At 65.6% G+C, this 57671-nt stretch carries 51 protein-coding genes (2 of these 51 cut by a window edge); 24 read left to right on the top strand and 27 right to left on the bottom strand.

Annotated features, from left to right (window positions below):
* Window positions 1–556 carry the beginning of a DHA2 family efflux MFS transporter permease subunit gene (locus C7R54_RS17545; protein WP_129151719.1) on the bottom strand. The gene continues 902 nt to the left of window position 1, outside the view, so the window shows 556 of its 1458 coding nt (coding positions 1–556); the start codon lies at window positions 554–556; the stop codon falls past the left edge of the window.
* A gap of 149 nt (window positions 557–705) precedes the next feature.
* On the opposite strand from C7R54_RS17545, the gene C7R54_RS17550 reads away from it, so the two are divergent.
* The 5 genes from C7R54_RS17550 to C7R54_RS17570 all read left to right on the top strand — a co-directional run bounded on the left by C7R54_RS17550 (window position 706) and on the right by C7R54_RS17570 (window position 6119).
* Window positions 706–1542, top strand: coding sequence for an IclR family transcriptional regulator (locus tag C7R54_RS17550; RefSeq protein ID WP_129151720.1), 837 nt, complete (start codon window positions 706–708; stop codon window positions 1540–1542).
* Between the two features lie 215 nt (window positions 1543–1757).
* Complete coding sequence (locus tag C7R54_RS17555; RefSeq protein WP_129151721.1) at window positions 1758–2549, top strand: enoyl-CoA hydratase/isomerase family protein; 792 nt, start codon at window positions 1758–1760, stop codon at window positions 2547–2549.
* Between the two features lie 30 nt (window positions 2550–2579).
* The gene (locus tag C7R54_RS17560) at window positions 2580–4172 is read left to right on the top strand and encodes an AMP-binding protein (protein ID WP_129151722.1); all 1593 of its coding nucleotides are present in this window, start codon (window positions 2580–2582) and stop codon (window positions 4170–4172) included.
* A gap of 70 nt (window positions 4173–4242) precedes the next feature.
* Window positions 4243–5268: a Bug family tripartite tricarboxylate transporter substrate binding protein gene (locus tag C7R54_RS17565; protein ID WP_129151723.1), complete on the top strand. Its 1026-nt coding sequence runs from the start codon at window positions 4243–4245 to the stop codon at window positions 5266–5268.
* A gap of 14 nt (window positions 5269–5282) precedes the next feature.
* Entirely contained in the window at window positions 5283–6119 is an 837-nt protein-coding gene (locus C7R54_RS17570) for an enoyl-CoA hydratase/isomerase family protein (protein WP_240039585.1), read from the top strand.
* A gap of 18 nt (window positions 6120–6137) precedes the next feature.
* On the opposite strand, the gene uvrA is transcribed toward C7R54_RS17570, so the two are convergent.
* Complete coding sequence (gene uvrA, locus C7R54_RS17575; protein WP_129151724.1) at window positions 6138–9011, bottom strand: excinuclease ABC subunit UvrA; 2874 nt, start codon at window positions 9009–9011, stop codon at window positions 6138–6140.
* A 149-nt stretch (window positions 9012–9160) separates the two neighbouring features.
* Here uvrA and C7R54_RS17580 point away from each other — a divergent pair, with 149 nt between their 5' ends.
* Window positions 9161–10345, top strand: a complete 1185-nt coding sequence (locus C7R54_RS17580; protein ID WP_129151725.1) for an MFS transporter — start codon at window positions 9161–9163, stop codon at window positions 10343–10345.
* A gap of 105 nt (window positions 10346–10450) precedes the next feature.
* Here C7R54_RS17580 and C7R54_RS17585 read toward each other — a convergent pair whose 3' ends face one another.
* From C7R54_RS17585 to C7R54_RS17610, 5 genes are all read right to left on the bottom strand, one after another.
* The gene (locus tag C7R54_RS17585) at window positions 10451–12154 is read right to left on the bottom strand and encodes a LeoA/HP0731 family dynamin-like GTPase (protein ID WP_129151726.1); all 1704 of its coding nucleotides are present in this window, start codon (window positions 12152–12154) and stop codon (window positions 10451–10453) included.
* Window positions 12126–13787, bottom strand: coding sequence for a hypothetical protein (locus C7R54_RS17590; RefSeq protein WP_129151727.1), 1662 nt, complete (start codon window positions 13785–13787; stop codon window positions 12126–12128). Before C7R54_RS17590 ends, C7R54_RS17585 begins: the two co-directional genes overlap by 29 nt.
* Entirely contained in the window at window positions 13784–14353 is a 570-nt protein-coding gene (locus C7R54_RS17595; RefSeq protein WP_129151728.1) for a hypothetical protein, read from the bottom strand. Before C7R54_RS17595 ends, C7R54_RS17590 begins: the two co-directional genes overlap by 4 nt.
* Window positions 14354–14615: 262 nt before the next feature.
* Window positions 14616–14861: a hypothetical protein gene (locus tag C7R54_RS17605; RefSeq protein WP_129151730.1), complete on the bottom strand. Its 246-nt coding sequence runs from the start codon at window positions 14859–14861 to the stop codon at window positions 14616–14618.
* 57 nt (window positions 14862–14918) lie between these two features.
* On the bottom strand, window positions 14919–15941 hold the full coding sequence (locus C7R54_RS17610; RefSeq protein WP_129151731.1) for a helix-turn-helix transcriptional regulator: 1023 nt from the start codon (window positions 15939–15941) through the stop codon (window positions 14919–14921).
* A gap of 285 nt (window positions 15942–16226) precedes the next feature.
* Between C7R54_RS17610 and C7R54_RS17615 the strand changes: the two genes are divergently transcribed.
* Window positions 16227–17132, top strand: coding sequence for a diguanylate cyclase domain-containing protein (locus tag C7R54_RS17615; RefSeq protein ID WP_275669698.1), 906 nt, complete (start codon window positions 16227–16229; stop codon window positions 17130–17132).
* A 237-nt stretch (window positions 17133–17369) separates the two neighbouring features.
* A complete protein-coding gene (ssb, locus tag C7R54_RS17620) occupies window positions 17370–17894 on the top strand; it encodes a single-stranded DNA-binding protein (protein WP_129151733.1) in 525 nt (174 codons plus the stop codon).
* Window positions 17895–18103: 209 nt separating this feature from the next.
* Here ssb and C7R54_RS17625 read toward each other — a convergent pair whose 3' ends face one another.
* The 3 genes from C7R54_RS17625 to C7R54_RS17635 form a co-directional block, all read right to left on the bottom strand.
* Entirely contained in the window at window positions 18104–19459 is a 1356-nt protein-coding gene (locus tag C7R54_RS17625) for a type II toxin-antitoxin system HipA family toxin (protein WP_129151734.1), read from the bottom strand.
* 3 nt (window positions 19460–19462) lie between these two features.
* Window positions 19463–19723, bottom strand: coding sequence for a helix-turn-helix domain-containing protein (locus C7R54_RS17630; protein WP_129151735.1), 261 nt, complete (start codon window positions 19721–19723; stop codon window positions 19463–19465).
* Window positions 19724–19953: 230 nt separating this feature from the next.
* The gene (locus tag C7R54_RS17635) at window positions 19954–20883 is read right to left on the bottom strand and encodes a DNA-3-methyladenine glycosylase family protein (RefSeq protein WP_192903684.1); all 930 of its coding nucleotides are present in this window, start codon (window positions 20881–20883) and stop codon (window positions 19954–19956) included.
* Between the two features lie 135 nt (window positions 20884–21018).
* On the opposite strand from C7R54_RS17635, the gene C7R54_RS17640 reads away from it, so the two are divergent.
* Window positions 21019–22932, top strand: a complete 1914-nt coding sequence (locus C7R54_RS17640; protein ID WP_192903685.1) for a B12-binding domain-containing radical SAM protein — start codon at window positions 21019–21021, stop codon at window positions 22930–22932.
* Between the two features lie 40 nt (window positions 22933–22972).
* Here the strand turns inward: C7R54_RS17640 and C7R54_RS17645 are convergent, their stop codons facing one another.
* Window positions 22973–23929: an alpha/beta hydrolase gene (locus C7R54_RS17645; RefSeq protein ID WP_129151738.1), complete on the bottom strand. Its 957-nt coding sequence runs from the start codon at window positions 23927–23929 to the stop codon at window positions 22973–22975.
* Between the two features lie 211 nt (window positions 23930–24140).
* Between C7R54_RS17645 and C7R54_RS17650 the strand changes: the two genes are divergently transcribed.
* Complete coding sequence (locus C7R54_RS17650; protein WP_129151739.1) at window positions 24141–24521, top strand: DUF427 domain-containing protein; 381 nt, start codon at window positions 24141–24143, stop codon at window positions 24519–24521.
* An 88-nt stretch (window positions 24522–24609) separates the two neighbouring features.
* On the opposite strand, the gene C7R54_RS17655 is transcribed toward C7R54_RS17650, so the two are convergent.
* The 9 genes from C7R54_RS17655 to gtdA form a co-directional block, all read right to left on the bottom strand.
* Window positions 24610–25797: a 3-hydroxybenzoate 6-monooxygenase gene (locus C7R54_RS17655; protein WP_129151740.1), complete on the bottom strand. Its 1188-nt coding sequence runs from the start codon at window positions 25795–25797 to the stop codon at window positions 24610–24612.
* Window positions 25794–27161 carry an FAD-dependent oxidoreductase gene (locus tag C7R54_RS17660; protein ID WP_129151741.1) on the bottom strand — a complete coding sequence of 456 codons (1368 nt, stop codon included), beginning with the start codon at window positions 27159–27161 and terminating at the stop codon, window positions 25794–25796. The genes C7R54_RS17655 and C7R54_RS17660 overlap by 4 nt, the downstream gene beginning before the upstream one ends.
* A 28-nt stretch (window positions 27162–27189) precedes the next feature.
* Complete coding sequence (locus C7R54_RS17665) at window positions 27190–28179, bottom strand: Bug family tripartite tricarboxylate transporter substrate binding protein (RefSeq protein WP_129151742.1); 990 nt, start codon at window positions 28177–28179, stop codon at window positions 27190–27192.
* Window positions 28172–28549 carry a chorismate mutase gene (locus C7R54_RS17670; protein ID WP_129151743.1) on the bottom strand — a complete coding sequence of 126 codons (378 nt, stop codon included), beginning with the start codon at window positions 28547–28549 and terminating at the stop codon, window positions 28172–28174. Before C7R54_RS17670 ends, C7R54_RS17665 begins: the two co-directional genes overlap by 8 nt.
* 50 nt (window positions 28550–28599) lie before the next feature.
* Window positions 28600–29238 (bottom strand): maleylacetoacetate isomerase, encoded by a 639-nt coding sequence (maiA, locus tag C7R54_RS17675; protein ID WP_129151744.1) that lies wholly within the window; start codon window positions 29236–29238, stop codon window positions 28600–28602.
* A gap of 100 nt (window positions 29239–29338) precedes the next feature.
* On the bottom strand, window positions 29339–30304 hold the full coding sequence (locus tag C7R54_RS17680; protein WP_129151745.1) for a tripartite tricarboxylate transporter substrate binding protein: 966 nt from the start codon (window positions 30302–30304) through the stop codon (window positions 29339–29341).
* A gap of 138 nt (window positions 30305–30442) precedes the next feature.
* Window positions 30443–31759, bottom strand: coding sequence for a flavin-dependent oxidoreductase (locus C7R54_RS17685; protein ID WP_129151746.1), 1317 nt, complete (start codon window positions 31757–31759; stop codon window positions 30443–30445).
* 120 nt (window positions 31760–31879) lie between these two features.
* On the bottom strand, window positions 31880–32578 hold the full coding sequence (locus tag C7R54_RS17690) for a fumarylacetoacetate hydrolase family protein (RefSeq protein ID WP_129151747.1): 699 nt from the start codon (window positions 32576–32578) through the stop codon (window positions 31880–31882).
* A gap of 105 nt (window positions 32579–32683) precedes the next feature.
* Window positions 32684–33736, bottom strand: a complete 1053-nt coding sequence (gtdA, locus tag C7R54_RS17695) for a gentisate 1,2-dioxygenase (protein WP_129151748.1) — start codon at window positions 33734–33736, stop codon at window positions 32684–32686.
* Window positions 33737–33865: 129 nt separating this feature from the next.
* Between gtdA and C7R54_RS17700 the strand changes: the two genes are divergently transcribed.
* Window positions 33866–34786: a LysR family transcriptional regulator gene (locus C7R54_RS17700; protein ID WP_129151749.1), complete on the top strand. Its 921-nt coding sequence runs from the start codon at window positions 33866–33868 to the stop codon at window positions 34784–34786.
* Between the two features lie 134 nt (window positions 34787–34920).
* On the top strand, window positions 34921–35538 hold the full coding sequence (locus C7R54_RS17705) for a glutathione S-transferase family protein (protein WP_129151750.1): 618 nt from the start codon (window positions 34921–34923) through the stop codon (window positions 35536–35538).
* Between the two features lie 72 nt (window positions 35539–35610).
* Here the strand turns inward: C7R54_RS17705 and C7R54_RS17710 are convergent, their stop codons facing one another.
* Both C7R54_RS17710 and C7R54_RS17715 read right to left on the bottom strand, forming a co-directional pair.
* A complete protein-coding gene (locus C7R54_RS17710; protein WP_129151751.1) occupies window positions 35611–36456 on the bottom strand; it encodes a glutamate racemase in 846 nt (281 codons plus the stop codon).
* A 145-nt stretch (window positions 36457–36601) separates the two neighbouring features.
* A complete protein-coding gene (locus C7R54_RS17715) occupies window positions 36602–37492 on the bottom strand; it encodes a LysR family transcriptional regulator (protein ID WP_129151752.1) in 891 nt (296 codons plus the stop codon).
* A 129-nt stretch (window positions 37493–37621) separates the two neighbouring features.
* Between C7R54_RS17715 and C7R54_RS17720 the strand changes: the two genes are divergently transcribed.
* Window positions 37622–39214 carry an MFS transporter gene (locus C7R54_RS17720; protein ID WP_377814035.1) on the top strand — a complete coding sequence of 531 codons (1593 nt, stop codon included), beginning with the start codon at window positions 37622–37624 and terminating at the stop codon, window positions 39212–39214.
* Here C7R54_RS17720 and amaB read toward each other — a convergent pair.
* Both amaB and C7R54_RS17730 read right to left on the bottom strand, forming a co-directional pair.
* A complete protein-coding gene (gene amaB / locus C7R54_RS17725) occupies window positions 39166–40680 on the bottom strand; it encodes an L-piperidine-6-carboxylate dehydrogenase (protein ID WP_129151753.1) in 1515 nt (504 codons plus the stop codon). The two genes, C7R54_RS17720 and amaB, sit on opposite strands and share 49 nt — an antisense overlap.
* 88 nt (window positions 40681–40768) lie before the next feature.
* Window positions 40769–42058, bottom strand: a complete 1290-nt coding sequence (locus C7R54_RS17730; protein WP_129151754.1) for an NAD(P)/FAD-dependent oxidoreductase — start codon at window positions 42056–42058, stop codon at window positions 40769–40771.
* A 142-nt stretch (window positions 42059–42200) separates the two neighbouring features.
* Between C7R54_RS17730 and C7R54_RS17735 the strand changes: the two genes are divergently transcribed.
* The gene (locus tag C7R54_RS17735; protein ID WP_129151755.1) at window positions 42201–43109 is read left to right on the top strand and encodes a LysR family transcriptional regulator; all 909 of its coding nucleotides are present in this window, start codon (window positions 42201–42203) and stop codon (window positions 43107–43109) included.
* Between the two features lie 32 nt (window positions 43110–43141).
* Here the strand turns inward: C7R54_RS17735 and panB are convergent, their stop codons facing one another.
* Window positions 43142–43990, bottom strand: coding sequence for a 3-methyl-2-oxobutanoate hydroxymethyltransferase (panB, locus tag C7R54_RS17740; protein WP_129151756.1), 849 nt, complete (start codon window positions 43988–43990; stop codon window positions 43142–43144).
* A 264-nt stretch (window positions 43991–44254) separates the two neighbouring features.
* Between panB and C7R54_RS17745 the strand changes: the two genes are divergently transcribed.
* The gene (locus C7R54_RS17745; RefSeq protein ID WP_129151757.1) at window positions 44255–45676 is read left to right on the top strand and encodes a DUF1254 domain-containing protein; all 1422 of its coding nucleotides are present in this window, start codon (window positions 44255–44257) and stop codon (window positions 45674–45676) included.
* 18 nt (window positions 45677–45694) lie between these two features.
* Here the strand turns inward: C7R54_RS17745 and ubiA are convergent, their stop codons facing one another.
* Both ubiA and C7R54_RS17755 read right to left on the bottom strand, forming a co-directional pair.
* The gene (gene ubiA, locus C7R54_RS17750; protein WP_129151758.1) at window positions 45695–46633 is read right to left on the bottom strand and encodes a 4-hydroxybenzoate octaprenyltransferase; all 939 of its coding nucleotides are present in this window, start codon (window positions 46631–46633) and stop codon (window positions 45695–45697) included.
* A 2-nt stretch (window positions 46634–46635) separates the two neighbouring features.
* Window positions 46636–47841, bottom strand: a complete 1206-nt coding sequence (locus C7R54_RS17755) for an aminotransferase-like domain-containing protein (RefSeq protein WP_129151759.1) — start codon at window positions 47839–47841, stop codon at window positions 46636–46638.
* Window positions 47842–48134: 293 nt separating this feature from the next.
* On the opposite strand from C7R54_RS17755, the gene C7R54_RS17760 reads away from it, so the two are divergent.
* The 9 genes from C7R54_RS17760 to C7R54_RS17800 form a co-directional block, all read left to right on the top strand.
* Window positions 48135–48629, top strand: a complete 495-nt coding sequence (locus tag C7R54_RS17760; RefSeq protein ID WP_129151760.1) for a GAF domain-containing protein — start codon at window positions 48135–48137, stop codon at window positions 48627–48629.
* 271 nt (window positions 48630–48900) lie between these two features.
* Window positions 48901–49806, top strand: a complete 906-nt coding sequence (dapA, locus tag C7R54_RS17765) for a 4-hydroxy-tetrahydrodipicolinate synthase (protein ID WP_240039586.1) — start codon at window positions 48901–48903, stop codon at window positions 49804–49806.
* A 221-nt stretch (window positions 49807–50027) separates the two neighbouring features.
* The gene (locus C7R54_RS17770) at window positions 50028–51677 is read left to right on the top strand and encodes a GMC family oxidoreductase (RefSeq protein WP_129151761.1); all 1650 of its coding nucleotides are present in this window, start codon (window positions 50028–50030) and stop codon (window positions 51675–51677) included.
* A gap of 215 nt (window positions 51678–51892) precedes the next feature.
* Window positions 51893–52231, top strand: a complete 339-nt coding sequence (locus C7R54_RS17775; protein WP_129151762.1) for an FmdB family zinc ribbon protein — start codon at window positions 51893–51895, stop codon at window positions 52229–52231.
* A 14-nt stretch (window positions 52232–52245) separates the two neighbouring features.
* Window positions 52246–52941 carry a DUF502 domain-containing protein gene (locus C7R54_RS17780; protein WP_192903696.1) on the top strand — a complete coding sequence of 232 codons (696 nt, stop codon included), beginning with the start codon at window positions 52246–52248 and terminating at the stop codon, window positions 52939–52941.
* An 81-nt stretch (window positions 52942–53022) separates the two neighbouring features.
* On the top strand, window positions 53023–54810 hold the full coding sequence (aspS, locus tag C7R54_RS17785) for an aspartate--tRNA ligase (RefSeq protein ID WP_129151764.1): 1788 nt from the start codon (window positions 53023–53025) through the stop codon (window positions 54808–54810).
* Between the two features lie 155 nt (window positions 54811–54965).
* Entirely contained in the window at window positions 54966–55826 is an 861-nt protein-coding gene (locus tag C7R54_RS17790) for an endonuclease/exonuclease/phosphatase family protein (protein ID WP_129151765.1), read from the top strand.
* Entirely contained in the window at window positions 55823–57052 is a 1230-nt protein-coding gene (clsB, locus tag C7R54_RS17795) for a cardiolipin synthase ClsB (protein WP_129151766.1), read from the top strand. The genes C7R54_RS17790 and clsB overlap by 4 nt, the downstream gene beginning before the upstream one ends.
* A gap of 179 nt (window positions 57053–57231) precedes the next feature.
* On the top strand, window positions 57232–57671 hold the start of the coding sequence (locus C7R54_RS17800) for a 3-hydroxyacyl-CoA dehydrogenase/enoyl-CoA hydratase family protein (RefSeq protein WP_129151767.1). 2014 nt of this gene lie beyond the right edge of the window; the window shows 440 of its 2454 coding nt (coding positions 1–440); the start codon lies at window positions 57232–57234; its stop codon lies off the right edge, out of view.

The raw sequence follows: 57671 nt of genomic DNA on the forward strand, positions 1-57671 counted from the left end.
CGCACAGGCCGTACACCAGCGCCCCGATGGGAATGTTGACCAGGAAGATCCAGTGCCAGCTGAGCGCTGTGGTCAGCAGGCCGCCCAGCAGCACGCCCAGGCTGCCGCCGCCGGCACAGACGAAGCCATAGATGCCCATGGCCTTGGCCCGTTCGGCGGTCTCGGTGAAGAGGTTCATGACCAGGGACAGGGAAACGGCGGACACGATCGCGCCGCCCAGCCCCTGCACGGCCCGCGCGGCGATCAGGAATTCGCGCGTGTGGGCCAGGCCACAGGCCAGGGAGGCCAATGTGAACAGCGCCAGGCCGGCCAGGAACATGCGGCGATGCCCATACAGGTCGCCCAGGCGTCCGCCCAGCAGCAGGAAGCCGCCGAAGGTCAGCATGTAGGCGTTGACCACCCAGACCAGCGAGGTTTCGGTGAAGCGCAGGTCGGTGCGGATGGAGGGCAGGGCAACGTTCACGATGGTCGTGTCCAGTACGATCATCAGGACACCCAGGCAGAGTATGGTCAAGGCCAGCCAGCGCCGACGGCCTTCGATGCCGTGATGGGTCATGCAATGTCTCCAAGGGTTGAGGGGGCTGCCCGGGCTGTACACTGTCGAGCCTGTTGGCCATTAGAGCACCCGGCCATCAGGCCGCCCGCCCATTAGACAGCCCGCCCATTAGACAGCCCGCCGCCACGCCGCGGGAACGCGATTTTTCCATGAGCACGAACTCGACTCCAACGACGCGCCAGGCCGGTCCGCAAGCGGAACCCGGCGCCCTGTCCGCAACCCGGACGGACGTCGACGAGCGCCTGTATGTCGCATCGGTGGAAAAGGCGATGCGGGTGCTGGAGGCCTTCGACAAAAGCGCCAGCGAGCTGTCCATCGCCGATATTGCCCAGCGCACGGGCATGGGCCGCAGCGCCGCGCAGCGGTTCGTCTACACATTGTGCCAGCTTGGCTATCTGCGCCGTCATCCCGCCGCGCGTCTCTATTCGTTGTCGACCAAGCTGGTCGGGCTGGTGGGCGGCATGCTGAGCGCCAACGCACGCTTGCAGGCTGCCTTCCCGGTATTGTCGCAACTGGCCCAGGAAACCCACGAGACCGTATCGTGGGTGGAGCTGGATGGCGACGATATCGTCGTGCTGGGCAACGTGCCCAGCGAGCATCTGGCGTCCGTGAACTTGCCGGTGGGCAGCCGCTTCGCCGCGCTGCCGGCGTCGTCGGGCCAGGTGCTGCTGAGCCAGCAGACCGAAGATGTGCTGCGCGGGATGCTGGGCCGGCTGGCTCCGGCGGTGCGCGCGCGCTTCGGCGACCGCAAGGATGATGACATCCTTGCCCTGATCGACAAGGCCCGGGAGCAAGGCTACTCGATGACAGAAAAGAACCTCGGCCAGGGTAGCGTGTCGATCTCCGTGCCGGTGTTCGACCATGCGGGCCGGGTCGTGGCGGCCATCAACCTGTCGACGCTGTCCTTGCGCTACGACGTGGACACGGCGCGGCGCGACCTGCTGCCGCGCGCCCTGCATACGGCGAAGGTGTTGTCGGCCGCCTAGTGCGGCGCCTGCGGTCCACCACTGCGCACCGCTGCGGTAATCGGATATCAATTAATTAAATTGATATCCGATTTTTTTGCGCGTAATCCCTAATGTTCCGCTGCCTCGCGGACTCCTATAGTTGCGTCAATTGCTAATCAATTTACTCAATTGCATATCAATTGATTGGCCGATTCGATGGACCCGCAACAGGACACGAAACAGGACCCGCAGCCATGACGAAGTACATCAAGCTCGAACAACAGGGACCGGTGACCGTACTCACCCTCAACCGCCCGGAATGCCTCAATGCCTGGCATGCGCCGATGCGCGCGGAAATCCTGGATGCCGTGCGCAGCGCCGGCGCCGACCCCAAGGTGGGCGCCTTGGTCATGACAGGCGCAGGCGATCGTGCCTTCTGCGCCGGCCAGGACCTGAACGAGGCGCGCGAGTTCGACGCCTCGCGCGCGCAGAGCTGGATAGGCGAGTGGGAAACCTATTACGACGTCCTGCGCAGCTTCTACAAACCCCTGGTCATGGCCCTGAACGGCACCGCCGCGGGATCCGCCTTCCAGGTGTCGCTGCTGGGCGATATCCGCATCGGCCACGAAGGCGTGCGCATGGGCCAGCCCGAGATCAATGCCGGCATCGCCAGCGTGACAGGGCCGTGGATCATGCGCGAAATGCTGGGTATGTCGCGCACCATAGAGCTGACGCTGAGCGGCCGCATGATGGAAGCCGCCGAGTGCCACGCCATCGGCCTCATCCACCGGCTGGTCCCGCGCGAGCAGGTGCTGCCGGCCGCGCTGGAAACCGCCCGCATGCTGGCGGCCAAGCCGCCGGTCGCCATGCGCTTGAACAAGGCGCGCTTGCGCGAGATGACGGAAGCGAGCTTCCGCGAGTCCATCCGCGCGGCCGAACGCATCCACCACGAGTCGTACGAATCCGGCGAGCCGGCCCGCATGATGCAGGCGTTCTTCACGGAACGTGAACAACGCCGCGCGGACGCCAACCCGCACGCCAAATAAGCGCCATTCTCCGGATTCCCTCTTTCGCCCATGCAAGCCAGTCCTGATACGACGCACGTCGCCATTGCGCCCGTGCCTGATGAAACCCTCGCCGAGCTGCTGGCACGCCGCGCGGCCGAAGACCCCGACGGCGTCTACTGCTATTTCAAGGATGACGTCCTGACCCTGGGCGCGTTGAACGCGCGCGTCAACCAATTGGCCAACCTGCTGTGGCGGGATGGGCTGCGGCCGGGCGATCGTGTCGGCCTCATGCTGCCCAGCCACCCGGACCATATCGTGGCGATCTTCGCCCTCGCCAAGCTGGGGCTGGTCCGGGTGCCCATCAATGTCCACCTGAAGGGCGCGTCGCTCCAGCATCTGTTCGACCACCTGGCGCCGCGCGCGTTGATCGCCGATGCGGAGTACGCCGATGCGCTGGCGCCGGAACTATCCAAACTGGAACGGGTGCTGTGGCGCGGCGGCCAGGATGCCGCGCGCGCCTTCGAAGGCCTGGCCAGCCAGTCGGCCGCCGCGCCGCCCGTGCGGCCGGCGCCTGATGACATCCTGGCATTGACGCCCAGTTCCGGCACGACGGGCGCGCCCAAGGGCGTGCTGAAATCCGACCGTACGCTGCGCGCCGGCCCGCAAGCCATCCTGCGCCTGACCGGCGCGCGGCCGGGCAACACCTTCCTGCTTTGGGAGTCGCTGCATCATGGGGCCGGCGTGGCCGTCATCATCTCCGCATTGATCGGCGGCACGCGGCTGGCGATGGTGGAGCGCTTCAGCGCGTCGCGCTTCTGGGATGACGCGCGGCGCTACAACGTCACGCATATCCACTACCTGGGCACCGTCATCCCCATGCTGCTCAAGCAGCCGGCGCGAGACGGCGACCGGACCCATGGCGTGCGCATCGCATGGGGCGGCGGCTGCCCGCCCGACCTGTGGAAGACATTCTCGGAACGTTTCGGCGTGGAGATGCGCGAAGGCTATGGCCTGTCGGAGCTGATCACCTTCGTCACCGTCAATCCCGACGGGCCGGCCGGCGCCATCGGCAAGGCGCTGGACTACTACGACGTGATGCTGGCCGACGACGAGGGCAAGCCCGTGCCCGTGGGCCAGACCGGTGAAATCACCGTGCGCGCGCGCGTGCCCGAGTTGGGTTTCCTCGGGTACTTCCGCAATCCGGAGGCCGAGGCATCGTCGCGGCGCGGCGATTGGTTCCTGACCGGCGACCTGGGCCGCCAGGACGCGCAAGGCTTCCTGTACTACGCGGGTCGCAAGAAGGAAATGCTGCGGCGTCGCGGCATCAATATCTCGACCTGGGAAGTGGAGCGCGTGCTCGCCGAGCATCCCGACATCGAGGAGCTGGCCCTGGTCGGCGTGCCCAGCGATCTGGGCGAGGACGAGTTGAAGCTGTTCGTGCGCGTGCGCGAGAAGGCCGCCGGGATGCCGGCCGTGCTGGATCCGCTGGCCTTGATCAAGTGGAGCGAGGCGCGCCTGCCGTATTACCAGATTCCGCGATACGTCGCGTTCATCGACGAGTTTCCCAAGACGCCCACGCAGCGCATCCAGAAGAAGGAATTGCCGCGCACCGTGGCGGACGCCTGGGACCTTGAACGTTCGGGGTATCGCATCGGGAAGTAGCGGAGCCGGGCCGGCCGGCGCAAGCGCACACGGGACGCGAGCCCGGGCGCACCTTTCAAGGGGAACACAGATGAAGACATGTCGTTGGATGGATCGCCTGGGGCAGTTCGCGCACGGCGCGCGCAGGGTGGCGGCCAGGGTCCTGGCCGGCGCCGCGGCACTGGGCATGGCGGGCGCCGCCAGCGCGGCCTTTCCGGACCGGCCCATCACGCTGGTGGTGGGCTATGCGCCGGGCGGCGCCGTGGACGTGGTGGCGCGCATACTGGGGCGCGAACTGGGCGAGGCCCTGGGCCAACCGGTGGTGGTCGAGAACAAGCCCGGTTTCGCCGGCAACCTGAGCGCGCAATACGTCAAGCGCGCCGCACCCGATGGCTATACCCTGCTGATGGCGCCGACCACGTCGTATGCGCTGATCGGCAAACTGATGGGCGTGCAGGCGGTGGGCTATGACCTGGCCAAGGACTTCCAGCCGGTCGCCCTGGTCGGCGAGCTGCCCATCATCCTGGTCGCGAGCCACACGGTGCCCGCCAGGACGCTGCCCGACTTCGTCGCCGCCTTGAAAAAGGAGCCCGGCAAGATTGCCTACGGTTCGTCCGGCAACGGCACGATAGAGCACGTGGTGGCCGAGATGTTCCGGCTGCAGGAGAAGGTGGACATCATGCACGTGCCTTATCGCGGCGCGGCGCCCGCGATGACCGACCTGATGTCCGGCCAGATCCAGATGATGTTCGCGACGGCGCCGACGGCCCTGGCCAATATTCCCGCGGGCCGCATCCATGCCATAGGCGTGGCCTCCGCGCATCGCCTGCCGTCGCTGCCCGATGTGCCGACGCTGGCCGAGCAAGGGCTGCCGGGCTTCTCCGCGCAAGCCATCTACGGCGTGCTGGCGCCGGCCGCGACGCCGGAAGCCGTCGTCGCGAAGCTCAACGCCACGCTGCAAAAACTGATGGAGACGCCGCGCGTGAAGGACCAGTTCGGCCTGCAGGGCGTGCTGCCGTTGCGCAACACGCCGGCCGAGGCGGCTCGGCAGTTGCAGGCGGACATGGCCAAGTGGAACAAGGTCATCGACGCGGCCGGCATTACCTATACCCCTTGAGAGCAGGACCTTCCGTGACCACCGAAGCGAAGACCCCCATTGCGTCGGCCATGCCGGCTTCCCAGGCGGATTCCGAAATCCTCGTCGAATACCGCGAAGGCGGCCGCATCGCGGTCGTCACCATCAACCGCCCCTATCGCCGCAATGCCTGCGACCTGCGGGCGTGGACGGACCTGCGCGACGCCTTCCTGGCCATCGGCCGCGATCGCGCGGTGCGCCTCGCGGTGCTGCGCGGCGCGGATGGGCATTTCTGCGCGGGAGACGACATCCTCGCTTTCCGCGAGGCCTTGTCGGACCCCGTCCGCGCCGATGCCTATCGCGCCGTGATCCAGGAATGCTATGCCGCGGTGCAGGACGCGCCCATTCCCGTCATCGCCGCCGTCAGTGGCGTGTGCGTGGGCGGCGGTTGCAGCCTGGCGATGTGCTGCGACTTCCGCGTGGGCGATGCCAGCGCGCGCATCCGCGTGCCGGTCGCCTTGCTGGGGCTGGTCTACCCCACCATCCAGTTGCAGCGGCTGGCCAGCCTGGTGGGCGTGCGGACCGCGCGCCGCTGGCTGTACACGGCGGACATGGTTGACGCGGATGCGGCCAGCGCGGCCGGATACCTCGACGAACGTTGCGACGGCGACGTGCTGGAAGCCGCCTTGCGCTTCGGCCGGTCCATGATGGACAACGCGCCGCTGTCCATCGCCGGCAGCAAGATGCAGCTCAACGCCATCGCGGCGGGGACGGTGGCCGAGCACGCCGGGCGCATCGAGGCCATATCGCGCCGCGCCAACGAGAGCGATGACTATCGCAACGCCGCCGCCGCCTTCGCGGCGAAACGCAAGCCGGTGTTCACGGGCGAGTGAACGCCGGCAGGGTTGCGCTCAGCCCGCTTTCTTGCGGGCAGGCGCCGGCTTGAGCAGGCGCGCCAGATAGTGTCCCGTATGGCTGTCGGCCGTCTGGGCCACGGTCTCCGGCGTGCCTTGCGCCACGACGCGGCCACCGCCGTCGCCGCCCTCCGGACCCATGTCTATCACCCAGTCCGCGGTCTTGATGACATCGAGGTTGTGCTCGATGACCAGCACCGTATTGCCCGCCACGACCAGCTGGTTGAGGACCTTGAGCAGCAACTCGATGTCGTGGAAATGCAGCCCCGTCGTGGGTTCGTCCAGGATGTACAGCGTGCGGCCCGTACTGCGGCGGGAAAGCTCCAGCGACAGCTTGACGCGCTGCGCCTCGCCGCCCGATAGCGTGGTGGCGCTCTGGCCCAGGCGGATATAGGACAGGCCGACGTCGATCAGCGTCGTCAGCTTGCGCGCGATCGCGGGCACCGATTCGAAATACTCCAGCGCCTGTTCGACCGTCAGGTCCAGCACTTCGCTGATGTTGCGGCCGCGGTAGCGGATTTCCAGCGTTTCCCGGTTATAGCGCTTGCCGTGGCAGACATCGCAAGGCACGTACATGTCGGGCAGGAAGTGCATTTCCACCTTGACCACGCCGTCGCCCTGGCAGGCCTCGCAGCGGCCGCCCTTGACGTTGAAGCTGAAGCGCCCGGGGTCGTAGCCGCGCGCCCGGGCTTCCGGCACGCCCGCGAACAGCTCGCGGATGGGTGTGAACAGCCCCGTGTAGGTGGCGGGATTGCTGCGTGGCGTGCGGCCGATGGCGCTCTGGTCGACGCTGATGATCTTGTCGAAATGCTCCAGGCCCTCCATCGAGGCATAGGGCGCGGGCTCGGCCTGGGCGTGGTGCAGCTGGCGCGAGACCGCCACCGCCAGCGTGTCGTTGACGAGGGTCGACTTGCCCGAGCCCGATACGCCCGTCACGCAGACCAGGCGGCCGCCCGGTATACGCAGGTCGACGTTCTTCAGGTTGTTGCCGCTGGCGCCGGTGATGGCCAGCCAGGGCAGGGTGTCGTCCACGGGACGGCGCTGCGGGATCTCGATGGCGCGCCGGCCGCTTAGATACTGGCCGGTCATCGACTGCGGGTCGTCCTGCACCTGGCGGGGCGTGCCTTGCGCCACGACCTGGCCGCCGTGTTCGCCGGCGCCGGGGCCCATGTCCACCACCCAGTCGGCCGAGCGGATCATGTCTTCGTCGTGCTCGACCACGATGACGCTGTTGCCGAGGTCGCGCAGATGCTGCAGCGTGCCGATCAGGCGGTCGTTATCCCTTTGATGCAGGCCGATGGAAGGCTCGTCCAGGACGTACATCACGCCCGTAAGACCGGATCCGATCTGGCTGGCCAGGCGGATGCGCTGCGCCTCGCCGCCGGAGATCGTATCGGCGCTGCGGTCCAGCGACAGGTAATTGAGGCCGACGTTGTTGAGGAAGCTCAGCCGCGCCTCGATCTCGCGCACGATGCGCTGGGCGATCTCCTGCTTGGCGCCGGTCAGCTTGAGTGCCTGGAACCAGTGCAGGCAGTCCGACAGGGGCATGCCCTCCACTTCGTAGATGGCGCGGCCGTGGCGTTCGCTGCCGGGGTGCGCTTCGTTGCCGATCAGCACGTGGCGCGCTTCCGCGCGCAGGCGCGAGCCGCCGCAGTCGGGACAGGTCTTGATGTTGCGGTACTTGCCCAGTTCCTCGCGCACGGTGGCGGAATCGGTTTCCTTCCAGCGGCGCTCCAGGTTCGGAATCACCCCTTCGAAAGTGTGGCGCTTGACCGTGCTGCGGCCCTTCTCGTTCAAATAGACGAAGGCGATCTCTTCTTCGCCGGACCCATACAGCACGCGGTTGCGCACCGCTTCCGGCAGGCTTTCGAAGGGCGCCTCGATGTCGAACTCGTAGTGCGCGGCCAGGCTGGTCAACAGCGAGTGCGTGAAGGCGTTGCGCCGGTCCCAGCCGCGGATGGCGCCGGCCGCCAGGCTGAGCTCCGGAAAGGCGACCACCCGCTTGGGATCGAAGAAGCCCACCTGCCCGATACCATCGCAGCTGGGACAGGCGCCCATGGGGTTGTTGAAACTGAACAGGCGCGGTTCCAGTTCCGGCAGGCTGTGGCTGCACACCGGGCAGGCGTAGCGACTGGAGAACACCTGCTCGCGGCCGCTGTCCATGTCCAGGGCCAGCGCGCGGCCATCGGCGAGGGTCAGCGCGGTTTCGAAGCTTTCCGCCAGGCGCTGCTTGCTTTCCGTACGCACGCGCAGACGGTCGATGACCACGTCGATATCGTGCTTCTCGGTTTTCTTCAGCGCCGGCATGCTGTCGATCTCGACCATCTGGCCGTCCACGCGCAGCCGCACGTAGCCCTGCGACTGCAGGCTGGCGCATTCGTCCTCGAAGCCGCCCTTGCGGCCGCGGACCACCGGCGCCATGATCGCCAGCCGCGTTTCGGCCGGCCAGCCCAGTACCGCATCCACCATCTGGCTGACGCTCTGCGCCTGCAGCGGCAGGCCGTGGTCGGGGCAGTAGGGCGTGCCGACACGGGCGTAAAGCAAACGTAGATAGTCGTGGATTTCCGTGATGGTGCCGACCGTGGAGCGCGGGTTGTGGCCCGCCGCCTTCTGTTCGATGGAAATCGCCGGCGACAGCCCCTCGATCAGGTCGACGTCGGGCTTGTCCATCAGTTGCAGGAACTGGCGCGCATAGGCCGACAGGCTTTCGACGTAGCGGCGCTGGCCTTCGGCGTAAAGCGTATCGAAGGCCAGGGAGGATTTGCCCGAACCGGACAGTCCCGTCATGACCACCAGCTTCTGACGGGGCAGGTCCAGCGAGACGTTCTTGAGATTGTGGGTGCGTGCACCCCGAATGCGTATCGCGTCCATCAGGTCGGTTTCAGCAGATTCAAAGGCCAACTTGGTACTATAGCGCGCCGGACTGTCACCAGTCCGGATCCCCATGGGGGCCGGGCCTAGCTCCGGGCCGTTTTCTTCGATTCCGCTTCGGTTCCCGCGGTCGCTTTTCCTGATAACGCATGCCGGATCACGCCAAATTACAGCTCACCCCCTCTGAACGCCGAGCCAGCGTCGCGCTGGCGGGGTTGTTTGCCTGTCGGATGCTGGGCCTGTTCCTGCTGCTACCCGTCTTTACCGTCGCGGCCCGCGGCCTGCCCGGCGGCAACGATCCGGCGCGCGTCGGCCTGGCCATGGGCATGTACGGCCTGACCCAGGCCATCCTGCAAATCCCTTTCGGGCTGGCGTCCGACCGCTGGGGCCGGCGGCCGGTGGTGCTGCTGGGGCTGGCGCTGTTCGTGATCGGCAGCGTGGTCTGTGCCCTGTCGCCCGACGTATTCTGGATCACCATCGGACGGGCCATCCAGGGTGCCGGGGCGATTTCCGCCGCCATCACGGCCTGGCTGGCCGACGCCACCCGCGATGAGGTCCGCACCCGCGCCATGGCGATGGTGGGCGGGTCGATCGGCTTGTCCTTTGCCGTTTCCCTGGTGGCGGCGCCCTTGCTGGTGGGCTGGTGGGGGCTTTCCGGCCTGTTCTGGACCATCGCCTGCCTGGGCCTGGCCAGCCTGGCCGTGGCGCGCTGGATGGTTCCGCTGGCGCCGCGCGGCGACGACCGGGCCATGACCGGCCGCCGTCCGGGCGCCGTTTTCCTGCATCCGGACCTGTTGCGCCTGAATTTCGGCGTGTTCTGCCTGCACCTGACCCAGGTTTCGCTCTTCGTGGTGGTGCCGGCGCTGCTGGCCCGGCTGGGCGGGCTGGACGCGCATGATCTGTGGAAGGTCTACCTGCCGGTCATCCTGGTTTCCTTCGTGCTCATGGTGCCGGCGGTATTCGTGGCCGAAAAGCGCCGGGCGCATCGCGGCGCCCTGCGCGCGGCGGTGGCTTTCCTGATCGTGGTGCTGGCGGCGATGCCCTGGGCCAGCCACAACTTCTACACCTTGATGGCCTTGCTGACGGCCTTCTTCGTCGCCTTCAATATCCTGGAGGCCTTGCAACCGTCCCTGGTGTCGCGCGTCGCGCCGCGGGAGTACAAGGGCTTGGCGTTGGGGTTTTACAACACGTCGCAAGCGGCGGGCCTGTTCTGCGGCGGAGCCTTGGGCGGAATCCTGGCCGCGCACGTGGGCGCGTCCGGCGTCTTCGTGGCGGTCGCCTGCCTGGCCCTGGTGTGGTTGGTTGTCGGCTGGGCGATGAAACCGCTGGGGTGAAGACCAAGGGGAGCCCACCCCAGGCGCTGTGCGCCCCCCAATGGGCGATATCCCCGGGACCGGGTAAGACCCGGCTCCACGGTGCCCCCGATAGGGAGTTTCCTGCTATACCAATCCGCCCAAGCGCTTTTGTACTTGCGCGACTTTCTGACGAGTGTCGTGGATCGCAGCGGCGCTTGCCCGCATTTCCGTCAGCGCACGTTCGAACTGGCGCAGCTTGGGCGCGAAAAAGTCGAGCACTTGCTCGTCGTCGCGCAGGATCAGATAAATATTCTTGTAGGCATCCTTGATGGCTTCGCTGATGCTGTCTTTCACTTCCCGCAGCGCTTTCTCCAGCTCGCTGGCCTTGTACATCTTGTAGATGTCCGCACCGAGCGACAGCGCGGCGCCGGCGGGGCCGGCCCATTTCGTGACGGCGCCGGCGAGCTTGGTCGCTTCCCATGGTTTGAACTTGATCGCGATGCCAGTGACCTGGCCGAGTACGTCGCGCGCCGCGAAGATGGTGCCCTTGATGACGTTGGGATTGATGCCGCCCAACCCCTTCAAGGCACCGCTGACCGTTGAAAACGCGCTTGCGCCCAGCGCGTCGAGAAAGCTCTCGCTCTTGTCTAGCTCACGGCTGATATCGACTTCTATGCTCTTGGTGACGGCCGAAGACTGCTCGAAGTATTTATCGATGGCGTTCTTGATGTTCAAGTTCAGCTTGTAGCCGATATTGTCGGCCGTATAGCCGATCTCATCTTCGAGAAAACCGCGGATGTCTTCCAGCGCCAAGGGACGCAGCTTGTTCAGCAGCTGGCTTTCCATCCCCTGCAGCTCTTTTCCAAGCTGACCAGCCAAACGCTTGATCTCGCGCAAGCCGACATCGATATCGTCCTGGATGCGCTTGGAATCCTCGGCCAGGCTCTTCTCCTGGATTTCAAACTTGTTGAGTTCGCTATCCGCCAGCGACAGCTTTTGAGCGACCAGATCGCGCACCACGTGGAAGCCCGTCTTGGCGATGAGCGTGGCCGGCACGTTGTCCTTCAAAACGCGGGTAGTCACCGCCTTCAGATCGTTGATGCGTGACCGGCTTTCGTAATGTTCGGGTTTGCCGAACCAGAATTCAAGGCCACGGCCATTCGGGTTGGAGGCGATGCATACGATATTCAGCTGTTCCAGTTCGGTCGGGCTCAGATCGGCGATACGCTGAAGCTTGGATTTCAGATTGTCCTTCTTGATCTGCGCTTGTTCGGAAAACAGCGTTTGTTCCGTGAGATCGGTGACTTCGTCCATCTTGTTGATGACGAAGACCGTCGAAGTCAGCTTGTCGAGATCCCTCAGCACCCATTTCGCAATGGCGCCGTGGCTGTCCTTGAGCGGGTTGGTGGCGTCGACGACGTACAGGATCAGGTGCGCTTCGGAAATGTAGCGGCGAGTCAAGTCTTCGTACATCACCGATTCGCCGTCGACGGTTTTCTCCTTGTCGCCGAACAGCCCCGGGGTGTCCACGATCTCGCATTCGCCCGGCAAGCCTGCGGGTTTGTAGATGGCAAGGCGGTCCGAAGACTCGTCCATGTCGATTTTCATATCGGCCATGACCTTGCCCAGCCACGCCGCGATCACGCTGGTCTTGCCGTCGGAGAACGCGCCCAGCAATGCGATGCGCAACACATCGCTTTCAATGGAGGCCAATGCCGCGCCGATCTTCTGCAGGTCCTGTTTGACGTCCAGCCCGACGTCGCCGAGTTCGCCAAGAATTGCGCGCAGCGCTTCGAGCTTGCCGATCGCGGCCTGCTTTTCAACGTTGAATTGCTTGAATTGTTCCATAGGGCATCTCTTCGAGTTGTTGCTTGATGTTCGACATGAGGTCCGTCTGCTGTTCGATGACGGCCAGCGGACGATGCAGGCTCTTGCGTTCCGCGTCCGCCCATGCGCGGGCGGGCGCGATGATGTCTTTCCTGACTTTCGCGACGATCTTCTTGATTTCCTCGCGTACTGTCGGCATGTGCTCGATCCGCATGTCATCTATGCTGGATATCACTTTCTGTTGTGCCTTGCGGATTCTCTTGTCCTTGCTGGTGAAAATTCCCCATGTGCTCACCAGCAATCCCACCACCGCACCGATGGCCGCGCCGATAGCAGTGCCCAGCACAGGAAAAGCCGACCCGATCATGCCGCCCGTGGTGGCATAGGAGCCGATGTTGAAGGCAATGGACCCCCATTCCTTGAGGCTGAGATCCATGTCCAGTTGATCGACGCTGAATGAAACCTTGCTGTTCGCGGATTCCGACCGTAGTGACTGTTCGAACTGAAGCCGCTGTACGTCAACGACAAAGCGTCGCATGGCTTCATGCGTGCGGCTTTGCAGATCTTCGCTCAGGCCGGTCAATTGCTGTTGCAGCTCTTCGCCCACGCCCGGTTGCATGGCCTTGAACGTACGCTTGATCTTCGCTTCAATGACGTCGTTGTCGCCAAAATCATCAGCGACGATGTCGGCGGCCTTCTCGCTGAGGGTGTTGAAGAACGACGTCCACGTGTTGCACCAGTCGTCCTCAAGCGACCGCTCGAAGGTTTTCAGGGCTTGTGTGAAGAGCGCTTTGGAAGCGTCGACGCTCTTGTCGACCTTTTCGAGAAAAGCTTGATACTCGGCGTGCTTGGCATTCAACTCCGCCAGGTTTTCAGTCAGCAGCTGGCTCACCTTCACCTTGTTGCTTTCGATGATGGCCTCTTGGAAATTCGGCAGCTTTGCCGCCAGAACCCGACGTATCTCGCCAATCTGGCTGAAGTTGAACATCTCCTCGGGTGTGGCGAAAAATTTGCGGTAATTGCGCTGTTGGATGACCAGGTCCTTGTCGCGTGACGGATGTATGGTCGTCGCCTTGCTCGCGCCGTCTATGGCCAGGGAGGAAAAGGCCAACAGACCCTGCACGCACTTACCGGGAAGCAGCGTATCTTCGGGCAAGACGGCTTCGAGGACGCCAACGGTCTGGCGCAAGGCGTTGCGCGCGCCGCCGTGCTTCTCCAACGCATCACGATCCTCTTCGAATTCATAAGCGTCGGCGTTGCCACGCACATTGACGATGGGAAGCACCTGGGTGCCCCAACGCAGGTATGAACGTATCTTCTCGGCAGTGGCTTTTTCGGGCTTCTTGTTTGTGCCGTTGACGTAGACGACGAGGTGGGCCTTGGCGACGGCCTCCCTCACCATACCTTCGTATTTGCTTTCGTCGCCTTCTATCCCCGGTACGTCCAGCAGTTGGAACGTTTTCCCTTGGTAGTTCAGCATGTAGCTCGTATTTCCTTTGGTGAAATCCGCTACGCCCGTTCCTATGATCTGTCCGTCGACGCGCGACACATCGCGGCGTGCGCGCGCCAACTTCGTCGTCGCGGTCAGCAGGGCGGGCAGGTGCGCGCTGATCAGCTTATCGGCGGCGTCGGAGAACACATGTTCGTTGTTCATAGCAGGCCGCTCGCGAGCAGCGTGGCCGGAACGGCCACCACAATACCGATGACCATACCGGCCAGCGCATAGCCCCAGTTCTTGCGGCGCGTGCGATCGGATGACTCCTCCCGCACCACGACAGCCAGCGCCGCGGCGTCCCTTTTGATCGCGGCGATCTGGTCGGCGTACTCCTTGTACGTCGCCGCCAATCCTTCTTGCACAGCCCGGACATGTGTCTCTAGCGCCTCTTCGTAGCGCGCGACGTCTTGGCCGTTTTCCCGCAGCAGTTGCTGCCGCGATTCTTCATCGAACAGGATGCGCATCGATTCGATGATGGTGCTCTTGCCGGCGTTGGTTTCGCCGAAGAACGCCAGCGTGAACTTGTCCCATTCCGCATGCGTCTGCAGATCCGTCAGCTGATCGTCGAAGCGGGCCTGAATGGATCGCAACTTCCCCAGCATGTCGCCGATCCGCTGTTTTCCGTCCTCGTGCTCGACTTCCAGTTTCGAGATGTCGGCAATCGTGCTGGCAACGCTCGCGGAAATATCGGTGTACAGACGATCGAAATCTAGTTTGGGATGCATGGTGTCAGTGAAGTGGATGGCGCTTGGCATAATCGGCCATTGCGCCGCTTATGGAGAAATCAGCGTCTTCAACTTGCTGGACAAAAGGTTTATCAAAGAGGGCTGGCGCATACGCAGTTCCGCTGCTCCGCAGCGCGGGCAGTGCGTTTCGGTATCGAGACCGACGACGAATGCGTCGCTGCGGGGCGCGAAGGTATGCGACCAATTGCATAGTCGGCAGGCCAGGGTGAATGGACGGGGCCGTATTGGCATGGTCAGTCCTTCAGTTCCGGGCTGCCGCGTCCTCGCGGACTTTGTCGAGGTACTTTCCCATGATCGCGGTGCCGAGGACGCCGGCCGCCAGCACGATGGCGAAAGCGGCGAGATGTTCCAGTGGAGAGGGATAGTTGGGGTACATGATGGCTCCTGCATGGTTAGGAAGATTGCCGCCGATGGTGTCGGCCGGCTGGAATGCACGATAAAGTCCGGTTCGGACAAATCGTGTCTCGAGCACCGCGCCGGCATTCACGCGTTGTATCAACGCCCGGTGCTTGCAGCTCGGTGCTCTCGTTTCCACTTATGCCGCCTAGGCGCCATCATTTCCATACAGGGCGGCGAGCTGCCTCGCCTCCTTCTCCATCTCCGCGCGGAGCGACGCGGGTGCCAATACTTCCACGTTCGGACCAAAAGACCGCAACCACCAACGCAAGCGCTGGCTGACCAACACCGTTCCCTGTACCTCAAGATGAGTCGCGGTGTGGGTGATTTTCTGGTCGTCGGATAGGGGAGACTCGATCAGGTGATCCCCGGCGCCGTTGGTGAAGCGCAGTTTTATCGATGCCTGGCCTTCTACGAGGAAGTCGAACTGGCGCTGTCCCCGCACGTAGTCGGACAGCTTGAAAGCACGCGGATAAACATAGGCCTCCGCGAGGATCGTCGCTGTTGCCAGGCGATCGAGACGGTATATCGCCGGCTTTGGATGATGTGCCATCCCGGCGACGAGATATACAAGGCCGCCCACTTCGACGAGGCCAAGCGGGTTGATGACCTTGGCTTCGCTGTTGTCCGTTTTCGTACGAGGCCGGTAGACGACCTGTAGTTTCTGTTCGTAGAACAGGGCACGCGATACGGTGGCGAAAAGGTCGGAATCGATGCTCGGATGCTTGAGCGCGAAGGCGCCGCTCTCGACCTCCACCTTCTCCGACCAGTTGCGATAGCGGCGCTCGCCTTCGCTTTGCACGGCCGCCAATCTTTTCTCCGCCATGTCGAACATGGGCGAGAGCGATTCCGCCACGAGGGAAGGGATCTGGCGGGAAGAAAAACGCCGCAAGACCTGCAATGCCAGCGCCTCATCGTGGCTCATCATGCCGGAGCGCTTGGATCCCAGGCCACCGGCCCCGGCACGTTTGCGCCAGACCAGCGCATTGCCGCGCCTTTCAGACTCCACCAGCTCGTCGTCGAAGAGCTTTTCCAGTCTTCGCTGCACGGTTTTGACGACGGGCGGGTTCATCATGTACCCGCGCAATCGTCGATGAATTTCGGGCGTGCTCGCGTAGTCGTCTCCCTTCGCGGCATCCGGCAACGCACGCATTATCTCGTGGTCCAGCATGTGTTTACGTCCAGGCTCGCTGCTTCGATTTACCTTCTCTTACGGCAGAGCATCCGGATTCTTAAACAGATTTTTAAATTCAGAGGCGAATGCGCGCAGTATTCGCAAGGGATACAGCGGGCGCGGGCCTCGACGCGCGATGAGACATGAATTGTCCCGATGCCCGCCTAATCTGCCCTTACCGTTTGGTAGTTCAAAAAGGGAGAGGCCTTGGCTAGAGAAGCAAACCCCTCGGCAAATCCGGGAGCAAGCACGGCAGGCACGGATGCATCGCGCCGCTTGGCCTTGCGTGCGGCGGCGTTCGACCTTGCGCCACAGGCGATCGTGTTGACAGACGCCAGGGGCGTGGTCATGGACGTCAACGCGGCGTTCGAGCGGGCTACCGATTGCAAGGGCGAGGACTTGCGAGGTCAGCGCTTGTGGCGCTTGCAGCCGGGAATCCACCGCCGCACGCCTTACCGCGCCGTGCTGGAGGCCGTGGCCGATGCCGGGACTTGGCAGGGGGAGTTCTGGGTGCGCTGGCGCGATGGCGGTTTTCGGCCTGAATGGGTCGCCGTGAATGCCCGGCGGGATGGGTACGGGACCACGGTCGGGTATATCGCTACGTTCATGGATTCAGGCGATATGGCGCCTGCCCAGCGCGAGATGGCGCATATGGCGCTACATGATCCTTTGACGGGACTGCCTAATCGACGGTTGCTGATGTCTAGACTGCAGGCGGCGCTCGGTGGCTATCGGGAGCCACCCCGCTGCGGCGCGGCGCTTTTCATCGACCTCGACGGTTTCAAGCAGGTCAATGACGCTTATGGGCATCGGGCGGGGGATGAGTTGCTCAAGGCGGTGGCGGCGCGGATGTCTGGCAGGCTGCGCCGTGTCGACACGTTGGCCCGGCTGGGCGGCGACGAGTTCGTCATCGTCCTGGATGGCCCGGATGGCGAACTGGCGGCGGAGACGGTAGCGCGCGAGATACTGGAACTGTTGCAGGCACCGTTCGATTTGGAGACCTGGCAGGGCATCCGCGTGGGCGCGAGTATCGGTATCACATTATTTCCCCAGGACGGGGCGACCCCCGAGCAGATCCTGGACTGTGCGGACAAGGCCTTGTACGCGGCCAAGGCGGCCGGGAAGGGCCATTTCCGATTTTCCGGGCATTCCGGGAGGGGCGCCATGGCGCCTACGGCTGAGTGCTGACCGTGACTGGCTTGTCGCGCCCCTGTGCTGTAGGTTGGAGGAGAAACCAGTAGAATACCGGCCTATCGAGTGGCGTTCCCAGCGGCGTCACCAACCAGCAGGCCGCCTTGGGCGGGCTGGTCTGGTTACAACGGGACGATCAGAACGCCTAGAGCGGGTGGCGCCCGTCCCGGCGGTTTTTCACAATTTCGGTCCTGTTTATGAATTTCTTATAAACGGGGCAGCGAGGACATCAGCATGGCATCTGTCAACAAAGTAATCATCGTCGGCAATCTCGGGCGCGATCCCGAGGTGCGTTACAGCCCTGACGGCGCGGCCATCTGTAACGTTTCCATTGCGACCACTTCGCAATGGAAGGACAAGAACAGTGGCGAACGACGCGAGGAAACCGAATGGCATCGGGTGGTCATGTACAACCGCCTGGCTGAAATCGCCGGCGAGTACCTGAAGAAGGGCCGTTCCGTCTATATCGAAGGCCGCCTCAAGACCCGCAAGTGGCAGGACAAGGACACGGGCGCCGACCGCTACAGCACCGAGATCGTGGCGGACCAGATGCAGATGCTGGGCGGCCGTGAAGGCGGTGGTGGTGGCGACTACGGCGGTGGTGGCGGTGGCTACGACGACGCCCCGGCGTCCCGTCCGCAACGCCCGGCCCAGCGCCCGGCGCCCCAGCAGCGCCCGGCTGCCCCGGCGCAGTCCGGCGGCGGTGGTGGCGGCGGCGGCGCCAACCTGGCGGACATGGACGACGACATTCCGTTCTAAGCAGGAAAAAACGAATTAGTCGCGCGCAAAGGCCCGCGTTCCCCGAGGGGGCGCGGGCCTTATCCTTTTTCTTTGCCCGCGGCTTATGCCCGCATCGCTACGGGGGTTCGGTGGGCCGGAGGCAATGCTTCAAGCGGAATCCACGCTGCAATTCGATTGGAATTCGATCCCGGAACGCGATTCGTCACGGTAGCAGCTGCTCGTAGCGCTCATCCCGCCAGCTTGGCGGCCGCCGTTTGCAGCCCATCCAGTATGGGCGTGGCGACCCGCTCAGGGAAGCTGGCCGGCAGTAATGCCTGGACCGTGCGCACGACATCCGGTGTGCGAGCGACCAGGTCGTCGACCACGAATTCCGCGCCGCGGCCGTCAGCCGTGACGACGCCATGCTGGGTTCCCAGGGCTATCCAGTGCCTGCGTTGGATCTCGTTCATCTTCCAGTGGGCGTTCCTGGAACGCACGGCCATGGCCATCCTCGCCTTCAGCGGCGACAGCATGTTCGCCCCTTTTCCGATGATCGGATAAGCCGAGAGGACATCATAGAGAGGCGCGAGCTGATAGGACCCGCCGGCGTGCAGGAAGATGCTGAAGTTCTTCGCGTGGCCATCGGTCGCACGCAACATCCAGAAGAGAACCTGGGCCTGGAAGAACGTGCGCCGGTCACGGTCCGGCTCTTGCGAGGTGGCCAGGAGCTTCATGATGGCATTTATCCCTGGACCGCCGTCGCTCTCATACTTCAGATGCGGTGGCGTGCCCGTCGCCTGGCACATGTCTTCCTGGGGCAGCCGCAGGATCCAGGGTTGGGCGCTTGGACGTTGCCACCATCTTCGGTCGAAGCGTTCGACGGCAAGCACCTTCATATCTTCGAACATCAGGGACTGTGTGCGAGCGACCGGCAGATCGAATGCATGCAGGATCTCCGAGCACAGCCATTCGTTTTCGACCGAGTCGCGCATGTCGAACCGCATGTTGCCGATCACGCCAAGCGGCATTTTTAGGATATGGGTGGTGGGCGTCGCGCCGTGTGGCAGGCACCATCGATCTTCGAACCGCAGCAAGGCGGTCTTCTCCTGGGCGCCGGCGATGGATATGCGAAAGTCCCCATCGTCAGCATCGTTCCGTCCGCCGAAAGGTGCGGGCGCCAAGGCATCGCGCAGCACCTGGGCAACCTCGGCATCGCTTAGCGGTGTGGCGTTCACTGCTCCAAAGTCGTCGGGTGGTCGTGGCTCGGGCAGCAGTTGCAGCGCACCCACGCAGTCCCGGCCTACTTCCGCCAGCAGTGAAAAGGCATCGGTCGAGCGTGTTTGAAAACGTCGCGCGAGGCGCTCGCGGATGTCGTCGGTGTCGGGCAGCAGGTTCTCGAAATAGGCGCGAACCGCCTGAGTACGGTGAGGCTGATTGCCTGGCGTAAAGGGGAGAGACAACGATAGCGGCCGCCCCTCCCTGGAGGCCACCCACTTATCGTCGTATTGCAGTATGTCCCTGCCGTGCGGTCCTATCGTCCACGTGCCGACAAAGGCGCCATTCATCCAGAGATAGAGGGTGTTCGAGTGTGAACGTCGCCCCATGGCTTACCACTCCGGGTCCGCCGGGTTCCCGTCCGCCGGCGCACGCTTTCCCTGACGCAGCACCAGTTCCACTCCCAGGATACCCAGCAAGGCCAGCAGTCGATCGGCGCTGACCTTCGCGGCGTTGCGCTCCAGCGCGGAAAGGGTCTGCTGGGTAATGCCAAGGCGCAGGGCCGTGGCGGCCTGTGTCAAGCCGGCCTGCTTGCGGAATCCCTGGAGCAAGGGCGAGAGCTGCTCCGCGGTGCGGACGGTGTAATCGGACATACAAACCTCCAGCTGTATTGGGGCATATACAAACGATAGGCTGTAAACCTAAAATACGCAATACGGTTTGTATTTTCTGAATACGCATTAGGATTTGTTTTTCTGATTTACAAATCCAGATATGTATTTTAGGAATTCAGCGCGCCTCGACGCTGGGATGATGGATCGCCTTCGTGGAAGACCACGCCCTCGTCCGGCCTGTCCAGGTCAAGCGTGCGAACCAAGACCGGTCAATATTCCTTCTGGGTGTTCAGGCTGGCCCACAGATGCGCGGCGGCCATGGTTCGGTGGGGGCTGTAGCGCTTCAGGAATGCCTCCGCCGCGGCGATGCCGGGCCTGGCGTCGAGCCCGCACAGCCGGCCGATGGCGGACCGCACCGCCACGTCGCCGTGCAGCGAGCAGTCCGGCTGGGCGTAGCCGCGCAGCAGCGCGTAGTTCACGGTCCATGGGCCGATGCCCTTGACGGCAAGCAGCGCGGCGCAAATCGATTCCACGGTGTTGGATGCGCTTTCGACGATATCCAGGTCGCCGTTGGCGATGAGCGTCGAAAGCCGCAACACCGTCTCGGCCTTCGAGCGCGAATACTGCCGGGTAGTCAACGCCTCGATGGGCAGGCGGGCGGCGTCCGCCGGCGAGGGATAGCACCACAGGCCGCTGCTGTGCCTGCGGCCAGCCAACTGGATGAACGTCCGCCGCAGCGTCACCGCGAAGGACACGTTGATCTGCTGTCCCATGACGGCCCAGGTCAAGGCCTCGTAAACGGATGAGGACTGGACGATGCGCAGGGTCTTCTGCTTGCGGGCAAGCGGGCCGAACACCGGATCGGCGGCCACGAACGCGGCGAAGCCCTTCGGGTCCAGCCGCAAGCCGAGCAGGCCCGGCACGATGTCCCGGGCCTGCGCCTGCATGGCCTCGGTCAGTTGGCCATCCGCCGATACGGTGCAGACGGCGCGCTTGTTCGAGGGTTCGAGCACGATGTCGAATGCCGTCGGCACATCATCGAGCAGAATGCCCTTGCGTAGCCCGAGGTCGGTCACCACTTCGGATATCCCCTCCTTGTCCCTGCCGTGGAAATGCATGGCATCCGCGGAGGTGTAGCCCCGCGGAAGGGCCATCTGGAAGGAGAAGCTGGAAGAGACCGGTTTGCGGGGGGATTTCATTTCAGCCGGGCACAGGACTGGGATGGAAAGTCGGGTCCGCGCCATCGTACCGCCAAACCATGGCGGCGGAACGCCGCTTCTTGTTGCCTATAATTGCCCTTGATTCACGCCTCAGCGCCTATCCTGCCGCGCCTTATGTCCCCCTTGCCCTTACGCGTGCTGTCCATCATCCCTCCGATGACACAGCTGAATACGCCTTACCCCTCCACCGCCTACCTGACGGGTTTTCTTCGCTCGCGCGAGGTGACGGCGTTCCAGGAAGACCTGGCGCTTGCGCTGGTATTGCGCCTGCTCTCGGCGGAGGGGTTGCGCGCGGTAGCGGCGCGGATCGAAGCGCTGCCGGCGGCGAAGCACAGCCCCTCCGTCCAGGCCTTCGTGGCGCAGCAGGCGAAATATCTGTCCACGATAGGACCGGTGATCGCGTTTCTCCAGGGCCGTGACTCCACGCTGGCCCATCGCATCGTGGCTCGCAATTTCCTGCCCGAGGGACCGCGTTTCAACACGCTGGATGTCTATGTGGACGACGAGGGCGGCGATCCCCTGGGCTGGGCATTCGGCGCATTGGGTCTGCACGATCGGGCCAAGCACCTGGCGACCCTGTATTTGAACGACCTGGCCGATGTGCTGCGCGACGCGGTCGACTCGCGCTTCGAGTTCGTGCGCTATGCCGAGTCGCTGGCCGGCAGCCAGCCGACCTTCGATCCCTTGGCCGAGGCGCTGGCCGCTCCCATGAATCTCGTGGACGAGACCTTGCGCGACCTGACGTCGGAAGCGCTGGCTCGCCACGCGCCGACCATGGTGTTGTTGTCGGCGCCTTTTCCCGGCAATGTGTATGCGGCATTCCGTATCGCGCAGGCCATCAAGGCGCAAGATCCGAATATCGTCACCGTGCTGGGTGGCGGTTTCGTCAATACCGAGCTGCGCGAGCTCAAGGACGGCCGCGTGTTCGATTATTTCGACTATGTCACGCTGGACGCCGGCGAACGTCCCTTGCTGGCGTTGATGGAACATATCGAAGGGAAGCGCTCGCGTCAGCGCCTGGTGCGCACCTTCCTGCGCGACGCGGAAACGGGCGCGGTTCGGTACGTGAACATGGTCGAGCCCGATGTCGCTTTCGCGGAAGTGGGCACGCCGACCTGGGATGGCCTGCCGCTGGATCGCTACCTGTCCCTGCTCGACATGCTGAACCCGATGAACCGGTTCTGGAGCGATGGCCGCTGGAACAAGCTGACCGTCGCGCACGGCTGCTACTGGAAAAAATGCAGCTTTTGCGATGTCAGCCTGGACTATATCGGCCGCTACGAGGGAGCGTCGGCGAAGGTGCTGGCGGACCGTATCGAGGCCATCGTGCGCGAAACGGGGCAGACTGGTTTTCACTTCGTCGACGAAGCCGCGCCGCCCAAGTCGCTGAAGGCGCTGGCGACCGAACTGATCGAGCGCGGCACCGGCATTTCATGGTGGGGCAACATCCGCTTCGAGAAAACCTTCACTCCCGAACTTTGCGAACTGCTGGCCGACAGCGGCTGCGTCGCGGTATCCGGCGGCCTGGAGGTGGCGTCGGATCGCCTGCTGAACCTGATGAAGAAAGGCGTGTCGGTGGACCAGGTCGCACGGGTGACCCGGGCGTTCACCGATGCCGGCATCATGGTGCACGCTTACCTGATGTACGGCTTTCCCACGCAAACCGTGCAGGACACCGTCGATGCGCTGGAGTATGTGCGCCAACTGTTCGAGAACGGCTGCATCCAGAGCGGCTTCTTCCATCGCTTCGCCTGTACCGTCCATTCGCCCGTGGGGCAGAACCCCGAGGACTATGGCGTGACCTTGCAAGCGCTGCCGCCGGTGACCTTCGCCAAGAACGACATCGGCTTCCATGACCGCACGGGCGTGGACCACGACGCGCTGGGATCGGGGCTGAAAAAGGCCATCTACAACTACATGCACGGGATCGGCCTGGAAGAGGACGTGCGCAGCTGGTTTCCCTTCAAGGTACCGCGCACCACGGTCGCGCGCCATCGCATCAGCCGGGCGTTGAGCCAACGCGGTTAGTCGACGCACGGCGTTGCGGCGGGAGATACAGGCCGTCGGATCAGGCGGGGTCTTCCGCGATTACCCACGCGGAGATGCGGCGTGCGATGTCCGTGCTGTTCGCGTCCATCATCGGAAAGTGCGAATTACCCGGGATGCCCATTTCGGCCATGCGCCAGAACGTCACACGCGCATGGTCCTCGACCAGGCGGGCGGCGTAGCCTTCGCCTGCCCGCACCAGGTTGCGCCATAGCGGCGTGGCATCCAGGAAGTCGCCGTAGACGAATAGCACCGGCTTGTCCGTCATGCTGCCCGCCGCGACCTCCGGCGAGAAACCCGACGGTTCGATGGCGATGATGCCGCGAACCAGTGCCGGTCGTTCCTGCACGGCCCGGAAGGCGACTTCGCCGCCATGGCTGTGCATCAGAACCACGCAAGGTCCGACGCGATCCAGGACGGCCTGGAAGCCGCGCAAGGCTGCGTCATTGTTGCCTAGCCATCGGGGCACCGCATGTCGCATCAGCGTATCGAATGCCGATACAGGAAAGCGTTGTCCCGGGAACGCCTGCCGGCCGGGCCATCCTTGCGCCGATCCGATGCGGAACAGCGTCCAGCTTTCCTCCGCGTTGCGGATGATCGGCGCCTCGGCCCAAATCTCCTCGAAGGGCGTCCAGCCCGCGCGGCCGCGTTCGACGTTGTCGACCACGTAGACGGCGTGTCCCAGTCGCAGGAAGTCCTGCACCCAGCCGCGGCGCCCGTCGGGCGTCTGCTCCCACATCGTGCCCGTCATGCCGCCGCCATGCAGCATCACGATCGGCAAGGGATGGCGTTGCCGCGCCGGAATGAAATACTGCACATAGGCCTGCTCGACGTGATACGTACCGTTGGGGTCGTACTGGAATGACGCGGTCTGCGTGAATCGGATCGCGCGCGTCTCCTTGCCTTCGATGCGTACCGTGCGGCCGCCGGCGAAGAAGCTGCCGAAATCGGCCAACGCGATGGGATCGTTCGTGCTCATGGTCGGATTCTGCTCTTCCGTAACGGGGCATTCGTCCCGCTCGCTTCATGGACTCGCGGCGCCGAGGGTAGCGATGGAACAGGGCAAAGCATAGCCGTCCTGATGGGCAGCCGGGCTTTTTTGGGAATAAGCTATGAACAGTCGCCCGTGCGGCGCCATGGTCTTGCCGCGCCAAGGCGGCTCTGCAAGCCCCTGCATACAGGAGAGCGCAATGACACTAGCCATGAAGGTCCCAGGTCCCGACCACCCCATTTCCGTCAGTCCCGCGAAAGCGCAGGTCATCGTCACGGCAGGCGGCCGTGTCGTGGCGGACACCCGCGCGGCGTTGATGCTGCGCGAGGCTTCCTATCCGCCCGTGTACTACATCCCGCGGGAAGACGCCGACATGACGCGGCTGGTGCATTCGACGCACGTGACGCATTGTCCCTATAAAGGCGAATGCTCCTACTACAGCATCGCCGGCGAGGAAGACCGCGGCCGCGATGCCGTGTGGAGCTACGAGAACCCGTATCCGGCCGTCGCCGCCATCGCTGGCCATCTCGCTTTCTATCCCGAGCGCGTCGACGCGATCGATATCGTGCCCATCGACTGACGTGCCCATCGACTGACGCGGCACGTGGTCGCCGTTGCGGACGCGGTGGCGGCAGCCGCACCGGCCTTCCCATGACCGGATGGTTTGCTCAGAAACGGGGAACCTCCCACCCATACAGCCATTCCAGCGCATCGTAGAACCGCGACTGCGCGCGCCCTTCCCACAGCGTGTTGCGCACCAGCCGCTCGACGCCCTGGGCGTGATAGATACGGCCCATTTCGCGCGTGGACCACACCACGCGCGCGGTGCGCGGAATGCGCAAGGACTCGTAGCGCCGAAATCCAGCCTCGAAGTCCATGTCGCAGGCTTTCAGCGCCAGGCCCAGCGTCACCGCGTCTTCCAGCGCCATGCACGCGCCCTGCGCCATGTACTGCACCATGGGATGCGCCGCATCCCCCAGCACGGTGGCGCGCCCCACGCTCCAGCGGTCGACGGGGTCCCGGTCGGCGGTGGCCCAGCGCTTCCATGACGTGGGCCGGTCCAGCATCTGCGCGGGACGCGCATGGATGCCCTGGAAATAGGACATCACTTCATCCTTGCTGCCTTCGCGCACGCCCCAGACTTCCTGTTCACGGCTATGGAAAGTCACGACCAGGTTGAACTGCTGGCCACCGCGCAAGGGGTAGTGCACGAGATGGCAGCGCGGCCCGGCCCAGAGCACCGGCGCGTTGATGCGCAACTCGTCCGGCATGTTCTCGCGCTCGACCACGGCGCGATAGACCACATGCCCCGTCACGCGGGCCTCGTCGCCGACCAGTCTTTCCCGGATGACGGACTTCACGCCATCGCAGCCCACCACGGCATCCGCGCGGTAGCGCTCCCCGCGCGTGTCGACGACCTCGATGCCATCCGCATCCTGCTCCAGCCCGGCGATCTGCGTCGACGTCTTGAACGTGATGCGGGGATCCTCGCGCACGGCTTCGAGTATGGATAGATGGATGTCCGTCCGGTGGATGACCGCATAAGGACCGCCGAAGCGCTCGCGGAAAGCCTCCCCGGTGTCGATGCGCACGACTTCCCGCGCATCGACGGCGTCCATCATGATGATGTGGTCCGTGAAGACGGCGCGCTTGCGGGCATGGGCGCCCACGCCCAGCGCGTCCAGCGCGGCGAAGGCATTGGGGCCCAGCTGGATGCCCGCGCCGATTTCACCGATTTGCGCGGCCTGTTCCAGCACCTGCACGCGCACCCCCTGCCGCGCCAACGCGAGGGCGGCCGCAAGCCCGCCTATGCCGCCGCCGACGACGATGACGGACGGTTCCGAGCTCTTGTTCATGCGATCTCCGCGCGTTGCTGTTCCGCCAGGAAGACGCCTTGCGCGCGCAACTGCCGTTGCAGGTCGCGGACAGGCAATTCCGCCGGCATCGTTCCTCGGGCCAGCGCCATCGCGGCCGCGGTGCCCGCGGCTTCTCCCATGACAAAGCAGCTGCCACTGACGCGCGCGGCGGACTGGCCTTCATGCGTCATGCCCGCGCAGCGGCCGGCCACCAGGATATTGCCCGGGCGGCCCGCGCCGCGTCGCGGCACGATCATGCGGAAGGGCAGCTGGTTGTAGCCGCGCGATTCCGGGATGGGCGGCCAAACCCATTTCACGTCGCCGGCCATGTGGATTTCCAGCGGCCAGCCATTCACGCCTATGCTGTCCTCGAAATCCGCGCAGCCCAGCACGTCCTCCTGCGTCAGCATGTATTCGGCCACCACGCGGCGCGTTTCCCGTATTCCCAGCTGCGGCGCGATGTCCAGCACATAGGCGTGTTCGAAACCCGGGACCTTGGCGCGCAGGAAGCGCAGGTACTCGACGATCTGGCGGCGTCCTTCCATTTCGCCGGCCGACAGCGAACCCGCGTCCGTGCCGTCCGCCGCCGATCCATCGGCATCGGACAGCTGCGTGACGTTGACCCGCCATTCATAGTCGTGCTTCTGCGGCCGCACGATGGCGCCCCGGCGAGGGAAGCGGAACTCGCCGCTGGCCTCGGCCTGGTCCATCAGCAGGGGGATGCTCTTCCAGGCATCCTGCGCGCGGGCGCCATCCACATTGCCGACCTTGAACATCAACGTCGGATAAAGCATGCGGCCCTGCGCGTCGCCTTTCTCGAAATCCAGGCCGGCCCAACGCGCCAGGTCGGCATCGCCCGAGCAGTCGATGAAGACACGGCCGCGCACGGCGCGCGGTCCCGACTTCGTTTCCACGATCACGGCATCCACCTGGCCGTCGTCGTTGACGGTCATGCTCGACGCCAGCGCATGGAACAGCACCTGGGCGCCGCTATCGTGCAGCAGTCCATCGGCGGCCAGCTTGAACGCGGAGATGTCATAGGCTTGCGCGTGGATCTTGCCCAGGATCAGGTGCGGCTCGTTCAGGCCGTCCAGGGCGCGCATCCGGTCCAGCAGGTCGTCCGCCGTGCCATGGACGACCTGCTTTATCTCGCCATGGATGTTGGCGTGCAGTCCGCAGAAGTTGGAAACCCCCGCCGCGGTCCCCATGCCTCCAAGAAAGCCGTAACGCTCTATCAGCAGGACGCTGGCGCCGTTGCGCGCCGCGCAGGTTGCCGCCAACAGGCCAGCGGGCCCGCCGCCCAGCACCACGACGTCATACTCGCCTTGCACCGCGATGCGTCGCGCGGGTTCGGTCACATACATGGTTTGCTCCTCGATGCCGGAAGATGTGTCATTGGACCTTGATGTCCAGCTTCTTGATCAACGGACCCCAGCGCTTGAGCTCGTCGTCCATGTAGGCGCGGAAGTCCTCGGGCGTGCTGCCCACGGGGTCCATGTACTGCGCGCGCAGGCGCCTGGCCACCTCGGGATCGGCGATGGCCTGGATCAACGCGTCCGATAGTTTCTTGCGGATCTCCGGCGGCACTTGCGAGGAAACCACGAACCCTATCCAGGCCGATCCCTCGACGCCCTGCACGCCGACTTCGGACAGCGTGGGGATGTCCGGCAACAACGACGAGCGCTTGGACGACGTGACGGCCAGCGCCTTCAGGCGGCCATCCTTGACCATGGACATGACGGCGACCGGCGGCAGGGCGCCGAATTGGGTGTCGCCGGACAGCAGCGACGTCAACGCCGCGGGCGAGGAAGGATAAGGCACGTGCACCGCCTGGGCATGGATCTGCTGCAGCATCAGCTCGACGCCCAAATGGGACACGGTGCCGGCCCCCGGCGACGGGAAATTGAACTTGTCCGGATTCTTCCTGATGGCCTCCAGCAACTGCTGGACCGTCCCGATGCCCGATGTCGTCGGCACGACCAGCACGTTGGGCTGGTGCACGGCCAGCGTGAGCGGCGCCAGGTCACGCTTGGGATCGTAGGGGAGTTTGTCGAAGAGCAGGGTGTTGTTGACCAGCGGACCGGTGATGGAGACGCCGAAGGTGTAGCCGTCCGGCTTGGCGCTGGCGATGGCGTAGGTGCCGATATTGCCGCTGGCGCCCGGCTTGTTCTCGACGACGATGCTTTGGCCCAGGATGGCGCCGGCCTTTTCGCCGACGATGCGGGCCACCTGGTCGGGGCTGGAGCCGGCGCCGAAGGGCACGATGACCTTGAAAGGCTGGCTGGGCCAGGTATCGGCGTGCGCGGCCGCCAACGGCGCAAGCGCCGCGATGCCCAGGATGGCGAGCAGACGGCGCAGGCGAGCGGGTGCGTGCTTATTCACTCTGGTCTCCGATGCGATGCATGTGGTTGAAGTAGTGCTGCTCGTTGGCGATGAAGGCGGCGACCATGGCGCGATAGGTTGCGTCCACCACCTGGTCCAGGTTCTCGAAGCCGCGGTCGTGCCGGTGGGCGAGCTGGCGCGCCTTCTCGAAGACCTCGGCCTGGCGCGCGGGGGCGCTGACCTGGTAGGCGTCGCGCTTGAAGCGGGCGGCGTCCTTGACGTACATCGCCCGCTCGGCGATCAGGCGGACGATCTGGTCGTCCAGCCGGTCGATATTGGCGCGGATCTCGGCCAGGGTTGCGCACAGTGGCACGTAGCCAGGGTCGGTATAGGCCCGCAGCGGGCCGCCGTTGGGATCGGGTTCCTGCATGATGTCTCCGTTGTTGTCGTTGTTTTGGTTGTGGGCGCCAGCCGCCGACGCTATGCCGTGTAGTCCGGCTGCCGGGACGGCTGCGCCCGCTGGAACGCGGGCTGGGCATTGCAATGCGCGTAGACGGCCATCGCCTTGGGATAGGCCGATATATCGCACTCCATGCGCAAGGCATTGGCGATCTGGGGTACCAGGCAGCAATCCGCGAGCGTCGGCGCGTCGCCGAAGCAATAGGGACCGTGCCCGTGCCGCGCCAGCAGGTTCTCGACGGCGGTCAGCCCTTCCGCGATCCAGTGCCGATACCATGCATCCTTCTGTTCGGGCGTCACTTGCAGGACTTTTTGCAGATAACGCAGGATGCGCAGGTTGTTCACCGGATGGATATCGCACGCGATGACGCTGCTCAGTTCAAGCACGCGGGCGCGCAGCAGCGTGTCCTGGGGCAACAGGCGAGGTTGCGGATGAGTGCTGTCCAGGTAGTCGATGATGGCTAGCGATTGACCCAGGTTCATGTCCCCGTCGACCAGCGTCGGCACGCCACCCGAAGGATTGCGGGCCAGGTAGTCCGTCGCGCGATGCTCGAATTTACGTATGTTGACGGGCACGTAGACATGGTCCAGTCCTTTCAGTGCGAGGGCGATGCGTACGCGGTAGGAAGTCGAGCTGTTGAAGAAGCTGTAGAGTTGCATGGTGGCGGTTCCGCTGGAAATGGGAGACTGCGGGATTCGGTTGGTATCGGCCTGGCCGGCCGCCGTGAGCGGCTGGCGGCGGCGGCGCGGCGCGCGCTGGTCAATCCGCCTTGATGCCGGCCCGCGTCACCACGTCGCTCCAGCGCTTGGCGTCCTTGCGTATCAGCTCGGCGAACTCCGCCGGCGTGGAGGTCGCGGGCACCATGCCCTGGGCTTCGAACGCGCTGGCGGTAGACGGCGCCTTCAAGGCTACGGCGATCTGCCTGTTCATGCTGTCGATGATGGCTTGCGGCGTTCCCTTGGGCGCCAGCACGCCGTACCACATGTCGACGTCCGCTCCATGCAGGCCGGACTCGCTCAGCGTCGGCACGTCGGGCAATTGGGGCAGGCGCTTGGGACTGCCGGTGGCCAGCGCCTTGAGCTTGCCCGCCTTGATCTGCGGCAGCGCCACATGCACGGGCAGGAACATGTAGTCCAGGCGCCCGGCCAGCATATCGGTCACCGCGCCCGCCGTGCCCTTGTAGGGCACGTGCAGCATGGTCGCCTTGGCCTGGTCCAGCAGCAAGGCCATCGCCAGGTGATGCGGCGTGCCGACGCCTGGCGTCCCGTAGGACAGTTTCCCCGGCTGCTTGCGCGCGGCGTCCTCCATCTGCTGGATGGTGCCGACCGGATTGGACGGGTGCGTGACCAGCAGCAGGGTGCCCCAGGACGTCAGGCTGACGGGCGCGAAGTCCTGGATGGGGTCGTAATGCAGCTTCTCGCGGTAGAGCGGCTGGTTCATGACGAAGGTGTTCACGGTCACCAGGAAGGTATAGCCGTCGGGTGCGGCGCGGGCAACCTTCTCCGTGCCGATGTTGCCGCTGGCGCCGGCCAGGTTCTCGACGACGACCGCCTGGCCCAGGGTCTTGGGCAGCGTGGCGGCCAACTGGCGCGCCACCTGGTCGATGCCCGTGGCCGGCGTGAAGGGCACGATGAGGGTGACGGGCCGGTCAGGCCATGCAGCCTGGCTGGCGTTTGCCGCCAGCATCAGCATCAGCGCGGCCAGGATGCGGAAGAGGTTCTTCATATTGTCTCCGTTGTTGTTGTCGTCCCGGCCATCGAACGCGGGATATCCGTGACCGGGCGGGCGCTTCGGAACTTCGGAAAATCTGCTGCGGAAAATCTGCTACGGCACATCCGTCCGGGGACCGTCGCCCCGCAAAGATCAAAGGAAAGAAGGGCGCGCCGCCAGCATCGCCGGATCGAAACCGGCCACCTGCTTGTAGCGGTCGGAAATGCCCTGCAGTTCGTCGCGGCTGATGATGTCCTCGATGCGGTCGAACGGACGATCATGCGAACGCTCGTAGGCCTCGCGCAGAATGGCATCGGGCGGATTGCTGCGATTGGTGAGCACGACCTTGGTGGTTGCCGCCACGCGCGCGCGGTCGTATTCCTGGAGGGCAGCGGGACCCAGGCCCAGGCGCTTGAGCTGTCCCGCCAGGTAACGGGCGTCGATGATGGCCTGTCCCGCGCCGTTGGAGCCGCGCGGCACCATGGGGTGGGCGGCATCGCCCAGCAGCGTCATGCGGCCCCGCGTCCAGGTCGGCAGCGGGTCCTGGTCCACCATGGGGTATTCCAGCACGGCGTCGGCGTTCCTGATCAGCGCGGCGACGTCCAGCCAGTCGAAATGCCAATCGGCGAAGGCCGGGAAGAAATCTTCCAGGCGTCCTTGGCGCGTCCAGTCCCGCACGGCCGGCTCGGGAGACTCGATCTCCGCGACCCAGTTCACCAATTGGTTGCCGTCGGCGTCGATGTTGTCGCGGATAGGGTAGATCACCATCTTGCCGATCGAGAGCCAACCCGCGCGCACCATGCTGCCGCCGCTCAGGAACGGTTTGCAGCGCGTCACGCCGCGCCACATGTTCACGCCGGAATAGCGCGGCGCGCCTTCATCGGGATAGAGCTGCTTGCGCAGCGCCGAGTGGATGCCGTCGCAACCGACGACGATGGCGCCACGCACGGGCGGGCGTTCGACGCCGGCACTGTCCGTCATGTGCACGGTGACGCCGGCGTTCCCGCTTGCGTCCTCGCTTTCGTCCTGTTCTACGCGCACGGCCCGGTGGTCCACGCACACGCTATCCTCGCCCAGCCGTTCCCGCACCGCGGCCAGCAGCGTCATTTGCAGGTCGCCGCGATGGATGGAGTATTGCGGCCAGGCATAGCCGGCCGCCTGGCCGGCGGGCTCGCTGTAGATGAACTGGCCGTGCCGCGTGAAGAATATCGATTCCTTGGTGCGCACGCCTACACGGTCCAGGGCAGGCAGCAGGCCCAGCTCGTCCAGTTCGCGCGCCGCATGCGGCAGCAGGTTGATGCCCACGCCCAGCGGCTTGATCTCGCGCACGGACTCGTATACGCGGCAGGCGATCCCCGCCTGGTGCAGGCTGAGCGCCAGCACCAGGCCGCCCACGCCCGCGCCTACGATGATGACGTCGGTGTCCTTGTCGGTTCGCTTGTCAGTTCGCTTGTCAGTGTGCTTGTCCATGGCCGATCTCCTTTTTGTCTTCTCATGGCCGCTGTTATCGTCCGGCTGCTTCGTCTACCCGCTTGCTCGGCCCGGTGACGCGGTGCGATAGGGCTACCGCGTCCTGCGCGCCTGCGCCGGCTAGACCACGCGCGCGCGCAGGACGCCCAGGCCATCCACGCCGCCTTCCATCACATCGCCCTTGACCACAGGCCCCACGCCATCAGGCGTGCCCGTGTAGATCAGGTCGCCCGGCTCCAGGCGGAAGTAGCGCGACAGGTAGGCGATCGTTTCGGCGACCGACCAGATCAGTTTGGACGTGTCGCTGCGCTGCTTGTCCTGGCCGTTGACTTTCAACCAGATGGCGGCCTGGTTGTAGCGTCCCTTGGCGGCGACGGGAACGATAGGCCCGATGGGCGCGCTGCGATCGAAGGCCTTGCCCAGTTCCCATGGCCGTCCGGCTTCGCGCATTTGCATCTGCAGGTCGCGGCGCGTCATGTCCAGGCCGACCGCATAGCCGTATACATGGCTCGGCGCATCTTCAACCGCAATGTTCTCGCCGCCCTTGCCGATGGCCGCCACGAGCTCGATTTCGTAGTGGTAGTTGCGGGTCTCGGCGGGGTAGGGCACGTCCAGGGTCGCGTCTTCCGCAACCGGCGTCACGGCGTCGGCCGGCTTGCAGAAGAAAAAGGGCGGTTCGCGATCCGGATCGAAGCCCATTTCGCGGGCATGCGCAGCGTAGTTGCGGCCGACGCAATAGACGCGGCGGACGGGAAAACGGTCGCCGGTGCCGGCGACGGGAACCGTGACGGGCGCCGGCGGCGCGATGACATAAGACATGGTCGAATTACCCTTGTTGGGAAGTGAGTCAACACCGCTTGCCAGGGCGCACGCCAGCCCGGGTTCATGATGGACACGAGGTGCGCCACCGCGCGCCACGGCCTCTCATTCCATGCGAGCTTCGCGCAGCAGGCCCAGGGCCAGCTGTACGGGACGATCGGAGAAGCTGAACAGGATGGTGTCTTCCATGGCGGCCAGCTGCACCGGCTGCCAGGATGGCGCCACGAAGACATCGCGCGGCCCGAAGTGGAATTCCTGGTCGCCGATGAGAGCGGTTCCCCGGCCCTCGACCACGGAATAGACGGTGGAGTCGGTGCCGCGATAGGTCTTGCCCTGGAAGCCGGCCGGCAGGAATTGCATGAAGGCGGCCATCGTGGGCATGGGCGACCCGCCGGTAGCCGGGTTCACGTAGCGCAGCTTTACCCCGTCCCATGCATCCAGTTCGCCATAGCGGTAGAGCTGGTCCAAGGCTTCGCGGCTGCGCGCATAGGGATAGTTGAAGATGGGCGAATTGCCATTGGCCGGCGCATAGCGGACGGGCGCCATGTTGTAGGCGAAGCGCGCATGGCTGTCGCCTTCGTGGCGGGTCACGGGCTGCGTGGCGGCGGGATAGTTCTCCGCGAAGCCGGCATCCAGCATGCGCAACAGGGGAATATCCAGGCCATCCAGCCATACGACGGGTTCGCCGCCGTCGGCCGCTTCCAGATTGCCATGATCATGGTAGGTCCATGACGGCGTGATGATGAAGTCGCCCGGGTGCATGGTGGTGCGTTCGCCATTGACCGCGGTGTAGGCGCCTTCGCCTTCGACGATGAAGCGCAGGGCCGATTGCGTATGGCGATGGCTGGGCGCGATTTCGCCCGGAAGGATCAGTTGCAGGCCGGCATATAGCGTCTGGGTGATGCTGGCCTGGCCCGGCAGGCCCGGGTTTTCGAGGATCAGGACGCGGCGGACGGCTTCTTCGGCGCTGATCAGCGTACCGGCCTCCATCACATCCGCGCGCACATCGTTGTAGCGCCAGATGGCCGGGATACAGCGCGGCTGCGGCGTGGGCGGGACCAGGTTGTGCAAGGACTCCCAGAGGGGAGCCATGTTCTTGCGCCCGATGCGTTCGTAATACGCGGCACGGTCGGCGCGCGCGGAAGTACCTTCTGGCATCGCGGTGTCTCCTCTTGGTTTTTTCCCTATTATGAGAGCGCCGATATGCCTTCAGAAATGAATTTATCTTATTATCCATACCAAAAATAATATGGCTGGCGCCCCCGGTGCGAGGAGACTACGCAGCTCATGGACTGGACCTACCGACTGCGGCTGCGCAATCTGAAGATGCTGCTCAGCCTGGCGCAGACCCGCAACATCAGTCATTCCGCGGCCATGCTGAATACCACGCAGCCCGGTTTGTCGAAATGGCTGAAGGACCTGGAGGACGATATCGGCCTGCCCTTGTTCGAGCGTCATGCGCGCGGCTTGCGGCCCACGCCCTATGGCGAGGCCTTGATCGCCCATGCCCAGCGCATCGACGCGCAACTGGAGCGCGCCAGCGGCGATATGGCGGCGTTGCGCCAGGGTGGCGGTGGCCGCGTGGTGATCGGCGCCTCCGGCGCCTCCGCGTCGGACACCGTCCCGCTGGCGGTCATGCGCTTGCTGGAGCGCATGCCCCAAGCCCGCGTCAAGCTGGTCGAGTCGACCATGGACCAGTTGCTCAACCAGCTGGCGCAGGGCGAGCTGGATATCGTGGTGGGACGCTCGGCGCCGGAGCATCACGATCCCGCCATCCTTTCCGAATCGCTCTACATGGAGCCCGTGCACCTGGTGGCGCGACCGCGCCATCCCATCTTCGATCTGACGCGCGTGGATTGGCGGGACGTGATGACCTATCGCTGGATCGTATGGCCGAAAGGCACGCCGATACGCAATGCGCTGGATACCGCGCTGGCCGCCGCGGGTGAACGCTTGCCCGCGGATCATGTGGAATCGAATTCCGTGACGATCAACCTGACGTTGATCAGCAGCAGCGACGTGATCGGCGTGGCGTCGCATCGCGCGGCGCTGCGGTTCTCCCATATGAAGGCCATGCGCATCGTGCCGATCCGGCTGTCGGGTTTCGGTTCGGTGGCCATGTACTGGCGGCAGGAGGCATTCCAGCAGGCGGCCGTGGAAGCGGCCCTGGCCAGCCTGCGTGGCGTCGTGGCCGAGCACCAGGGGTAGGGTGGCCGCGGGAGGCACGTTATGCTGGATGAAGTGCAATTGCCGGATGAAGTGCAATTTGATTGGTGTACTCACACTCGGTGAATACACACTCGGTGAATACACACTTGGTGAACACACAACAGGAGACGAACTTGGCGACTGAACCTACCTTGTATTACGCACCGGGAACCTGCGCGCAGGCCGTGCTGATCGCGCTTTATGAAGCGGACGCGGCGTTCACGCTGAAGACGTTGAGCTTTGCCAACAACGAGCAACGCAGCCCGGAATACCTGGCCATCAATCCCAAGGGACGCGTGCCGGCGCTGGTGACGTCGCGGGGCGTGCTGACGGAGGCGCCAGCACTATTGTTGTACGTGGCCCAGACCTATCCCCAGGCCAAGCTCGCGCCCCTGGACGATCCGTTCGCGCTGGCCCACATGCAGGATTTCAACAACTACCTGTCTTCCACGGCCCACGTGGCTCATGCGCACCGTCCGCGCGCGTCCCGCTGGGTCGACGACGAATCGGCCCAGGCCGCCGTCCGGGCGAAGGTGCCGCAGAATATGCGCGAGTGCTTCGGTCTTATCGAGAACCACTATTTGAGCGACAAGCCCTGGGTGATGGGTGATCAGTTCACCGTTGCCGACGGCTACCTGTACACCGTCGCGGCGTGGCTGCAAGGCGACGGCGTGGATATCGCCGAGTTTCCCCGCGTGGCTGCGCACGCCGAACGGATGCGCGCCCGGCCGTCGGTGCGCAAGCTGGGTTGAGCGCAAGCGGTCGATGGCTGGCTGGCCTGGGCGCAAGCCGGGTCAAGCCACAGCAAGCCGGATCAAGCCGGATCAAGCCACCTTCTGGAATTGCACGATGCGGCCATGGAAACGGCCCGCCACCTGGGAGACGTGTTGCGGGTCGCCCGTCGTCAGGTAGGTGGTCGCCGCGGGTGCGGTCGACGAAAAGCGCGGATGCCGCGCGAGGTAGCGCCGCAGGCTCGTTGCGGTGACGTCACCTTGCGTGAGCAGCCTGACCTCGGACGGCAGGGCGGCCCTGAACAGGTGCTCGATCAGCGGATAGTGGGTGCAGCCCAGGATGCAGACGTCGGGGACGCCGTGGGCCGCCAGCAGTTCTTCGACGTAGCCCTGTACGAAGGGCCGGATGTCATCGTCGCTGGCGCCTTCGTCTATCATCCTGGCCAGTTCCGGACAGGCCTGTTGTGACACGCGCAGGGCGGGCGCGCGCTTGGCGATTTCCGTGACGTAGGCGCCCGTGTTCACCGTGTGCCGCGTGGCGAAGACGGCCACATGCAAGGCCGGACCGGCATCGGCGTCGGCCGGCGAGAGCCCCGCGACGTTCGTTTCCCACGGCATGCCCGTGATGGCCTCGATCATCGGCACGATGACGCCGATAACCCGGTTTTGCGGATAGGCGTGGGGCAGCCAGGTCTGTTGCAGTTGGCGCAGCCCGGTCGCCGCGGCGGTATTGCAGGCGATGATGACCAATGGGCAGCCGAGGCCGAACAGGCGCTCGATGCCTCGCAAGGTCAGGTCGTAGATGTCGGCGGGGGAGCGATTCCCATAGGGAGCATTGCCGTGATCTCCCAGATAGGTGAACGATTCCATGGGAAGTGCCTGCTCCAATGCGCGCATGACGGTCAGGCCGCCGCTGCCGGAATCAAAAACGCCGATCACCGCAAATTCTCCACAACATTGAGCCGATATTATCGTCAATTTTTGAGCAAGCACTTTTGAGCAAGCACTTTTGAGCAAGCACTATTGTGCGCACTACCGGCTCCCCGCCTGGCCTTCCGGCGCGAAGGATAGCGGGCGGCGATCTTCACGCCGCACGAAACAGCCGACGCGCCGCGAAGTCGACGAACACCCGCAACTTGGGCGAGACATGACGGCTCGATGGCCACAGGATCGAGAACTGCCCCTGCGCGCCGGCGCAATCATCGAGAACGGTTTGCAGCGTCCCCGCGGCGAGCGCGTCGCATACAAGGAAATCCGGCATGTAGCCTATGCCCAGGCCCGCGGCCACGGCCTGGTACAGGGCTTCCATGTTGTTGCACACGATGGCGGGCGCCGGATTGGGCGGGGCCATGTCGTCGCAGGCCAGGTCCCAGGGCTGCAGCTTGCCGGTGGTGGGGAAGCGATAGCGCACGCACGCATGGGTGGCCAGCTCGTCCAGGTGCGCCGGGGCACCCGCTTGCGCCAGGTATGCGGGCGCAGCACATAGCACCAGCCGAAAGGGGCCCAGGCGGCGGGCCGCCAGCCGCGAATCCACCAAGGGACCGCTGCGGATCACCGCGTCGAAGCCGCCTTCGACGACGTCCACCAGGCGGTCGTTGAAATCGAGGTCCAGTTCGATATCCGGATACTGGCGCCGGAAGTCCGGCAGCACGGGCAATAGAAAGCGATAGCCGATCGCGGGCAAGCTGATGCGCAGGCGTCCGCGCGGCATGCTGGCGGCTTCCGACAATACCGCCCGGGCCTCGCGCAGGTCTTCCAGGGCTCGGCGGCAGCTGGCGTAGTAGCGCCGGCCTTCGTCGGTCAGGGTGATCTTGCGCGTGCTGCGATGGAATAGACGTACGTCCAGGCCTTGTTCCAGCTTGGCGATGGCCTTGCCGACCGCCGAGGCGGAAATGCCCAACTGCTCGCCCGCTGCGACGAAGCTGAGGGTTTCCGCGACGCGTACGAAGGCGACGATACCATTGAGATTGTCCATGCCCGATTCTACGGGGCATGGCGGTCCGCGCGGCCGGAAATCGATTCCGGAATGAACGGAGCGCCAAGTGGTTTCCGCGACGGCGCCGTGGATTTATCTTTCATCGCCTTGCCGTTTGCGGGAATGACGATGAAAGAGACACGAACCATGCCGCGTGGCGCGGATAATGATGCGCATGGCGGCGCCGCAGGCCGGGGCGCCATACTGGCCGCCGTCTGCCTTGCCGCGCTGGCGCTGCCCTTGAGCTTCTCCGGCGGCGCCGTGGCAACCCCGGCCATGGGCCGGTCGCTGGGCGGCAGCCCCGAAGCCATGAGTTGGGTCACCAACGCGTTCATGCTGACATTCGGCAGCATGTTGATGCTGGCGGGCGCGTTGGCCGACCGCCTGGGCCGCAAGCGGGTATTCGCCTGGGGGGTGGGCGGCTTTGCCTCTTGTGCGCTGGCCCTGGGCTTGGCCCCCACGCTGGCCGCCGTCGACGTGCTGCGTGCCTTGCAGGGTATTTTCGCGGCTGCCGCGCTGGCCGGCGGCACGGCGGCGCTGGCGCAGGAGTTCGAGGGCGCGGCGGCGACCCGCGCCTTCGGCGCCCTGGGTGCGACGTTCGGCGTGGGCTTGGCCTTCGGTCCGGTGCTGGCAGGCTGGCTGATCGAACACTTCGGCTGGCGCGCGGTCTTCCTGACCGGTGCGGTGGCGGGCATCCTGGCGCTGGGCTTCGGCGTGCCGCGCATGCGGGAGACGCGCGATCCGCACGCGGGCCGTTTCGATTGCCTGGGCGCGCTGCTGTTCACCGCGGCGTTGACCGCCTTCACTTGCGGCATCATCGAGGGACCGGGGCTGGGCTGGCGCCATCCTCGGGTGATGGCCCTGTTGACGGGCGCCGTCGCCCTGTCGCTGGCTTTCCTGCGTGCGGAAGCGCGCGCGCAGCGTCCCATGCTGGATCTCAGCCTGTTCCGCTATCCCCGCTTCGTGGGCGTGCAGCTGCTGCCGGTGGCGACATGCTACGGCTACATCGTCCTGCTGGTGCTGTTGCCCCTGCGCTTCATCGGCGTGGATGGCTATGACGAGATGCAGGCCGGCATCCTGATGCTGGCCTTGTCGGTGCCGATGCTGTGGGTGCCTTTCGTGGCCGTGCGGCTGACCCGCGGCTTCGATGCGGGCGCCATCTGCGGCGCGGGACTGGTCCTGGCGGCCGCGGGTTTGTGGGCGTTGCGCTGGGCCTTGCGCGACGGACCCGGCGCCCTCGCCGTCGTGCCCATGCTGATGATAGGCGTGGGGGCGGGCCTGCCGTGGGGACTGATGGATGGTTTGTCCGTGAGCGTGGTGCCCAAGGAGCGGGCCGGCATGGCGACGGGTATTTTCAGCACCATGCGGGTGGCTGGAGAAGGCGTGGCCTTGGCCAGCGTGACGGCGGTGCTGGCCGCGTTGGTGGCGGCACGGCTGCGCGAGGTCCTGCCCGGCGTGGATGCCGGTTCGCTCACGGGTGCCGCCGTGCGCCTGGCCACCGGCGATCTGTCCGAGGCCTTGTTGCTGCTGCCGGGCATGGCGCCGGCGTCCGTGCGCGCATCGTACGCCGAGGCGTTCGGATTGCTGCTGGACGGCCTGGCTGTCATTACCCTGCTATGCGCGGCGGGCGTGCTGGCTTTCCTGGGGCGCAAGCCATCGCCGCGCATGGAGCCTCAAACGTTGAAATCCACCCCCTGCGCCAGCGGCAGCTCGCGCGAATAGTTGATGGTGTTGGTGGCGCGCCGCATGTAGGCCTTCCAGGCATCCGAGCCGGATTCGCGTCCGCCGCCGGTGTCCTTGTCGCCGCCGAACGCGCCGCCGATCTCCGCGCCGGACGTGCCGATGTTGACGTTGGCGATGCCGCAGTCCGAACCGCTGGCGGAAAGAAAGCGTTCCGCTTCGCGCAGGTCGTTGCCGAAGATGGCCGAGGACAGGCCTTGCGGCACGCCGTTCTGCATGTCGAGGGCCTCGTCAAAGGAGTCGTAGCTCATGACGTAGAGTATCGGCGCGAACGTTTCGTGGCATACCGTGGCGGTTTGCGCGGGCATTTCGACGATCGCGGGACGCACGTAGTAAGCCTGCGGATAGCGGTCGGCCAGCACGCGCTCGCCGCCGAATACCTGGCCGCCCTCCTGGCGGGCGCTTTGCAGCGCGGCCTGCATGCCGTCATGGGCGGCCTTGTCGATCAGCGGCCCGATCAGGGTCTTGGCGTCCGTGGGTATGCCGATGGTCAGCTTTTCATAGGCCTGCTTCAGGCGCGCCACCAATGTCTCGCGCACGCTGGCATGCACGATCAGGCGGCGCGTGGTGGTGCAGCGTTGGCCGGCGGTGCCGACGGCGGCGAAGAGTATGCCGCGCACCGCCAGGTCCAGGTCCGCCGTGGGCGTGACGATGACGGCGTTGTTGCCGCCCAGCTCCAGCAGGGAACGACCGAAGCGCCGCGCCACGCGGGGCCCGACCTCGCGGCCCATGCGCGTGCTGCCGGTGGCCGAGAGCAAGGCCACCTTGGGATGATCGACCAAGGCCTCGCCCACCTCGCGCGTGCCCTGGACCACTTGCGACAGGTGCGCCGGCGCCTTGCCGAAGCGCTGCGCCACGCGTTCGAACAGGGCCTGGCAGGCCAGCGCCGTGAGCGGTGTTTTTTCCGATGGCTTCCACACCACCGCGTCGCCGCACACCACCGCCAGCGCGAAATTCCAGGACCACACCGCAACCGGGAAGTTGAAGGCGCTGATCACGCCCACCACGCCCAGCGGATGCCAGGTTTCCATCATGCGATGGCCGGGCCGCTCGGACGCGATGGTCAAGCCATAGAGCTGGCGTGACAGGCCCACCGCGAAATCGCAGATGTCTATCATCTCCTGCACTTCGCCCAGGCCCTCCGTCAGGATCTTGCCGGCCTCCAGCGACACCAGCGTGCCCAAAGCCTGCTTGTTCTGGCGCAGTTCCTCGGCGAACAGGCGTATGAGCTCGCCGCGCACCGGCGCCGGCACGACGCGCCAGGCCAGGAAGGCTTGCTGGGCGCGGTCGACGGCGGTGGCGACTTCTTCCACGGTGTGGGTGCGCACCGCACCGATCTGGCTGCCATCGATGGGCGAGTGCGCGGCCAGCGCCCCTTGCTGGAATGCGGCGGCGGCCACGCCCAGTTTCTGCAAGGCGTCCTGGGCTTGAGCGGCGGTAGTGGTCATGGCTTATCTTCCATTGAGGTTGCGGATCGCGGCGCGGCCTGCGGGCGGCGCGTCGCGGTTTATCGATTCGATGGTTCGTTGCAGCGTATCATCGCGCGTCCATCCCGTGCACCAGGCGCGCGCCGACTTCGTAGCAGCATTCGCGCGTGCGCCGCCACGGCGCGCGTTGGATGGGCGTGACGGGCAGCGGCAGATCGTCCTCCGTCTTCGCGCCCAGCACCAGGCGCGCCAGTTCGCGGCCCAACACAGTGCCGGGGGCGATGCCGCGCCCGTTGTAGCCGCTGAAGGAAACGGTGTTGCGCGCCGCGCGATGCAGGCGCGGCAGGGCATCGGTGGTCATGCCTATGGTGCCGTACCACTCGTGCTCGAAAGGGATGTCCTTGAGGGCCGGATAGAGCTGCGCCAGGGCGCGGCGTCCCCATTGCGTATGGATGCGCAAGCCGGCGCCGGACAGCGCCCCTACGCTGCCGAACACCAGGCGGCCGGCATCGTCGTAGCGGAAGGAGGACAGCACCTGCCGCGTATCCCATGCGCCTTGCCGTTCCGGCAGGATACGTTCGCGCAGGGCGGGGGTAAGCGGCGCGGTCGCCATGTTGAAGTAGGGCAGGCGCACCAGCTCCGTGCGCAGGCTGGCCCACGGACCATCCTGGTGACTGTAGGCATTGGATGCCACGATGACCCAGCGCGCGCGCACTACCGCGCCCGTCTGCGTGCCTAGCTCCCAATGCGACTGCCGGTCGTGCGCGGCCGTCACCGGGCTTGCTGTATGGATGGCGGCGCCGGCTTTCATAGCCGCGCGCGCCAGGCCGCGCGCATAGGCCAGCGGCTGTATGGTGCCGGCGCGCAGGTCCAGCAGCGCGCCCGTATAGGCGTCGGTGCCGGTCTTGGCGCGTGTCGCTTCGGCATCGAGCAGATGCACGGGCGCCTTCAGCGCCGACCACTGTCGCGCGCGTTCCGTGATTTCCTTCAGCCCGGCCCGGCCCACCGCGCAATGCAGGGTGCCGGTGCGCGTTGCCTGGCAATCGATGGCGTGGCGCCGTATCAGCTCGAACACCAGGTCGGGCGCATTGCCCAGGATGTCCAGCAGCCGTGCGCCGTAGGTCTCGCCGAGCACGGCGGACAGTTCGGCGGGCATGACCCACATGCCTGCATTGACCAGGCCGACGTTGCGGCCGGAACCGCCATAGCCGATTTCCTCCGCTTCCAGCACCGCAACACGCGCGCCGCCTTCGGCCAGGTGCAGGGCGGCGGACAACCCGGTATAGCCGGCGCCGACGATGGCGACATCCACGGCCTGGTCCGCCTGCAAGGGCGGAGTGACGGGCGCGGGCGGCGCCGTCGCCTCCCAGAGGCCATGCGAGCGGCGGTCATTCTTCATCAGGGTTATCCCGGGTCCGGCGAATAGGGGCTCATGCGTAAACGTCATCAACTGACGGGAAACCAGTGCATTCTGTCCACGCCCGTCCCAGGCGTCAAACGATGTTCTTGCCTGATGTCATGCGGATATAGAATGACCTACCATGACACTCGTACGCCGTTTCCTGCCGCCCACCGCCGAACTGTGCGCCTTCGAAGCCGCGGCCCGGCGACGAAGCTTCACCGCTGCCGCCGAAGAACTGAACCTGACCCAGAGCGCCGTCAGTCGCCAGATTCGCTCGCTGGAAACGCTGCTGGGCGCGGACCTGTTCATCCGCGAACGGCAGACGGTGCGGCTGACGGCGGCCGGCGAAGCCTTCGCGCAAGAGGTGCGCGGCGCCTTGCAGCGCATCGCTACCGCCACGCTGGGATTTCGCGCCAATCCGCTGGGCGGCACGGTCAACCTGGCCGTGCTGCCGACGTTGGGCGCGCGCTGGCTGATGCCACGCCTGCCGGACTTCATCGCCACCCACCCCGATGTCACCGTCAATCTCATCACGCGCTTCGAGTCCTTCGATTTCCAGGTCGGATCGTTGGATGCCGCGATTCATTTCGGCGCCGACCATTGGCCCGGCGCGCGCCTGGATTTCCTGATGGAGGAAACCGTGGTGCCCGTGTGCAGTCCGCGCCTGAAGGCGCGTCATGGCTTTGCCGCCGCGGCGGACCTGGCCACCGCGCCGCTGCTGCACATCGTGTCGCGCCCGGACGCCTGGGAGCGCTGGTTCGACGCCATGGGCGTGCCGGTCGCCGAAGTGCACGGCATGCTGGTGGACCAGATCGTTTTCGCCGCGCAGGCGGCCATCGCCGGCATGGGCGTGGCGGTATTGCCCCGGTTCCTGATCGAAGATGAACTACGGCGCGGCGACCTGGTGCTGGCGGTCGACCGGCCACTGCGCAGCCAGGGCAATTACTACCTGGCCTGGCCGCCGGGCAAGCAGGACCTGGCGCCCTTGCAGGCCTTCCGGCGCTGGCTGCTGGCCCAGGCCGCCGAATTGCGCGCTACGTCGGCATGAGGCCAGGCCCGCGCAGCCGCAAGGCGCATGGATCAATAGGCGTGTTCGGGCGCCGGGAAGCTGCCGTCCTTGACCGCGCGCACATAGGCGGCGACCGCTGCCTGGATGCTGTCGGCGCCTTCCATGAAGTTGCGCACGAAGCGCGCCTTGCGGCCCGGGAAGACATTCAGCATGTCGTGCAGCACCAGCACCTGGCCCGAGCAGTCGGCGCCCGCGCCGATGCCGATGGTGGGGATGCCCACTTCCGCGGTGATTTCAGCGGCCAGTGCGGCGGGCACCATTTCATAGAGCAGCATGGCGGCGCCGGCATCGCGCGCGGCACGCGCCTGCTGCTTCAGGTGGGCCGCGCTGGCTTCATCCTTGCCCTGCACGCGGTAGCCGCCGAGGGCATGCACGAATTGCGGCGTCAGTCCCATATGGGCGCACACCGGCACGCCGCGCTCGGCCAGGAAGGCGATGGTGTCGGTGAACCACGATGAGCGCTGGTCCAGGCCCTCGATCTTGATCATGTGGGCGCCGGCCGCCATCAGGGCCGCCGAGCTGGCATAGGCTTGCGCCGGCGATTCCTGGTAGCTGTTCCAGGGCAGGTCCGCCAGCACCCACGCGCTGCGGTTGCCGCGCACCACGCATTGGGTGTGATAGACGATGTGCTCCAGCGTGACGGGCAGCGTCGACGCCTGGCCCTGGATCACATTGCCCAGCGAGTCGCCGATCAGCAGGATGTCCACGCCGCATTGGTCCAGCAGCGCCGCGAAGCTGGCGTCATAGCAGGTCAGCATGGCGATTTTCTCGCCTTGCTTGTACATCGCCTGCAATTGGGCAAGGGTGATGGGCTTGCGGGCGGCGGGGGTCGGAGCGCCACTGGCTGCGGTGGGATACATGGGCAAACCTTTTTCCTGATGGCTCGAAGCGCTCCATTCTAGTGCGGTATGCGCGGTCTTGGTGCATTGCGTCATGCAGCCCGGCGGACCGAGCGCGGGGCGTCCGCGTTCCACTGATGGCGCGCGGCCGCGTGCGCCGGCGTCGTCGACCCATCCGTCGTTTCCCATCCCTTTCTACCTCCTTTAGCCAAGTACGGCGGTAGGAACGCCTCGTTAAAATTTTTTTCGGACCGCGCGCGAGGCGTGGCTAAAGGTGGATACCGCATGAACTGGCGCCGCGCTTCGCTAGGGCTGGTACTGGCGTGCCTGACGGGATGGCTTGCCGGCGGCGCGCATGCCCAGCAGGCCGCCATCCTGGACCCCGGCGAGGCGCGGGCCATCGCGGCCGATGGCTATCTCTACGCCTACCCCATGCTGGTGATGGAGACCGCGCGTCGCATCCAGACCAACATCGTCGAGCCCGATACGCGGCTGGGCGAGGGCGCGCCGGTCAACCGCTACACGCATATGTCCCGCTTGCCCGAGGCGCTGCTGCACGGCATCGGCTCCACGCCGGATGCCGACGTGCTGTGGTCATCCCTGTGGTTCGACGTGGCGCGTGAGCCGCTGATCATCGAGGTGCCCGACGCGCAAGGACGCTACTTCATGATGATGGCGGCGGATATGTGGTCCGATGTCTTCGCGGCGCCGGGCACGCGCACCACGCCCGGAGGGCCGCAGGCCTATGCCATCGCCGCGCGGGACTGGCGCGGCACGCTGCCGCGCGGCGTCGAGGTGCTGCGCGCACCCACTCCCAGCGGTTGGCTGCACGTGCGCATCGCGTTGGCAGGGAGCGCGGACCTGGCCGCCGCGCAGGCCTTCCAGGCGGGCTTCCTGGCCACGCCCCTGTCCGCCTGGCGCAAGAAGGGCGCATCGCCGTCCCCCGGCACGTATAACGTGGCCCTCCCGCGCACGCCACCGGTGGAGCAGGTGGCGAGCATGAGCGCAGCGGATTATTTCGCGGCTTTCGCCGAGCTGGCGGGTCGCTATCCGCCGCATGACAACGACACGCCGATATTGCAGCGCCTGCGCCGGCTGGGCATCGTGCCCGGCAGCCGCTTCGAGTTCGCGCGCCTGCCCGCGGTGCTACAGGCCGCCGTCAACGAGGGCGTGCAGGCCGGGCAGGCGCGCGTGCGATCGGGGCCGGAACCGCGCGTCGGCAATGCCGGCCTGGTCATGCCCATGAAGCGGCGTGGCACCTACGGTACCGATTATGCGTTGCGCGCGCGGTCGATGCGCCAGGCCTGGGTCGTCCCCTTGAGCGAGGACTTGATACAGGCGCGCGCCGATACCGATAGCGAAGGCCGGCAGCTGGACGGCTCCTTTCGCTACGAGCTGCGCTTCGAACGGTTGCAGCAGCCACCGGTGCGGGGATTCTGGACCGTCACGCTGTATAACGACCGGGAGGCCTTGCTCGACAACATGGGTAACCGCTACGCGGTGCGCGCCCGCGACAGGATCAATATGGCCGCCGATGGAACGGCGACGATCTATCTGCAATATGAAACGCCCCTGGAAGACCGCGTGCGCAATTGGCTGCCGTCGCCGCAAAGCGGCCACTTCTCGCTGGTCCTGCGTCTCTACTGGCCGGATAACGCGGCGGTGGAGGGCGCCTGGGCGCCGCCATCGATCCGGCGGATTCGATGAAGCCGGCGCCGCCGGCAATCAGGCCGTCACTGACGCCGCCAGGCCGCCCGCCACCGACGCCGCGACCAGCATCACGCCCACCCAGAGATTGGCGCGGAACAAGCCGAGTCCCAGTTCGGGACGCCGCACGTCGAAGCGCAGCAGCTGCCAGGCCAGGTGGATCGCGATCAAGGCCATGCCGGCGTAATACGGCCAGCCCATGCCGACGGCCCAGCCGCCGACCGTCCACAGCGCCATCGTGGCCACGTAGAACGCGCCCACCCAGGTCTTGCCGGCTTCGCCGAAGCGCAGCGCGGTGGAATGCAGGCCCAGGCGGCGATCGTCGCGTACGTCGATGTACGCGTAGATCGTGTCATAGCCGATCTGCCAGGCGATGGTGCCGATATACACCGCGATCGCGCCCCAGGGCACCACCCCGCGCGTGTCCGACCAGGCCATCAGCATGCCCCAGTTGAAGCACACGCCCAGCACGGCCTGCGGCCAATACGTGAAGCGCTTGCAGAGCGGGTAGATCACCACGATGGGCAGCAGCGCCACGGCCAGCCAGCGGCTCATGGGGTTGATGAAGAACAGCAGCGAAGCGCACACCGCCAATTGGGCCAGCAGAAACCACAGCGCCTGGCGCAGGGTCAGCTGCCCGCTGGTCAACGGCCGATAGCGCGTGCGTTCGACGTGCTTGTCGATGTCGCGATCGAAGATATCGTTCAGCGTGCAGCCGATGCCCCGCATCAGCAGGGCGCCGAGCGAGAACACCACCAGGCGCGCCAGGTCCGGCCAACCGGCGGCCGCCTGCCCCAGCGCGGCCAGCGCCGGCAGCAGGGTCAGCCAGGTGCCGATGGGCCGGTCCAGCCGGCATAGCCGCGCATAGGGGCCCCATGAAAGGGGCAACCAGCGCGCCACCCAGTCATCGAAAACGATGTCATTCAGATCGATATGGCTGGATGATTGCCGCGCCATCGTCACGCCAGCTGCGCCTTGATCAGACGGCCCAGGATCGCCACGCCGCTGCGGATCTTGTCTTCCGGCACCGTGACGAAGGACAGGCGCAGCGTGTTGCGCGGCGCCGGCGCGTTGGCGTAGAACGGTTCGCCGGGCACGAAGGCGACCTTCTCCTCGATGGCCTTTTGCAGCAGTTGGTTGGTGTCGATGCCTTCGGGCAGCGTGACCCAGATGAACATGCCGCCTTCCGGGCGCGTCCAGGTGGCCGACGACGGGAATTCCTTCTGCAGCGCGTCCAGCATGTAGTCGCATTGCTGGCGATAGAGTTCGCGCACGGTGGGCAGATGGGTGTCCAGGAAGCCGTCCTTGACGATTTCATACACGGCCATCTGCGTCAGCGTGGCGGTGTGCAGGTCGGTGGCCTGCTTGGCCTGCACCAGCTTGTCGATCAGCTTGCGCGAGGCGGCGATGTAGCCCAGGCGCAGGCCGGGCGCCAGCACCTTGGAGAACGAACCCATGCGTATCACATGCGCGCCGGCGTCGGCGGCCAGCGACAGCAGGCTGGGCTCGGGCTCGCCGGCATAGCGCAGTTCGCCATAGGGGTCGTCCTCGACCACCGGCAGGCCCAGGCTGGCGGCGCGCGTGACCAGGGTCTCGCGGCGCTGGCGGCTGAGGGTGCGGCCGGTCGGGTTCTGGAAGTTGGGCAGCGCATAGAGGAAGCGCGCGCCGCTGGCATTCGATTCGGTCAGGGCTTCCGGCACCAGGCCGCCCTCGTCCGAGGCCACGGAAACGAAGCGCGGCTGGTACAGGCTGAACGACTGCAGGGCGCCCAGGTAGCTGGGGGTCTCCACCAGCACCTTGCTGTCCTTGTCCACCAGCACCTTGCCCAGCAGGTCCAGGGCTTGTTGCGAGCCGGACACGATGAGGATGTTTTCCGGCGCGACCTTGGCGCCCTTGCTGTTCAGGTCGTTGGCGACCCAGGCGCGCAGCGGCGCGTAGCCTTCGGTCGGGCCGTATTGCAGGGCCGACCGGCCGTTCGAAACCAGTACCTTGTCGAAGGCTGCCCGTACGACATCCACCGGAAATCCGCTCGGGGCCGGCAAGCCGCCCGCGAAGGAAATGACGTCCGGACGCTCGGTTACCTTGAGAATCTCGCGGATGGCCGAGCTGGTCAGTTGGGTGGCGCGTTCAGAAAAGGAACATTCGGGTTCGAAAGGCTTGTCCATGGATAGGTCTTAGGCTCAAAAGAACAAAAGCAATACGGTGCAATCAACCGGCCGCCCCACGGGCGGCGAACGAGCATTGTCCCACTTTTAGAAAAAAACGCCTGCAACAGGGGCGCCTGGTCCGTCCCCGCCGTCCCTTGCTCTTTCCCCTCTCTTTATCCCCGGTAGCGCGGCCGATGCCCGACTTGGCGTAAAGTGGCATTTTCCTTCGTTCGGCGTGTTTCTTCCGGCGTCTTTCGTCCGGCGGGCCGCCCGCCGCCTGTGCCGCACCTGTCGCGCAATCGCCATCCCCCATGTTCACCATCGCCACCCCCACCACCCAGGACAAAGCCGGCCTGTACGCCGAAGTGACCGCGCAGGCGCGCGCGCTGCTGGACGGCGAGCACGACCGCATCGCCAACGCCGCCAACCTTGCCGCGCTGGTCTATCGCACCTTGCCGGACCTGAACTGGGCTGGCTTCTATTTCTTCGACGGCCGCGAACTGGTGCTCGGGCCCTTCCACGGCAATCCGGCCTGCGTGCGCATCGCGCTTGAGCGCGGCGTCTGCGGCGCCGCCGCCAGCCAGCGCCGCACCCAGGTGGTGCCGGACGTCCACGCCTTCCCGGGCCACATCGCCTGCGATGCGGCTTCCCGCTCGGAAATCGTGGTGCCGCTGGTGCTGGGCGATCGGCTCATCGGCGTCTGGGACGTGGACAGTCCGGTGCCCGGCCGTTTCGACGAAGCGGATCGCGTGGGCATGGAAGCCTTGTGCCGCGTCTACCTGGACAGCCTGGGAAACGCTGGGTAATATCCGCAGACACCAATCCGCGCCGGTAACGGCGCAACCACGCCCCCCATGTCTCTTCACGCTGACCTCGCTCTCGTCCGCCCTGCCCATGGCAGCGCTGACGCACGCCTGGCCAGCCTGAAAAAAGCCAAAAAACAGCCGCTCGTCTGACCGGAGCGCTGTTCCGTCAGAAGAGCGACGGAACAGCCAGCGGCCAGCAGCAGGGCGGCGGCGACAGGGCAGCAAGCTTTACTCCCCCCGTGGCGCTTCTTGCGGACTTTTCCCGGTCTTCATGCAAGAAGGAATCGCCATGTTCTACGTCCAGCCGCAAGACCCTTTCCACGGCATCTGGGTGCCGTTGGTTACGCCTTTCGTCGACCACGAGGTTGACCACCCCGCGCTGCGCCGCCTGGTGCGCCACTATCGCCGCGCCGGCGTGCATGGGCTGATCGCCTGCGGCACCACCGCCGAAGCCGCCGCCATGGACCCGGCCGAGCAGGGGGCGGTGCTGGACACCATCCTGGCCGAGTCGGGCGCCGTGCCCGTCGTCATGGGCGTGGCCGGCAACAACCTGCGCCAAGTGCAGGCGCGCGCCCGCGAATGGGGTTCGCGGCCCATCGCCGGCCTGCTGGCCACCGCGCCGTACTACATCCGCCCGAGCCAGGCGGGGCTGCTGGACTGGTTCGGGGCGCTGGCGGACGCGGCGCCGGTGCCGTTGGTCCTTTACGACATTCCCTATCGAACCGGCGTGGCGCTGGAACTGGCGACGCTGCTGCGGCTGGCGGAGCATCCCAATATCGCGGCCATCAAGGATTGCGGCGGATCGCTGGACAAGACCATCGCATTGATCGCCGACGGTCGGCTGGCGGTGCTGGCGGGCGAGGACCTGCAGGCCCTGACCACCTTGTGCCTGGGCGGCCGCGGGGTCATCGCCGCGTCGGCCCATGTGCGGCCCGATCTGTACGTGGCGCTCTACGACGCGGTGGCGGCGGGACGCCTGGATCGTGCGCGCGATGTCTTCCACGCGCTGGCTCCGGTGATCCGGCTGCTGTACGCCGAACCCAATCCGGGTCCGGTGAAGGCCTTGCTGGGCCGGCTGCATGGTTTCGACGGCGCGGTGCGCGCGCCGCTGGCGGCGCCGGACCCGGCCCTGTTGCGGACGTTGGAGGAGACCGTAGCCGCGCTGCCCGGGGAATGACGCAGGGGGACGCGCCTGGCATGGTGGAGGCATCGCGATGCCGGACTCCCCTGTCTCCGCGCCATTGCGGGGCGCGACGGGCGGCCCGTGGCGGTGCGGATTGCCTTCCTTTGCACGGTATTGCGCAGTGTTCTGTCTTCCACGGCATGGACTTGCCCTCGGCGTGCAAGTCGTCTAAAAACGGCTGGACCCGCCGCCACGAGCGGGACCGAGGAGACCAGATGAGTAGTAACGCCTATGAAGATGAACCGGTCGCCAGCACGGGCTGGACATTCGACTACATCATCGTCGGCGCCGGTTCGGCCGGCTGCCTGCTGGCCAATCGCCTGACGGCCAACCCGAATATCCGCGTGCTCTTGCTGGAAGCCGGCGGTCCCGATGACTGGCGCTGGATCCATATCCCGGTCGGTTATCTCTATTGCATAGGCAATCCCCGCACGGACTGGTGTTATCGCACCCAGCCCGATCCGGGCTTGAACGGCCGCGCCCTGGGCTATCCGCGCGGCCGCGTGCTGGGCGGCAGTTCTTCCATCAACGGCATGATCTACATGCGTGGCCAGGCGGCGGACTACGATGGCTGGGCCGCCGCGGGCAATACCGGCTGGGGCTGGCGTGACGTGCTGCCTTACTTCACCCGTTGCGAGGACTACCATGGCGCCGCCAATGCCTACCATGGCAAGGGCGGCGAGTTGCGAGTCGAACGCCAACGCCTGTCGTGGCGCCTGCTGGACGCCTTCCGCGCCGCCGCCGAGCAGGCCGGCATCCCGCCCATACGCGACTTCAACCGGGGCGACAACGAGGGCTGCGACTATTTCGACGTCAACCAGCGCCGCGGCGTGCGCTGGAGCGCCGCGCGCGCCTTCCTGCGCCCCGTCTTCCATCGTTCCAACCTGAAAGTGGTGACGGGCGCGCGCGTCACCCGGCTGGCCTTCTCCGGCCGCCGTGTCGAGGGCGTGCACTTCCATGGCGAGGACGGGCGCGACCGGGTGGCGCTGGCGCGCGCCGAGGTCGTGCTGTCGGCCGGCGCGATCGGGTCGGCGCAACTGCTGCAGGTATCGGGCATCGGTCCCGCCGCCACGTTGCAGAACCTGGGTATTCCGGTGGTGCAGGACCTGCCGGGCGTGGGCGAGAACCTGCAGGATCACCTGCAACTGCGCCTGGTCTACAAGGTGACGGGCGCCAAGACGCTGAACGCCATCGCCGGCACCCTGTGGGGCAAGGCCCTGATGGGCTTGCAATACGTCGCCGCCAAGCGCGGACCGTTGACCATGGCGCCGTCGCAGCTGGGCGCCTTCGCGCGCTCCGGGCCGGAGCAAACCCGCGCCAACGTCGAATACCACGTGCAGCCGCTCTCGCTGGAGAAATTCGGCGATCCCTTGCACGCCTTTCCCGCCTTCACGGCGTCGGTATGCAATCTGCGGCCGACCAGCCGCGGCCATGTGCGCATCGTCTCGCCGTCGGCGCAGGATCATCCGCATATCCAATGCAACTACCTGTCGACGCCGGAGGACCGCCGCGTGGCCGCCGACAGCGTGCGGCTGACCCGCCGCATCGTCGCGCAGCCGGCGCTGGCGCGCTACAAGCCGGAGGAATACCGGCCCGGCGTGGAATTTCATAGCGATGCGGACCTGATGCGCGTGGCGGGCGACATCGGCACGACCATTTTCCATCCCGTGGGAACGTGCAAGATGGGCGTGGACGACCGCGCGGTCGTCGATCCGCGCCTGCGGGTGCGGGGCGTGCAGGGGCTGCGCGTCATCGATGCGTCCATCATGCCGACCATCACGTCGGGCAACACCAATTCGCCCACCATCATGATCGCCGAAAAGGGCGCCGCGATGATGCTGGAGGATGCCGGCGTCGGGGCATGACCTAGGGGCCGTCCAACCGACCCGGCCGGCGTATCCAGCGTCCCCGGCCGGCGCTGCCTCCCGCAGCGCCCGCCACCCCGCAATACGGGGGGCCTTCAATACGTTAAAATTCAAGACTTTCCCGCTTTTTTTTGCCGGCCTCGCCGCGGTTCCGGGAGTTGTGTCCTGGAATAGCGCGAGCGATTTTTTTGTGCCGGTGCCCTGGGGTTCGAAACATGCCCATCTACGCTTACAAGTGCGGCGCCTGCGGTTTTGCCAAGGACGTCCTGCAGAAAATCTCCGACGCACCGCTCACGGTCTGCCCTGAATGTGGGGCCAGCGCCTATGCCAAGCAGGTCACCGCCGCCGGCTTCCAGCTCAAGGGCTCGGGCTGGTATGTGACGGATTTCCGCAATAACGGCAGCGGCAACGCGCCCAGCGGCGGTGCCGCCCCGGCCGGCAAGAAGGACGATGCGGCCCCGGCGGCCGACAGCGCCGCTCCGGCAGCGACCCCGGCCGCAGCGCCGGCGGCCGCCCCGGCCTCGGCGCCCGCCGCCACGCCCTCCGCCTCCTGACGACCGCGATGTCGATGCGCGTCTTCAAGAAATACTTCATCACCGGCCTGCTGATCTGGGTGCCCCTGGTCATCACGGTCTGGGTGCTGGGCGTGCTCGTGGCCACGCTGGAGGGGTTCGTCCCCAATTTCCTGTCGGCGGAATCCCTGTTCGGACTGGATATCCCGGGCTTTCGCTTCGTGCTGGTGATCGTCGTGGTCCTGCTGACGGGCGTGTTCGCCGCCAACCTGCTGGGCCGCACCCTGGTCGAGCAGTGGGAAAAAATCGTCGGCCGCATTCCGTTGGTGCGCTCCATCTACAACTCGGTCAAGCAGGTCAGCGATACCGTGCTGGCGCCCAACGGGCAAGCCTTTCGCAAGGCCGTGCTGATCCAGTACCCGCGCCACGGTTCGTGGACCATCGCCTTCCTGACAGGGACGCCCAGCGGTGAGGTGGCGGAGCACTTGCAAGGCGAGCACGTCAGTGTCTACATTCCCACTACGCCCAACCCGACATCCGGTTTTTTCCTGATGATGCCGCGCAGCGACGTCATCGACTTGCACATCAGCGTGGATGCCGCGCTGAAGTACGTGGTTTCCATGGGTGTCGTGGCGCCGCCGCCGCCCGCCGCCGCGAATACGCCGCCCCCCGTGCCGCCTGGCGTCATTCCCACCGCGCCTGGCGTGCGCCGGCCCGGCAATGACGACAGGCCCGCGGATCCCGCGCAATAAACAGGCGCCCCGGAACGGCCCCCTACATCGTGACGTTTCCTTCGTGACGCCCCAACAAAGTTAATAACGGAGTTTTCCCGCATGCGTACCTGCTACACCGGCCAGGTTTGCCGTGACCACCTCGGTCAGACCGTTACCCTGTTCGGCTGGGTAAACCGCCGCCGCGACCACGGCGGGGTGATTTTCATCGACCTGCGCGACCGTGCGGGCCTGGCACAGATCGTGTTCGATCCGGATAACGCCGCCTTCGCCACGGCCGAGCGCCTGCGCAACGAGTTCTGCATCAAGGTCACGGGGCTGGTGCGCCTGCGTCCGGAAGGCACCGCCAACGCCGAACTGGCGTCGGGCGAAGTCGAAGTGCTGTGCAAGGAAGTGGAAATCCTCAACGCTTCGGTGACCCCGCCGTTCCAGCTGGACGACGACAACCTGTCGGAAACCACGCGCCTGACGCATCGCGTGCTGGACCTGCGCCGCCCGCAAATGCAGCGCAACCTGATGCTGCGCTACCGCGTGTCCATCGAAGTGCGCAAGTTCCTGGACGGCCTGGGCTTCATCGATATCGAAACCCCCATGCTGACCAAGAGCACGCCTGAAGGCGCCCGCGACTACCTGGTGCCGTCGCGCGTCAACCCCGGCATGTTCTTCGCGCTGCCGCAGTCGCCCCAGCTGTTCAAGCAGATGCTGATGGTGTCGGGCTTCGACCGCTATTACCAGATCACCAAGTGCTTCCGCGACGAAGACCTGCGCGCCGATCGCCAGCCGGAATTCACCCAGATCGATTGCGAAACCTCGTTCCTGAACGAGTTCGAAATCCGTGAAATCTTCGAAGGCATGATCCGCCACGTGTTCAAGGTGGTGCAGAACGTCGACCTGCAGGATCCTTTCCCCACGATGACGTGGACCGAAGCCATGCGCCGCTATGGCTCGGACAAGCCCGACCTGCGCGTATCGCTGGAATTCACCGATATCGGCGACATCATGCGCGACGTCGATTTCAAGGTCTTCGCCTCGGCCGCCACCGCACCGGGCAGCCGCGTGGTCGCCCTGCGCGTGCCGGGCGGCGCGGCCCTGTCGCGCAGCGAAATCGATAGCTACACCCAGTTCGTCGGCATCTACGGCGCCAAGGGCCTGGCCTGGATCAAGGTCAACGAAGTGGCCAAGGGCCGCGACGGCCTGCAATCGCCCATCGTCAAGAACATCCATGACGCGGCGCTGGCTGAACTGATCAAGCGCACCGGCGCCCAGGACGGCGACATCATCTTCTTCGGCGCGGACCGCGAGAAGGTGGTCAACGACGCCATCGGCGCGCTGCGCATCAAGATCGGCCACAGCGAATTCGGCAAGTCCACGGGCCTCTTCACGGCCGGCTGGCGCCCGCTGTGGGTGGTCGACTTCCCGATGTTCGAGTACGACGAGGAAGACGCCCGCTACACCGCCGCGCACCACCCCTTCACCAGCCCGAAGGACGGCCACGAGGACTTCCTGGAGAGCGATCCCAGCAAGGCCTACGCGAAAGCCTATGACATGGTGCTCAACGGCTGGGAAATCGGCGGCGGCTCGGTCCGTATCCACCGCGAGGAAGTCCAGAGCAAGGTGTTCCGCGCGCTGAAGATCGGCGCCGAGGAAGCGCGCGAGAAATTCGGCTTCCTGCTCGACGCCCTGCAATATGGCGCGCCCCCGCATGGCGGCATCGCGTTCGGCCTGGACCGCATCTGCACCATGATGACCGGCGCCGACTCGATCCGCGACGTCATCGCCTTCCCCAAGACCCAGCGCGCCCAGGACCTGTTGACGCAGGCCCCGTCCGCGGTCGACGAGAAGCAGTTGCGCGAACTGCATATCCGCCTGCGCAACGCCGAAGTCAAATAATTGCGGTAATCTCGGTAGCATGAATACCGGGACGCGGCGCCTGCTGGAGCTTCCACGGGCGCCGCGCTTGTTTTATACCTGTGTTTCGCACAGCCGTCGGAGGCACGGGGCTCGTTCCCCCAAGGCGGCCGCTCCTGGAGTACTGTCCACGCATCATGTCGATACTGCGCGTCGTCAGCTACAACATCCATAAGGGCAAGTCGGCGCTGGGCGCGCGCGATTCGCTCAAGGAATTGCGCCTGGGCCTTTACGGCCTGCGCCCGGACCTGGTCTTCCTGCAGGAAGTGCAGGGCCGCAATGACAGCCGCAGCGTCATCGATGCGCAGCACATGTCCCTGGGCGCGGCCCTGCGCATGGAAGTGTGCTACGGCCGCAATGCGATACGCAGCGCCACGGATCATGGCAACGCGCTGCTGTCGCGCTACCCCATCCTCGACCACGAGAACCAGGATATCTCCGATCACCGCATGGAGCAGCGCGGCCTGCTGCATGCGCGGGTGAGCATCAAGGGCTATGACGTGCACTGCTTCGTGGTTCACCTGGGCTTGTTCGCGGGTAGCCGCGAACGGCAGATCCTGGCGTTGACCGATCGCATCGACCGCCTGGTGCCCGCGGGCGCGCCCATGCTCATCGCCGGCGATTTCAACGACTGGGGCGACCGCCTGTCGCCGCTGTTCGTCCAGCGCCTGGGCGTCTATGAAGTGTTCTCGCACGCGCCGCGTTCGCACGGCGGCGACATCCCGCGCCTGCGCGATTCCATGCGGCGCCTGACCAATGTGCTGCGCGGGGTTCCCAACAGCCTGGCCATGCTGGAACGCCACAACCTGGTGTCGATGGACGGCAACTACCGCATCGCGCCGCCCCCGCGCACATTTCCCGCCGTGTTCCCCTGGTTCCGGCTGGACCGGATCTACCAGCGCGGCTTTGCCGTGCGCAGCGCGCGTGTCCTGCGCGGCCGCGCCTGGTCTCGCCTGTCCGACCATGCTCCCTTGCTGACCGAACTGGAACTTCCGTGACCGCCCGCGCCCTGCGATTGGACTGGACGGAGGGCAACGCCATCCGCCTGCTGATGAACGGCGCGGATTTCTTTCCGGCGTTGTGCGAGGCCATCGACGACGCGCGCCATAGCGTACACCTGGAGACCTATATCTTCACGCTGGACCGCACCGGCCGCCAGGTCCTGGAAGCGCTGGAACGCGCGGCGGCCCGCGGGGTGCAGGTGCGCGTGGTGGTCGATGGATTCGGCAGCCTGGAAACCGGCGAGGCGGTGGCCGCGCGCATCAAGGCGGCGGGCGGCGACTGCCGCATCTTCCGGCCGGAGCCGCATTGGATCAAGCGCCTGCTGTTTTCGCGCAGCCGCCTGCGTCGCCTGCACCGCAAGGTGGCCGTCGTCGATGCCGAGGTCGCGTTCATCGGCGGCATCAACATCGAGGACGACTACGACGACGTGGCGTTGACGGAGGAAATCGCCGCGAATCCGCGCTTCGATTTTGCCGTGGAGGTGCGAGGCCCGCTGGTTTCCTACGCCGTGCACGCGCAGGACCTGCTATGGGTGCGGTTGAACTGGGCGTCGGTGCGGCGCGATCCTCGCAAGTGGCGGCGGCCGACGCAGTGGCGTCGCCTCAAGCGGCCGGCCAACGCGCCGGCGCAGCCGCCCGCCGGGCCCTTGCGCGCCGCGCTGGTGCTGCGCGACAACCTGCGTTTCCGCAATACCTTCGAACGTGCGTATCTGTACGGCATCGCCCGCGCGCGCCACGAGATCCTCATCGCCAGCGCATACTTCTTTCCCGGCGTCCGCTTTCGCAAGGCATTGGCGCGAGCCGCCGCGCGCGGCGTGCGGGTGCGCCTGGTGTTGCAGGGCAAGATCGAATACCGCATGCAGTACTACGCCACGCATGCGCTGTATGAAGAACTGCTGCGCGCCGGCATCGAAATCTACGAATACATGCCCAGCTTTCTCCATGCGAAGGTGGCGGTCATCGATCACATGGCGACGGTGGGGTCGTCCAACCTGGATCCCTTCAGCCTGCTGCTGGCGCGCGAGGCCAACGTCGTAGTCGACGATGCGGGTTTCTCGGACGAACTGCATAAGCGCCTGGAGGCCGAGATCGCGCGTGGCGGCCGGCTGGTGCGCAGCGTCGAGTATGCGCGGCGCGGGTGGCTGCGCCGTTGCGTGGATACGGTGTCCTATACGCTGCTGCGGTTGGGCGTGGCCCTGACGGGGCAAACGGGACGTTATTGAGGCTTGGGGTTGGCCCATGGGCTTGCCCGGGCCACTCGGACTCACTCTGGCACACTCGGGCTCGCCCGGCGGACAAGGACGCACGCGTCGCGTTATGCTGGTTCTTGACCGAGCTATGCACCGACGATGAATGCATGATGCGCCCCGCGGATCGCAGGGACGCCGCAGGAGAGAAAGGCATGGAGACAGCGAAGAACCCCCCCGTCGAACCCGCCGTCGCGCCCTCGTTGGGGCGCATACGCAAGATTGCCGTGCTGGGCGCCGGCGTGATGGGCGCGCAGATCGCCGCGCACTGCGTCAATGCCGGTTTCCCGGTGCTGTTGTATGACTTGCCGGCTCAGGGCGCCGACCGCAGCGCCGTCGCGCGCAAGGCCGTGACCGGGCTGGCCAGGCTGAATCCCGCACCGCTGGCGCTGCCCGCGCTGGCGCGGCATATCGAACCGCTCAACTACGACGAGCACCTGGACCGCCTGCATGAGTGCGACCTGGTGATCGAAGCAATTGCCGAACGCCTGGATTGGAAGGAACAGCTCTACCGGCTGATCCTGCCGGCCTTGGGGCCGCGGGCCACGCTGGCCAGCAATACGTCGGGCCTGTCGCTGGGCGCGCTGTCCGCAAG

The organism is Achromobacter aloeverae (genome assembly GCF_004121055.1).
GTDB lineage: Bacteria > Pseudomonadota > Gammaproteobacteria > Burkholderiales > Burkholderiaceae_B > Bordetella_C > Bordetella_C aloeverae.

Bases quoted from the DNA above. Each gene is read 5' to 3' on its own strand.
- C7R54_RS17550 (WP_129151720.1), top strand. From the start codon at position 706: ATGAGCACGAACTCGACTCCAACGACGCGCCAGGCCGGTCCGCAAGCG.
- C7R54_RS17555 (WP_129151721.1), top strand. From the start codon at position 1,758: ATGACGAAGTACATCAAGCTCGAACAACAGGGACCGGTGACCGTACTC.
- C7R54_RS17560 (WP_129151722.1), top strand. From the start codon at position 2,580: ATGCAAGCCAGTCCTGATACGACGCACGTCGCCATTGCGCCCGTGCCT.
- C7R54_RS17565 (WP_129151723.1), top strand. From the start codon at position 4,243: ATGAAGACATGTCGTTGGATGGATCGCCTGGGGCAGTTCGCGCACGGC.
- uvrA (WP_129151724.1), bottom strand. From the start codon at position 9,011: ATGGACGCGATACGCATTCGGGGTGCACGCACCCACAATCTCAAGAAC.
- C7R54_RS17580 (WP_129151725.1), top strand. From the start codon at position 9,161: ATGCCGGATCACGCCAAATTACAGCTCACCCCCTCTGAACGCCGAGCC.
- C7R54_RS17585 (WP_129151726.1), bottom strand. From the start codon at position 12,154: ATGGAACAATTCAAGCAATTCAACGTTGAAAAGCAGGCCGCGATCGGC.
- C7R54_RS17590 (WP_129151727.1), bottom strand. From the start codon at position 13,787: ATGAACAACGAACATGTGTTCTCCGACGCCGCCGATAAGCTGATCAGC.
- C7R54_RS17595 (WP_129151728.1), bottom strand. From the start codon at position 14,353: ATGCATCCCAAACTAGATTTCGATCGTCTGTACACCGATATTTCCGCG.
- C7R54_RS17610 (WP_129151731.1), bottom strand. From the start codon at position 15,941: ATGCTGGACCACGAGATAATGCGTGCGTTGCCGGATGCCGCGAAGGGA.
- ssb (WP_129151733.1), top strand. From the start codon at position 17,370: ATGGCATCTGTCAACAAAGTAATCATCGTCGGCAATCTCGGGCGCGAT.
- C7R54_RS17625 (WP_129151734.1), bottom strand. From the start codon at position 19,459: ATGGGGCGACGTTCACACTCGAACACCCTCTATCTCTGGATGAATGGC.
- C7R54_RS17630 (WP_129151735.1), bottom strand. From the start codon at position 19,723: ATGTCCGATTACACCGTCCGCACCGCGGAGCAGCTCTCGCCCTTGCTC.
- C7R54_RS17635 (WP_192903684.1), bottom strand. From the start codon at position 20,883: ATGAAATCCCCCCGCAAACCGGTCTCTTCCAGCTTCTCCTTCCAGATG.
- C7R54_RS17640 (WP_192903685.1), top strand. From the start codon at position 21,019: ATGTCCCCCTTGCCCTTACGCGTGCTGTCCATCATCCCTCCGATGACA.
- C7R54_RS17645 (WP_129151738.1), bottom strand. From the start codon at position 23,929: ATGAGCACGAACGATCCCATCGCGTTGGCCGATTTCGGCAGCTTCTTC.
- C7R54_RS17650 (WP_129151739.1), top strand. From the start codon at position 24,141: ATGACACTAGCCATGAAGGTCCCAGGTCCCGACCACCCCATTTCCGTC.
- C7R54_RS17655 (WP_129151740.1), bottom strand. From the start codon at position 25,797: ATGAACAAGAGCTCGGAACCGTCCGTCATCGTCGTCGGCGGCGGCATA.
- C7R54_RS17660 (WP_129151741.1), bottom strand. From the start codon at position 27,161: ATGTATGTGACCGAACCCGCGCGACGCATCGCGGTGCAAGGCGAGTAT.
- C7R54_RS17670 (WP_129151743.1), bottom strand. From the start codon at position 28,549: ATGCAGGAACCCGATCCCAACGGCGGCCCGCTGCGGGCCTATACCGAC.
- maiA (WP_129151744.1), bottom strand. From the start codon at position 29,238: ATGCAACTCTACAGCTTCTTCAACAGCTCGACTTCCTACCGCGTACGC.
- C7R54_RS17680 (WP_129151745.1), bottom strand. From the start codon at position 30,304: ATGAAGAACCTCTTCCGCATCCTGGCCGCGCTGATGCTGATGCTGGCG.
- C7R54_RS17685 (WP_129151746.1), bottom strand. From the start codon at position 31,759: ATGGACAAGCACACTGACAAGCGAACTGACAAGCGAACCGACAAGGAC.
- C7R54_RS17690 (WP_129151747.1), bottom strand. From the start codon at position 32,578: ATGTCTTATGTCATCGCGCCGCCGGCGCCCGTCACGGTTCCCGTCGCC.
- gtdA (WP_129151748.1), bottom strand. From the start codon at position 33,736: ATGCCAGAAGGTACTTCCGCGCGCGCCGACCGTGCCGCGTATTACGAA.
- C7R54_RS17700 (WP_129151749.1), top strand. From the start codon at position 33,866: ATGGACTGGACCTACCGACTGCGGCTGCGCAATCTGAAGATGCTGCTC.
- C7R54_RS17715 (WP_129151752.1), bottom strand. From the start codon at position 37,492: ATGGACAATCTCAATGGTATCGTCGCCTTCGTACGCGTCGCGGAAACC.
- C7R54_RS17720 (WP_377814035.1), top strand. From the start codon at position 37,622: ATGAAAGAGACACGAACCATGCCGCGTGGCGCGGATAATGATGCGCAT.
- amaB (WP_129151753.1), bottom strand. From the start codon at position 40,680: ATGACCACTACCGCCGCTCAAGCCCAGGACGCCTTGCAGAAACTGGGC.
- C7R54_RS17730 (WP_129151754.1), bottom strand. From the start codon at position 42,058: ATGAAGAATGACCGCCGCTCGCATGGCCTCTGGGAGGCGACGGCGCCG.
- C7R54_RS17735 (WP_129151755.1), top strand. From the start codon at position 42,201: ATGACACTCGTACGCCGTTTCCTGCCGCCCACCGCCGAACTGTGCGCC.
- panB (WP_129151756.1), bottom strand. From the start codon at position 43,990: ATGTATCCCACCGCAGCCAGTGGCGCTCCGACCCCCGCCGCCCGCAAG.
- C7R54_RS17745 (WP_129151757.1), top strand. From the start codon at position 44,255: ATGAACTGGCGCCGCGCTTCGCTAGGGCTGGTACTGGCGTGCCTGACG.
- ubiA (WP_129151758.1), bottom strand. From the start codon at position 46,633: ATGGCGCGGCAATCATCCAGCCATATCGATCTGAATGACATCGTTTTC.
- C7R54_RS17755 (WP_129151759.1), bottom strand. From the start codon at position 47,841: ATGGACAAGCCTTTCGAACCCGAATGTTCCTTTTCTGAACGCGCCACC.
- C7R54_RS17760 (WP_129151760.1), top strand. From the start codon at position 48,135: ATGTTCACCATCGCCACCCCCACCACCCAGGACAAAGCCGGCCTGTAC.
- dapA (WP_240039586.1), top strand. From the start codon at position 48,901: ATGCAAGAAGGAATCGCCATGTTCTACGTCCAGCCGCAAGACCCTTTC.
- C7R54_RS17770 (WP_129151761.1), top strand. From the start codon at position 50,028: ATGAGTAGTAACGCCTATGAAGATGAACCGGTCGCCAGCACGGGCTGG.
- C7R54_RS17775 (WP_129151762.1), top strand. From the start codon at position 51,893: ATGCCCATCTACGCTTACAAGTGCGGCGCCTGCGGTTTTGCCAAGGAC.
- C7R54_RS17780 (WP_192903696.1), top strand. From the start codon at position 52,246: ATGCGCGTCTTCAAGAAATACTTCATCACCGGCCTGCTGATCTGGGTG.
- aspS (WP_129151764.1), top strand. From the start codon at position 53,023: ATGCGTACCTGCTACACCGGCCAGGTTTGCCGTGACCACCTCGGTCAG.
- C7R54_RS17790 (WP_129151765.1), top strand. From the start codon at position 54,966: ATGTCGATACTGCGCGTCGTCAGCTACAACATCCATAAGGGCAAGTCG.